The 57,671-nt window shown below is 47.3% G+C and carries 54 protein-coding genes, 6 pseudogenes and 1 riboswitch (1 of these 61 running past the window's edge); of the genes and pseudogenes, 12 read left to right on the forward strand and 48 right to left on the reverse strand.

The genetic code is table 11. The annotated features are described in order from the left end of the window. From BM278_RS02060 to BM278_RS02085, 6 genes and pseudogenes are all read right to left on the reverse strand, one after another. A pseudogene (locus BM278_RS02060) lies at nt 1–360 on the reverse strand (transposase); the annotation flags it as partial. Nucleotides 361–599: 239 nt separating this feature from the next. Further along, nucleotides 600–1,046 carry a hypothetical protein gene (locus tag BM278_RS02065; protein ID WP_090947752.1) on the reverse strand — a complete coding sequence of 149 codons (447 nt, stop codon included), beginning with the start codon at nt 1,044–1,046 and terminating at the stop codon, nt 600–602. Nucleotides 1,047–1,189: 143 nt separating this feature from the next. Beyond that, the gene (locus BM278_RS02070) at nt 1,190–2,614 is read right to left on the reverse strand and encodes a phosphomannomutase/phosphoglucomutase (protein ID WP_090947753.1); all 1,425 of its coding nucleotides are present in this window, start codon (nt 2,612–2,614) and stop codon (nt 1,190–1,192) included. Next, nucleotides 2,565–3,702: pseudogene (locus BM278_RS02075) on the reverse strand (glycoside hydrolase family protein). The gene BM278_RS02070 and the pseudogene BM278_RS02075 overlap by 50 nt, the downstream one beginning before the upstream one ends. Then, nucleotides 3,683–4,900 carry a glycosyltransferase family 4 protein gene (locus tag BM278_RS02080; protein ID WP_090947755.1) on the reverse strand — a complete coding sequence of 406 codons (1,218 nt, stop codon included), beginning with the start codon at nt 4,898–4,900 and terminating at the stop codon, nt 3,683–3,685. The pseudogene BM278_RS02075 and the gene BM278_RS02080 overlap by 20 nt, the downstream one beginning before the upstream one ends. Further along, nucleotides 4,897–5,940, reverse strand: coding sequence for a nucleotidyltransferase family protein (locus tag BM278_RS02085; protein ID WP_090947756.1), 1,044 nt, complete (start codon nt 5,938–5,940; stop codon nt 4,897–4,899). Before BM278_RS02085 ends, BM278_RS02080 begins: the two co-directional genes overlap by 4 nt. 363 nt (nt 5,941–6,303) lie before the next feature. Here BM278_RS02085 and BM278_RS02090 point away from each other — a divergent pair, with 363 nt between their 5' ends. Continuing rightward, nucleotides 6,304–7,554, forward strand: a complete 1,251-nt coding sequence (locus tag BM278_RS02090) for a Gfo/Idh/MocA family protein (RefSeq protein WP_090947757.1) — start codon at nt 6,304–6,306, stop codon at nt 7,552–7,554. Nucleotides 7,555–7,853: 299 nt separating this feature from the next. Here the strand turns inward: BM278_RS02090 and BM278_RS02095 are convergent, their stop codons facing one another. The 3 genes from BM278_RS02095 to BM278_RS02105 all read right to left on the reverse strand — a co-directional run bounded on the left by BM278_RS02095 (nt 7,854) and on the right by BM278_RS02105 (nt 13,259). Next, a complete protein-coding gene (locus BM278_RS02095) occupies nt 7,854–8,810 on the reverse strand; it encodes a carbon-nitrogen hydrolase family protein (protein ID WP_090947758.1) in 957 nt (318 codons plus the stop codon). A gap of 253 nt (nt 8,811–9,063) precedes the next feature. Further along, nucleotides 9,064–11,700, reverse strand: a complete 2,637-nt coding sequence (locus tag BM278_RS02100) for a DUF2309 domain-containing protein (RefSeq protein ID WP_090947759.1) — start codon at nt 11,698–11,700, stop codon at nt 9,064–9,066. Beyond that, on the reverse strand, nt 11,697–13,259 hold the full coding sequence (locus BM278_RS02105; protein WP_425272955.1) for an NADH dehydrogenase subunit 5: 1,563 nt from the start codon (nt 13,257–13,259) through the stop codon (nt 11,697–11,699). The genes BM278_RS02100 and BM278_RS02105 overlap by 4 nt, the downstream gene beginning before the upstream one ends. A 330-nt stretch (nt 13,260–13,589) precedes the next feature. Between BM278_RS02105 and BM278_RS02110 the strand changes: the two are divergent. Then, nucleotides 13,590–13,749 (forward strand): annotated as a pseudogene (locus BM278_RS02110) (MBL fold metallo-hydrolase); the annotation flags it as partial. A 41-nt stretch (nt 13,750–13,790) separates the two neighbouring features. Here BM278_RS02110 and BM278_RS02115 read toward each other — a convergent pair. Continuing rightward, nucleotides 13,791–14,513: a hypothetical protein gene (locus tag BM278_RS02115; protein ID WP_090947760.1), complete on the reverse strand. Its 723-nt coding sequence runs from the start codon at nt 14,511–14,513 to the stop codon at nt 13,791–13,793. Nucleotides 14,514–14,624: 111 nt separating this feature from the next. Here BM278_RS02115 and BM278_RS02120 point away from each other — a divergent pair, with 111 nt between their 5' ends. After that, nucleotides 14,625–15,176, forward strand: a complete 552-nt coding sequence (locus tag BM278_RS02120; protein ID WP_090947761.1) for a glutathione peroxidase — start codon at nt 14,625–14,627, stop codon at nt 15,174–15,176. Between the two features lie 376 nt (nt 15,177–15,552). On the opposite strand, the gene ubiB is transcribed toward BM278_RS02120, so the two are convergent. The 4 genes from ubiB to BM278_RS19550 form a co-directional block, all read right to left on the reverse strand. Next, nucleotides 15,553–17,229 carry a 2-polyprenylphenol 6-hydroxylase gene (gene ubiB / locus BM278_RS02125; protein ID WP_090947762.1) on the reverse strand — a complete coding sequence of 559 codons (1,677 nt, stop codon included), beginning with the start codon at nt 17,227–17,229 and terminating at the stop codon, nt 15,553–15,555. Between the two features lie 47 nt (nt 17,230–17,276). Next, nucleotides 17,277–17,567, reverse strand: a complete 291-nt coding sequence (locus BM278_RS02130; RefSeq protein WP_090947763.1) for a phasin family protein — start codon at nt 17,565–17,567, stop codon at nt 17,277–17,279. Nucleotides 17,568–18,046: 479 nt separating this feature from the next. Continuing rightward, nucleotides 18,047–18,136 (reverse strand): putative holin-like toxin, encoded by a 90-nt coding sequence (locus BM278_RS19085; protein ID WP_244151067.1) that lies wholly within the window; start codon nt 18,134–18,136, stop codon nt 18,047–18,049. A 270-nt stretch (nt 18,137–18,406) separates the two neighbouring features. After that, on the reverse strand, nt 18,407–19,204 hold the full coding sequence (locus BM278_RS19550) for a GNAT family N-acetyltransferase (RefSeq protein ID WP_425272956.1): 798 nt from the start codon (nt 19,202–19,204) through the stop codon (nt 18,407–18,409). A gap of 297 nt (nt 19,205–19,501) precedes the next feature. On the opposite strand from BM278_RS19550, the gene BM278_RS02140 reads away from it, so the two are divergent. Continuing rightward, entirely contained in the window at nt 19,502–20,119 is a 618-nt protein-coding gene (locus BM278_RS02140) for a sulfite oxidase-like oxidoreductase (RefSeq protein ID WP_090947764.1), read from the forward strand. 60 nt (nt 20,120–20,179) lie between these two features. Here BM278_RS02140 and BM278_RS02145 read toward each other — a convergent pair whose 3' ends face one another. Further along, the gene (locus tag BM278_RS02145) at nt 20,180–20,761 is read right to left on the reverse strand and encodes an ECF transporter S component (RefSeq protein ID WP_090947765.1); all 582 of its coding nucleotides are present in this window, start codon (nt 20,759–20,761) and stop codon (nt 20,180–20,182) included. Between the two features lie 152 nt (nt 20,762–20,913). After that, nucleotides 20,914–21,048, reverse strand: a riboswitch (FMN riboswitch). 174 nt (nt 21,049–21,222) lie between these two features. On the opposite strand from BM278_RS02145, the gene pepT reads away from it, so the two are divergent. Next, the gene (pepT, locus tag BM278_RS02150; protein WP_090947766.1) at nt 21,223–22,455 is read left to right on the forward strand and encodes a peptidase T; all 1,233 of its coding nucleotides are present in this window, start codon (nt 21,223–21,225) and stop codon (nt 22,453–22,455) included. Between the two features lie 43 nt (nt 22,456–22,498). Here the strand turns inward: pepT and BM278_RS02155 are convergent, their stop codons facing one another. Further along, nucleotides 22,499–24,121 (reverse strand): bifunctional metallophosphatase/5'-nucleotidase, encoded by a 1,623-nt coding sequence (locus BM278_RS02155; protein ID WP_090947767.1) that lies wholly within the window; start codon nt 24,119–24,121, stop codon nt 22,499–22,501. 334 nt (nt 24,122–24,455) lie between these two features. Here BM278_RS02155 and BM278_RS02160 point away from each other — a divergent pair. Further along, nucleotides 24,456–25,310 (forward strand): annotated as a pseudogene (locus BM278_RS02160) (aldehyde dehydrogenase family protein); the annotation flags it as partial. A 137-nt stretch (nt 25,311–25,447) separates the two neighbouring features. Here BM278_RS02160 and BM278_RS02165 read toward each other — a convergent pair. The 3 genes and pseudogenes from BM278_RS02165 to BM278_RS02175 all read right to left on the reverse strand — a co-directional run bounded on the left by BM278_RS02165 (nt 25,448) and on the right by BM278_RS02175 (nt 27,732). Next, nucleotides 25,448–26,785 (reverse strand): MATE family efflux transporter, encoded by a 1,338-nt coding sequence (locus BM278_RS02165; protein WP_090947916.1) that lies wholly within the window; start codon nt 26,783–26,785, stop codon nt 25,448–25,450. A 61-nt stretch (nt 26,786–26,846) separates the two neighbouring features. Next, nucleotides 26,847–27,287, reverse strand: a pseudogene (locus tag BM278_RS02170) (OsmC family protein). Nucleotides 27,288–27,306: 19 nt separating this feature from the next. Beyond that, nucleotides 27,307–27,732 (reverse strand): OsmC family protein, encoded by a 426-nt coding sequence (locus tag BM278_RS02175; protein ID WP_090947768.1) that lies wholly within the window; start codon nt 27,730–27,732, stop codon nt 27,307–27,309. 200 nt (nt 27,733–27,932) lie between these two features. On the opposite strand from BM278_RS02175, the gene plsY reads away from it, so the two are divergent. Together plsY and BM278_RS02185 are read left to right on the forward strand one after the other, a co-directional pair. Continuing rightward, a complete protein-coding gene (gene plsY, locus BM278_RS02180) occupies nt 27,933–28,547 on the forward strand; it encodes a glycerol-3-phosphate 1-O-acyltransferase PlsY (protein WP_090947769.1) in 615 nt (204 codons plus the stop codon). 42 nt (nt 28,548–28,589) lie between these two features. Beyond that, nucleotides 28,590–29,957: an RsmF rRNA methyltransferase first C-terminal domain-containing protein gene (locus BM278_RS02185; RefSeq protein ID WP_090947770.1), complete on the forward strand. Its 1,368-nt coding sequence runs from the start codon at nt 28,590–28,592 to the stop codon at nt 29,955–29,957. Between the two features lie 96 nt (nt 29,958–30,053). Here BM278_RS02185 and BM278_RS02190 read toward each other — a convergent pair whose 3' ends face one another. The 14 genes and pseudogenes from BM278_RS02190 to BM278_RS02260 all read right to left on the reverse strand — a co-directional run bounded on the left by BM278_RS02190 (nt 30,054) and on the right by BM278_RS02260 (nt 40,108). Further along, nucleotides 30,054–30,626 (reverse strand): YpmS family protein, encoded by a 573-nt coding sequence (locus tag BM278_RS02190; protein WP_090947771.1) that lies wholly within the window; start codon nt 30,624–30,626, stop codon nt 30,054–30,056. Next, nucleotides 30,623–31,417, reverse strand: a complete 795-nt coding sequence (locus BM278_RS02195; protein ID WP_090947772.1) for an SGNH/GDSL hydrolase family protein — start codon at nt 31,415–31,417, stop codon at nt 30,623–30,625. Before BM278_RS02195 ends, BM278_RS02190 begins: the two co-directional genes overlap by 4 nt. 67 nt (nt 31,418–31,484) lie before the next feature. Continuing rightward, the gene (locus BM278_RS02200; protein ID WP_090947917.1) at nt 31,485–32,051 is read right to left on the reverse strand and encodes an SCO family protein; all 567 of its coding nucleotides are present in this window, start codon (nt 32,049–32,051) and stop codon (nt 31,485–31,487) included. 553 nt (nt 32,052–32,604) lie between these two features. After that, a complete protein-coding gene (locus tag BM278_RS02210) occupies nt 32,605–32,856 on the reverse strand; it encodes a YpmP family protein (RefSeq protein WP_090947774.1) in 252 nt (83 codons plus the stop codon). A 104-nt stretch (nt 32,857–32,960) separates the two neighbouring features. Further along, a complete protein-coding gene (gene ilvA, locus BM278_RS02215) occupies nt 32,961–34,232 on the reverse strand; it encodes a threonine ammonia-lyase IlvA (RefSeq protein WP_090947918.1) in 1,272 nt (423 codons plus the stop codon). A 167-nt stretch (nt 34,233–34,399) separates the two neighbouring features. Then, a complete protein-coding gene (locus tag BM278_RS02220) occupies nt 34,400–34,846 on the reverse strand; it encodes a YndM family protein (protein WP_090947775.1) in 447 nt (148 codons plus the stop codon). A gap of 104 nt (nt 34,847–34,950) precedes the next feature. After that, nucleotides 34,951–35,439, reverse strand: coding sequence for a dihydrofolate reductase (locus BM278_RS02225; RefSeq protein WP_090947776.1), 489 nt, complete (start codon nt 35,437–35,439; stop codon nt 34,951–34,953). Nucleotides 35,440–35,451: 12 nt separating this feature from the next. After that, nucleotides 35,452–36,246, reverse strand: a complete 795-nt coding sequence (thyA, locus tag BM278_RS02230; protein ID WP_090947919.1) for a thymidylate synthase — start codon at nt 36,244–36,246, stop codon at nt 35,452–35,454. Between the two features lie 62 nt (nt 36,247–36,308). Next, on the reverse strand, nt 36,309–37,013 hold the full coding sequence (locus tag BM278_RS02235) for an anthrax toxin lethal factor-related metalloendopeptidase (RefSeq protein WP_090947777.1): 705 nt from the start codon (nt 37,011–37,013) through the stop codon (nt 36,309–36,311). Nucleotides 37,014–37,164: 151 nt separating this feature from the next. Next, nucleotides 37,165–37,776, reverse strand: coding sequence for a YpjP family protein (locus BM278_RS02240; RefSeq protein ID WP_090947778.1), 612 nt, complete (start codon nt 37,774–37,776; stop codon nt 37,165–37,167). Nucleotides 37,777–38,237: 461 nt separating this feature from the next. Further along, nucleotides 38,238–38,756 (reverse strand): annotated as a pseudogene (locus tag BM278_RS02245) (transposase); the annotation flags it as partial. 133 nt (nt 38,757–38,889) lie between these two features. Next, the gene (locus tag BM278_RS02250) at nt 38,890–39,021 is read right to left on the reverse strand and encodes a YuzL family protein (RefSeq protein WP_090947779.1); all 132 of its coding nucleotides are present in this window, start codon (nt 39,019–39,021) and stop codon (nt 38,890–38,892) included. Nucleotides 39,022–39,147: 126 nt separating this feature from the next. Further along, a complete protein-coding gene (locus BM278_RS02255; RefSeq protein WP_090947780.1) occupies nt 39,148–39,585 on the reverse strand; it encodes a BrxA/BrxB family bacilliredoxin in 438 nt (145 codons plus the stop codon). Between the two features lie 145 nt (nt 39,586–39,730). Beyond that, complete coding sequence (locus BM278_RS02260; RefSeq protein WP_090947781.1) at nt 39,731–40,108, reverse strand: DUF4183 domain-containing protein; 378 nt, start codon at nt 40,106–40,108, stop codon at nt 39,731–39,733. A gap of 357 nt (nt 40,109–40,465) precedes the next feature. Here BM278_RS02260 and BM278_RS02270 point away from each other — a divergent pair, with 357 nt between their 5' ends. Next, the gene (locus BM278_RS02270) at nt 40,466–40,849 is read left to right on the forward strand and encodes a DUF4183 domain-containing protein (RefSeq protein WP_090947783.1); all 384 of its coding nucleotides are present in this window, start codon (nt 40,466–40,468) and stop codon (nt 40,847–40,849) included. Nucleotides 40,850–41,060: 211 nt separating this feature from the next. Here BM278_RS02270 and BM278_RS02275 read toward each other — a convergent pair whose 3' ends face one another. The 4 genes from BM278_RS02275 to BM278_RS02290 all read right to left on the reverse strand — a co-directional run bounded on the left by BM278_RS02275 (nt 41,061) and on the right by BM278_RS02290 (nt 45,278). Next, nucleotides 41,061–42,194: a conserved virulence factor C family protein gene (locus BM278_RS02275; RefSeq protein ID WP_090947920.1), complete on the reverse strand. Its 1,134-nt coding sequence runs from the start codon at nt 42,192–42,194 to the stop codon at nt 41,061–41,063. Between the two features lie 320 nt (nt 42,195–42,514). Beyond that, nucleotides 42,515–42,991: a glutathione peroxidase gene (locus tag BM278_RS02280; RefSeq protein ID WP_090947784.1), complete on the reverse strand. Its 477-nt coding sequence runs from the start codon at nt 42,989–42,991 to the stop codon at nt 42,515–42,517. Between the two features lie 60 nt (nt 42,992–43,051). After that, nucleotides 43,052–43,576 carry a hypothetical protein gene (locus tag BM278_RS02285; RefSeq protein WP_090947785.1) on the reverse strand — a complete coding sequence of 175 codons (525 nt, stop codon included), beginning with the start codon at nt 43,574–43,576 and terminating at the stop codon, nt 43,052–43,054. Between the two features lie 13 nt (nt 43,577–43,589). Then, a complete protein-coding gene (locus tag BM278_RS02290; RefSeq protein ID WP_090947786.1) occupies nt 43,590–45,278 on the reverse strand; it encodes a formate--tetrahydrofolate ligase in 1,689 nt (562 codons plus the stop codon). Nucleotides 45,279–45,429: 151 nt separating this feature from the next. On the opposite strand from BM278_RS02290, the gene metA reads away from it, so the two are divergent. The 3 genes from metA (at nt 45,430) to BM278_RS18605 (ending at nt 47,017) form a co-directional block, all read left to right on the forward strand. Beyond that, nucleotides 45,430–46,338 carry a homoserine O-acetyltransferase MetA gene (gene metA, locus BM278_RS02295; protein ID WP_090947787.1) on the forward strand — a complete coding sequence of 303 codons (909 nt, stop codon included), beginning with the start codon at nt 45,430–45,432 and terminating at the stop codon, nt 46,336–46,338. 295 nt (nt 46,339–46,633) lie between these two features. After that, a complete protein-coding gene (locus BM278_RS19420) occupies nt 46,634–46,762 on the forward strand; it encodes a hypothetical protein (RefSeq protein WP_279625732.1) in 129 nt (42 codons plus the stop codon). A gap of 105 nt (nt 46,763–46,867) precedes the next feature. Then, on the forward strand, nt 46,868–47,017 hold the full coding sequence (locus BM278_RS18605) for a hypothetical protein (protein ID WP_167359565.1): 150 nt from the start codon (nt 46,868–46,870) through the stop codon (nt 47,015–47,017). An 11-nt stretch (nt 47,018–47,028) separates the two neighbouring features. Here BM278_RS18605 and cobO read toward each other — a convergent pair whose 3' ends face one another. The 11 genes in view from cobO to BM278_RS02350 are tightly spaced (at most 13 nt apart) and all read right to left on the reverse strand, a layout consistent with a single transcriptional unit that may run on beyond the window. Then, nucleotides 47,029–47,580: a cob(I)yrinic acid a,c-diamide adenosyltransferase gene (gene cobO / locus BM278_RS02300; RefSeq protein WP_090947788.1), complete on the reverse strand. Its 552-nt coding sequence runs from the start codon at nt 47,578–47,580 to the stop codon at nt 47,029–47,031. After that, nucleotides 47,561–48,340, reverse strand: a complete 780-nt coding sequence (cobA, locus tag BM278_RS02305) for a uroporphyrinogen-III C-methyltransferase (RefSeq protein WP_090947789.1) — start codon at nt 48,338–48,340, stop codon at nt 47,561–47,563. The genes cobO and cobA overlap by 20 nt, the downstream gene beginning before the upstream one ends. Further along, a complete protein-coding gene (gene cobT, locus BM278_RS02310; RefSeq protein WP_090947790.1) occupies nt 48,337–49,389 on the reverse strand; it encodes a nicotinate-nucleotide--dimethylbenzimidazole phosphoribosyltransferase in 1,053 nt (350 codons plus the stop codon). The genes cobA and cobT overlap by 4 nt, the downstream gene beginning before the upstream one ends. Further along, the gene (locus BM278_RS02315) at nt 49,389–50,903 is read right to left on the reverse strand and encodes a cobyric acid synthase (protein WP_090947791.1); all 1,515 of its coding nucleotides are present in this window, start codon (nt 50,901–50,903) and stop codon (nt 49,389–49,391) included. The genes cobT and BM278_RS02315 overlap by 1 nt, the downstream gene beginning before the upstream one ends. Beyond that, nucleotides 50,896–52,260 (reverse strand): cobyrinic acid a,c-diamide synthase CobB, encoded by a 1,365-nt coding sequence (locus BM278_RS02320; protein ID WP_090947792.1) that lies wholly within the window; start codon nt 52,258–52,260, stop codon nt 50,896–50,898. The genes BM278_RS02315 and BM278_RS02320 overlap by 8 nt, the downstream gene beginning before the upstream one ends. A gap of 13 nt (nt 52,261–52,273) precedes the next feature. Next, a complete protein-coding gene (locus BM278_RS02325; RefSeq protein WP_090947793.1) occupies nt 52,274–53,347 on the reverse strand; it encodes a cobalt-precorrin 5A hydrolase in 1,074 nt (357 codons plus the stop codon). A 4-nt stretch (nt 53,348–53,351) separates the two neighbouring features. Then, the gene (gene cobM / locus BM278_RS02330; protein ID WP_090947794.1) at nt 53,352–54,122 is read right to left on the reverse strand and encodes a precorrin-4 C(11)-methyltransferase; all 771 of its coding nucleotides are present in this window, start codon (nt 54,120–54,122) and stop codon (nt 53,352–53,354) included. Next, nucleotides 54,119–54,820, reverse strand: a complete 702-nt coding sequence (gene cobI / locus BM278_RS02335; protein WP_090947795.1) for a precorrin-2 C(20)-methyltransferase — start codon at nt 54,818–54,820, stop codon at nt 54,119–54,121. The genes cobM and cobI overlap by 4 nt, the downstream gene beginning before the upstream one ends. Continuing rightward, nucleotides 54,817–56,022, reverse strand: coding sequence for a precorrin-6y C5,15-methyltransferase (decarboxylating) subunit CbiE (gene cbiE / locus BM278_RS02340; protein WP_090947796.1), 1,206 nt, complete (start codon nt 56,020–56,022; stop codon nt 54,817–54,819). Before cbiE ends, cobI begins: the two co-directional genes overlap by 4 nt. After that, entirely contained in the window at nt 56,009–57,106 is a 1,098-nt protein-coding gene (locus tag BM278_RS02345) for a cobalt-precorrin-5B (C(1))-methyltransferase (RefSeq protein WP_090947797.1), read from the reverse strand. The genes cbiE and BM278_RS02345 overlap by 14 nt, the downstream gene beginning before the upstream one ends. Before the next feature lie 4 nt (nt 57,107–57,110). Then, nucleotides 57,111–57,671, reverse strand: partial view of a precorrin-8X methylmutase gene (locus BM278_RS02350; RefSeq protein ID WP_090947798.1) — the 3' portion only. 87 nt of this gene lie beyond the right edge of the window; the window shows 561 of its 648 coding nt (coding positions 88–648); the start codon falls outside the window, past its right edge; its stop codon occupies nt 57,111–57,113.

A 57,671-nucleotide genomic window follows, 5' to 3' on the forward strand; every position in this document is an offset into this window, starting at 1 on the left:
GTACCCATCGAGCTTCAGCTGGTCTTTCGCTTGTCGAAAAAAGCATTCGATCGACCAACGCTGGGCATAGTAGCGCAAGATCTCTTCATCGCTTAGCTCCCGGTCGGTGCTCAAGACGCAGTGAAGATGTTCGGGTGTCATCGGCTGATCGGCTTTCCAAGCGAGCAGCACTACGGCATCATCGAGACCTTTCAGCGCTCCCTCGTAGCGATACACGCGATAACGCTCTTCTCCCACCGTGACGAGATGGGTGTCGTTCGGTTCGATATAGCGGGCAAACTGTTTGGCTTGGATGGCGATGCCTTTCGGATAGAGAATCCGGTTCGTTTTGAGCATCGCGATGACGTGAAATCCTTTTTTTGTTTCGATGTAAATTTATGTTAGTGATTTTGCTCATCTACAGTTTTTATTGATTTTAACCATCTCCAAAAATTAGAAACTCCACCGTGAGATAGAACAGGTATTTCAAGTGGGTGAAAGAGTGACGGAGTGGAAACGATTACTGTATGTGTTATGTTGCAACCTTATTCATAACCTCCATCTTTAGTTTTGCAACGCCTTCATTAACATTAGAAAAAGTATTCTCGAACGATAAAAACTTAACTCACATCTCTTCCCCATAAACTATTTAACAGCAACATATAACACGTGAATATTACAGAAACGATTATAAAAACCATCGGTATCCATTTGAATGTTTCCGCTTTTCTAAAAGATATAATAAAAATAATAGTCGCAAAAAATGTAACAATATAAAATACAGAGAATAAAGCATATCGAGTAAAAGGGCCTAAGAACAAACTAAGTACTGAAAATTGAACAAGAAAGGCTAAAATGGAGATAGAAACCCACTTGAGATTCCCCTTTATTTTCCCAATGCTTATGATGGATAAAATGGTTGAACATAAAATCAGTAACGTAAGAAGCCATTCATACAGGAAAAACAAAGATTCGTTATAGACCGCAAATAAATGATCAACAACAGAAAGAGGTATGATCGCAAGTAGCAAAAGGATGTTTATTTTTATATATTTCACTTCTCCCATCTTCTCTCCCCCCTTATAACATAAGGTACCGTCAAAAATCGGTTGATCCAATATCTATAAGAAAAGAAAAAACGGCGCTGACCCGATAGCATAGGCCATTCGAGTCAGCGCCGATATCAATCGTGGTCCGATCGCGTACCGCTTCACCACGTGATGTTCAAGTTAAGCGGCGGCTTGGAAAGCACATCGGCCAGCTGTTGTTTAATATCGGCCAATGCTTCCGGTGACGCGGCTTCAGCACGCAGCACAAGGATCGGCTGCGTATTCGACGGACGCACCAATCCCCATCCGTCTTTGAACTGGATGCGGGCGCCATCCACATCGACAACTTCATGGCTGTTCGCAAACCGCCGTTTTACCGCAGCGATAGCTTCCGCCTTTTTCTCCTCCGGACAAGGCACGCGCGTCTCCGGAGTAGCATGATAGCTTGGGACGTCGGCAAACAGCTGCGACAGCTTGCGGTCATCGTTGGATAGTATGCGCAACAGCCGTCCCGCCGCGTACAAAGCATCATCATAACCGTAGAACTCGTCATTGAAGAACAGATGTCCGGACATCTCGCCGGCAAACGGAATTTCTGGACGGCTACGCAGCGTCGCTTTGATATGCGAATGACCTGTGCGATGGAAGAACGGTTTGCCACCAAGCCGTTCAATTTCCTCAACGAGCGCCTGCGAGCATTTAACCTCAACCGGCGCTTCGGCTCCCGGATAGCGGCGGAGAATCTCGCGCCAGAATAAAATCATCAATTGGTCGCCCCAGCGGATGTTTCCTGCTTCATCGACAACTCCCAGCCGGTCGCCATCTCCATCGAACGCCAAACCAATGTCTGCTTTTTCCCGTCGCACCGTATCAATCAAATCTTTCAAATTCTCCGGCACGACCGGATCTGGATGGTGATTAGGGAACGTCGGGTCAGATTCGCAATACAAAGGCACGACCTCGCATCCCCACGCCTCCAATGCTTTCGGAGCAATGATCGAAGCGGTTCCGTTACCGCAGTCAACCACTACTTTAAGCTTGCGCGCCCCTAGCTTGATTTTGCTTTCTAGCATCTTTAAGTAGGCTGGCTTGATGTCGAGCGCCTCCACGTATTCTTCTTTCCACGAATCGCTGCGGTTCACTCCTTGTGTTTGGCGAATCCGCTCCATTGTCCGCCGCAGTTCTTGGATGCGCTCACCGTAAATGGTCGTCTTATTCATCGCAATCTTAAATCCGTTTTCATCGCCAGGATTGTGGCTAGCGGTGACGACAATACCGCACGGCACGTTAGTGTGCTCGAGGCTGTAATAAAACATCGGGGTCGTCACTTGACCGATATCGATCACTCGGCACGATGCCTGGCTAAGCCCTGCAATCAGCGCACGATGCAATGTTGGGGAAGAGATGCGGTTGTCATGGCCGACCACTACCTTCTGCTCACCGGCTTGTTGGACCATCTCCGCAAACGCCAATCCTAACAAGTAGGCAAAATTCTCATCGAGATCCTCCCCAGCACGTCCACGAATGTCGTACTCCTTAAACACGTGTGTTGGTAGAACAGATTGTTGCTCCATCGAAAAATTCATCGTGAAACCACCTCCAATTGCAAGGATTGTGCCATGGCTTCCGTCAATAAATAGGAAAGTGTCGACTCAGCACCCCTGTTCGGATTCGGGCCATCCGGGTTAAGACCGTCACAGCAACTCCCGTCGCTCGGATCGGCAAGAGGAGTTCCAAGATCGTTATCGCCGTAAAACCAATTGCGACAGCGACGAACGACTTCACGGTACGTTTCGTCGCCCAACACCCGATAAGCCTCGCGGGCAGCCAAAGCCAGCTTCATCACGTCGACAGGCTGCTGATCCCAATCAGCACGCCGGTCGCTGCTACACCAACCGCGATTGCCGACAGGACGGATGACACCGTTGCTCCCACTCATCTTTGCCGTCAGAAAGTCGAGGCTCTCTTTCGCTACTTTTAACGTTTCATCACGTCCATGATACCGGTACGCCACAAAGAGAGCCCACGGCAGAAGTCCATTGGCGTAGGTGATTTGCGGCTCAAACCACCGCCAATGATCCGTCCGATGCGCGCGGTAAGCGGCGAGCAAACGCTGCTCAAAGACGTCCGCCAAATTGGTGAGGTCAGCCTCGGTGACACCAAAAGGCAAAGCCAAACCGTTATTTCGCTTGGACAACATCAAGCAGCAAGCCGCAAGTCCCCAAGCTTGGCCGCGCAAAAACTGCATCTCGCCGCTCACTGGAAGCGCTCGGCGAAAAATCTCGGCAACGACGCGGCGCCGTGCATCATCATCAAGGCTCACATACGCCGCTGCCGCCGCCCAAATGGATCGGCCCAAGCAGTCATCCGAGTGCGCTTCTGCTTCCGGCGTCCGGTCAAAATGAAAGTTGTTTTGAAACGTGCCGTCCTCTCTCTGTGCCCAGAGCAGAAAGGCTAAATACCGATCGAGCAGCCGGTATAGCCTCCGGCGTTCCCCAGATTCATCGTCTTCAAGCAAATCAAGCCACTCCACGCACGCCCAAATGGCGCGCGCATTATCATCGGTCGAGTATCCTTCACGACGGCGCGGAATGCGCCCAAGGCAATGTTCAATTAATCCCGTATCGTCGGTCAACCGTTCCAAGTGGTCAAACTTAACGGCTGCCGGAGACAACGGACTTCACCTCTCCTTCCAATCGTACTGCCGCTGTTTCCTCACCGCCCTTTTCTCCACAGATTTGTGCAAATAGTTGCACATATTGTTCACCAACGCGCGGCCAATGCGTCGCCTCACCAATCTTCCAAATCCGTTCCTCCCACTGCCGCAAAGCAGCTTCATCAGCCAACAACCGCCGCAGTTGTCGTTCCCATGCTTTTGTGTCGCCGTACGGCAATAATAGGTCTTCGCAACCGCGCAACAAATCGCGGGCATGTTCATATGGCGTTGTGAGGACTGGACGGCCCACGCCGACCGCATAAGCCAAAGTGCCGCTTGTAATTTGTTGCATTCCCGGATATGGGGTGACGTAAAGGTCGCATGCTGTCAAGTAGTCGACTAGTTCCTCTTCGCTGAAATAACGATTAATCATTTGCACATTATTTTCCAACCCAAGGCGGCGAACCATCTCCAGCAGCTCTTCACGATATGCTTCCCCTTCGCGTTTTTTCACTTCAGGGTGCGTCTGTCCGGCGATGACATACAGCGTCTCCGGTACTTCACGAACAACGCCTGGCAAAGCGGCAAGCACCGACTCGATGCCTTTTCCGCGATTAAGCAATCCAAACGTAAACATGACTTTGCGTCCTGCAAAGCCAAGGCGGCGGCGGAGGCGATCCCGTTCCTCGCGGCGCGGCACCGGCGCACCGTGCGGAATGTAGAAGATTTTGCTTTCCGACAAGTTAAACGCTCGAGTTAAATATGGAATCGCCTGACGGTTCATAACTACGATCGCATCGCTCGCAGCGGCGATTTGTTGCTGAATGTGGCGATAAGGCGGTTGAGGATCGGCAAAGATCGTGTGAAACGTTGTAACGAGCGGTTTTTTCAGCGCATGGATAAAATCGAGTATATATTCTCCCGCTTCGCCGCCAAAGATGCCAAACTCGTGCTGCAAAACGACTACCGAAACATCACTGTGATTGACTCTTTCCGCCATCCGAGCGTAAGCGGCGCGATCCTCTGCTGCTAGCGGCCAAAATTTCGGATCGTTCCGGTAAACCGAGTCGTCATCGTTCTCGTTATAAACTACAATCACTGGATCTACATCGCGCCGTTTGCCAGCGATACGCACGCTCTGAAGAAGATGTTCAGTAAACGTAGCAATGCCGCAACGGCGCGGCGGATATGTGCTGACGTAGGCAATCCGCTTCATGCCTGCATCACCTCTCCTGGTTGGTTAATAATTGAATTGTTGAACACTTCGCCGGCCGGCGCCACAGTTCGGTAGCCGAAAATGCTGTTGCTGAGACGGCTGTTGTCGCGCACAACCGAGTAGTCCCAAAGAATAGAGTTCGAACAATGCACGTGAGCGCCAATACGACAATGATCACCAATGACGGCGTATGGACCGATCACTGTTTGGTCACCTATTTTCACGTTATTTCCAATCAAAACCGGCGGTACTAAGAGGACACCAGCACCGAATTCGACGTCTTCCTCCGCCCAAACATCCGGCTGAATTTGACGTCCATGCATGGGCAGAGGAAACCGTCGGTTAAGCACATCCCAATGGACTTGGCGATAACGAGCTGGCGTCCCCATATCGCGCCAATAGCCGCTGCTGACCATGCCGTATACACCGGCACCTTCCTCAATCAAGCGCGGGAACGTTTCACGCTCAATAGAAACTTCACGCTGCGCCGGAATATAACGCATCACTTCCGGTTCAAAGATATACAATCCGGCATTGATTCGGTTGGACGGCGCTTCTTCCGGGCGCGGCTTCTCCACAAACCGCAAAATCCGTCCGCTATTGTCTTGTTCCACTACTCCGTATGATGAAGGATCTTCTACTTTCGTTAGTGCGATGGTGGCGATTCCGCCGTGCTGTCGATGAAAATCTAGGAGAGGAATCAACTGTGGCAAGTGAACGATGTCGGCGTTGACGACCAAAAACCGCTCATCAAGCAATTGCTCCGCATTCTTGATGGCTCCGGCCGTACCCATCGGGAACGGTTCAAGAGCGTACTCAATCTTCACTCCCCAACGTCGACCGTCTTCGAAATGCCGACGAATCACATCAGGGTAATGGTGTGCGGCTACGATAAACTGATCAACGCCTTGTTCACGCAGGTGAATGATGAGGTGTTCCAACCATGGACGATTTGCAATGGGTGCCATCGGTTTTGGCAAGTTTTCTGTTAATGGGCGTAGCCGTGTACCTAAACCTCCAGCTAGCAGCAATGCTTTCATTTTGCCATCCCTCCATGGTTTCCAATTTCGTAAAATTTGCTGATTATATTAACAGCCGAAACAACAGATGGAAGAATGAAAAATGAAAGATGAGAACTTTGGTTGTTAGCACTCAATATATCTGGTTGCTAATAATAAGTATACATAATGTTACCCGAAAATGGCAAGTAAAACGCTCTTACTATTGTGCGATATGCTCTCCTCCTCCCTACAAAATGATCGTACCTGCGCCGACATGCATCACCCATTGCTAGTCGAACGCAAAACGAGGGTGGCTAAAAGATGTCTCGCGGTATAATTTATAGATATAATATAATTGCTAACAATACGATTTACGCAAGATGGAGGAAGGTGAAGGACGCCATGTCTTATCCGCTCCCACCATACCGTGTAGGCATCGCCGGTGCAGGCGCTTTTGCTGCGTTCTTGGCCGGCGCGCTCGCGACATTGCCTGAATTTCAATTGACGGCTGTTGCCGGCCGTACTGACGAAAAACGCCAGCGCGTGCTGGCCGCCTATCGCCAACGTCAAGGGGATGTCGCTAGCCCGCGCGAGTACCGGGAAGCAGTCGAGCTTATTCGCGATCCGGATATCGACGTGGTGATTTTGTCGACGCCGCCCCATCTTCACGCTTCGCTCAGCAAACTTGCATTGATGCAAGGCAAACACGTGCTTTTGGAAAAACCAGGGGCGCTGACTGCAGCGGCGCTAAAAGACAATGCCGATCTCGCCACAAAGCAACGGCGTGCGTTCGCCGTCAACCTCGTCTTGCGCTACAACCCGCTGGTGGAAGCAGTCGAATGGATGATCCGCCACCGTCTATTGGGGCGTGTGTATCATGCCAGCCTCCACAACGCTGCACATCGCGTCACACCGGGACATTGGTTCTGGAACCGAAACCAAAGCGGCGGCATCTTTATCGAACATGGAGTTCATTTCTTTGAAGTCGGCAGACACTGGTTTGGCGAGCCTAAAGATGCGCACGGTTTTGCCATCACCGAGGCAAGCGGCGAACAATCGCGCGTGTGGGCGAGCGTGATTCACCTCGGCTGCATGCGTCGTGGCCATGCACGGGAAACGCAATTGCCTACAAAAGAATCAGGCTCCAAATCTTTGAACGAGTACGTACCAGTTCAGTATTACCATGGATTCACAATGGAGAAGGACGCTCCTGAGTCGACGCAGTGGGAAGTCCACTGCGCTCAAGGGCGGATTGTGCTCGAAGGCTGGATCCCTCAACGTCTGTACGTCGAGGGCATGCTCACAGAAGAACAGGCGAAGCAGATCGACGCCCTGCTTGACACCGTGCCGATGCAGCCAAGAGCGGACGCTTACGAACAAGTGCGAGCATGGGCCGCATCGCGATTGTCTTCCGATGCGCCTACGTCTGATCATCGATCCTCTTCTTTCATTTCCCGCCTGCCATATCGGCGGACGTTATCATTGTCTGATCGACAAGGATGGTACGAAGCGATGGCCCAAGCCCGCTTCTTGGACTTATGTCGGATGATCCAAGATCCGAACTGGAGCGGGTTAGTGACGCTTGATGACGCCATTGCTGACTTAGCTTTGGCTGAATCTTGCACTGCTTCAGAATCATGGCAGGAGGGCTAATCGCAGTACTCTTCGCCGAACAATCTATGATTCTCTCTACCATTCTTCATTGGGCATCATCCGAAAAAATTTGCTTGTCTGTCGCGCAAAAAAAGCCGCCAACCATCAGAAAACGATTGGTTGGCGGTTTCTAATTTTTATCATTCTGGCGCTAGAAATCGAAACATCGCTGCCTTCCTAAAAAACCGCTTTCTTTTTTTCATGGCAGCGAATAAGCACAAAGCTTTTTCCTCTTTCATTCTATCAGAAATCGGCATTGTTTTTCTTTTCAGAAAAGCAAAACAGCATCATTCATATCGTTATTTTATCCATTTCACACTATCTTTTTTCTCTTCATTGACTAACAGTTGAAATACATCCGGCCTTGAGTAGTGGCCGACCACATCAAAATCAAATTGACTATAGGCGATGTCACGCAAATCCAAATCAGCGATAAGAATGTCTTCCTTGCCATAGACAGGTTCCTGAACATAATTTCCCAATGGGCCGACGATCGCGCTTCCTCCAACGCACATCTCATGAGGGACTGACGCCAGTTCTTCATAGCAGGCTAAATCCGTAGGATACATATCCTTCGTGACATACTGATTGCAGGATAGCACGAAACATCTTCCTTCCGCGGCAATATGGCGAATCGTAGACTGCCAGAGTTCTCTAGCATCTGCCGTCGGCGCGATATAAATTTGGACTCCTTTGGCGTACATCGCAACTCTCGCCAACGGCATATAGTTTTCCCAACAAACGAGCGCCCCTATTCTTCCGTACGGCGTATCAAAAACAGGCAAAGTGCTTCCGTCCCCCTCCCCCCAAATGATTCGTTCAGAAGCTGTAGGTTTTAGCTTTCGGTGTTTTCCAAGCAAAGTGCCGTCTGGTCCAAAAAATAAAACACTGCAATAAAGAGTGCCTCTACTAAACTCGTTATCTCTCTCAACAACACCAATAACGAGATAGACTCCTGCCTTACGGGCTGCTTCTCCTAACATTTCGGTCGTTTCACTTGGCACAGTTACGGAATTTTCCCAGTAACGGAGCCAGTCTTTTCGCCCTTCTGGCGAACGGCTTCCAACCCTCGTTCCAAAAGTAAGCCCTCTTGGATACGCAGGAATAAAAGCTTCTGGAAATACGATGATATTCGCGCCTTTTTCAGCAGCTTGTTTCGTTAATGAAATCGCCTTTTCCGTACTTGCTGTTCGATCCATAATCACGGAAGCCGCTTGCACGACAGCTACGCGCACATGAGATTGTTTGTTCGCCATTTTAAACTCTCCTCTTTTTTATTGTTCTTTTTGTTAATTATTCTTCATTTCGAAAAATAATCCTTTATCGTTTTGAAAACATTATTTTTACTTTTCTGTAAATTTAACGGTAATATAACCATCTTTTTTTTCATTCAAAACAAGAAAAAAGAGGCACTAACTTTTGTCATGAAACAGTTAGTGCCTTCTATGGCCGATGGCGGCAAAGCGATATTCTCCATGCATGGATCAACGATGACGCGCATGCGATTAATTATGACCATTTTTCCCATTGCCCGTTGTCCGGGTCAATGGAAACTAAACGGAGCCATCCGTTTTGCACTTTTTGTCGGAAATGAGGATCGTCTTCGAGCAAGCGCTCGATATATTGCCGCGGCGCTTCGATGATGACGAGCAAGCGAAGCGGCGAATGGAACATTTCATGGTCGGACGCCATTACCGACTGCCACGGAAGCCCAGCAAGCAGGTCGCTCGCGTTTCCTTGCATGACTCCGATTCCCGCGGTGATCGTTTGCGTTGTTTTGCTGCCGCTTCCGTAGTAATGCGGAGCGACGGTCGATGCGTAATATTGCAAGTTGATCCATTGCGCAACAGTCACCGGACCGGCGATAATGTTTGCCAGCGACTCTTCAGACGGATCCTCGCGCCAGTCATAGCTATGCAAAAATACTTTTCCTTCTAAATCGCAATGCTTCGTTAGCTGACGGCGCCCAATAATAAACGCGGCATTCCCCGCGAGCCCCCATTCCGGACGGATTTCGCTCCAGTCTTCCGCGCGGCGGCGCGCCTCGGCAAGCGGATCTTTCGTTTTGCGGCCCAATCCCGGCAATTTCGCCAACCGCTCATTATTTGCGTTGCGGCTTACTTCTTCTAACTTTCCTTGCAACATCTCAAACGCGTTTTGCGCCGCTTCCGAAAGCGCCGGCACATACAGCCAGCGAAGCTCATCGACCGTTGTCAGATGCTCGGCTGCAACAAAAACGGTGTCTTCGGGAATAACGATGCCTTTCTTTGCAAGACCTTCGCGAACTTCTTTTCGGTTGCAAAGCGCGGCGAACACCCGTGCATTGAATCCTCCCGCTGCTCCGCCGCATGCGCCGCAATCAAGCGAAGAGGCGTAAGGATTGTTCGTCGTTTCGCTTTCATGACCGCAGACAACGACAAGCGGCGCAAAGCGGCTTGTAAGCCCCATTCCTTTTAGCAGGCGATAAACGTACCGCACTTTTTCTTCAGCGGAAAAACCTACAGGAAGATCCGCTGCTTCCAATGAAGATTCCCGATCAAGCGAAAGTTCTGTTTTCGGCTTTTGCGACCAATTGTCTAAAAACTGACGAAAGGCACGGCCCGCTCCGCTCGGTGCTACACTTCGGGCAAGGGTGTGCAAACCGAGCCACGGCCCGCTCATTTCTGGAAGCAACAAACTTGCCATCAAATGCTGTTTCATTTTTTTAAACGTATGGCTAAGCGAAAGCGGAACGCTACGCCGGCTGCGGTATTCTTTGATAGTTGCTGCTGATGCATATTCGCGAACTTCGTGCAACGGTTCTACGATCGCTGGACAAGAAGCGTGCGCATAGCCGCTGTCCAGCTCGCGCGTCTTGATAGGAAGGCCGAAAAAACCGGCGCACCCGTATGTTTCGAACGACCCTGCCTGCTCTAAATGGCGCCGGAAAGGCTCGGAACGAACATCGATACAAAAAATAAGCTGGGCGATCGCTTGTTTTTGCTCGTTGTTTGGAGAATCAAACGCAATCTTCTCCTTTAGCTGCGCCTCTTGCGTATCTTCCCACGCTTCTAGCCAAAGTTTGCCGCGAACAATCTTATCAAAGCGATCAGCCAAAGATAACCGCGCTTGCTGTTCCGCTTGTGGCAAGCGCATCCATTCTTCCGGCGTCAATCCTCCCCAATGCATCCAAGCCGCAAGAAGCGGAAGAAGAAGCGTTTCATCGTCCTCTTTGTATTGCGCAATTGGCAAATAAGGCGCAATCAACGCCCATTCGAGCGAAAGGCGAATGGCTAAATAATCCACAAGCAGCAAATGCGCTTGGCCGGACTGCTGCGAACGCCATTGTAGCATTCCTGCCCATCCCGGCAAGGAAAGAAGATGCGCTTCCAAATAGTCTTTCATCGCTTCATGCGGTATACCAAGCATCATTAACGCCTGACGCAATGCGTCTTCGGCATTTGCCGGCAAATCTTTCAAGCGTTTGCGCTGCTGTTTATTTAATGATGGGTCGTCGATCACCAGTTTCCGCCATGCGTAGTAAAACCCTTTTTCCCGATATGGAAGCGGCCATGAAGCTTGCGATTCATCTAAAAATAATTTGCACCATTTAATCATATGGTGGTCAAGCATACGCGCCCATTCCCCTTCTCCCTGTTGTTCAAGAAGAAGGCTTAGCGGTCGGATTGGTAAACGTGTTGCATCTTCGGGCAATCGCATGCCTTTTGCTTTCGCTGCCAAGCTTTTTAACTGCGGAGATGTTAACACTTGATTTGGAATTTCTTCATGCCAAAGCGCGGCGCGGCAAAAACGTTCCGCTTCCTCGCGCGGCAACGCCAGCGATTGCTCATCCAGCCAGCGCTGCAGCCGTATTTCCAAAAACTTTAGATTCAATTCCCCTTTCCGCTGAGCCGCTCGCAACATGGACATGCTTGGATAAATATCAATATTTTGCATTGCTTTTAAACGGCGCGCCACTTGCTCAAACGGAAGATTTTCTAGCCCCAGCCACGGATGGCGAGCGATAAACGTGGCAATCGGCCAAAGCGGGGCGATTGCTTTGCTGGCATTTTGAACAAGTTCGTCCACATCGATGACCGCCGCAGCATCTTCTGCCCGTTGCTTGCGTACGTTCGGACGTTCGAGCGATGCGATTGTCGTGTTCATCCATTAACGACCTCCTTCTGCAAATAATCGGCAAGATAACGCGGATGGCTTTCCATCGACTTTAAGCGCGGTTCGCCCATATGGACGAGCCACATATACAATCGCGCAAACACGTGAGATGAACGATGGGTGGAAAGCCATATGCTCGCCAATCCGCCGGCTGCTAGCATCAAGACAGCTGTCGCCTCCGTAGCAACGGAGATACTCGAATTAGGTGGCACCGTTTTATGCAAAAGCATCATCAGACCCCCATGCACCGCTCCAGAAGCGAAAGCCGCCCCTGCCAATACAAGCAGGCTAGTCATCCGTCCATTCTCAAAAGCAGCGAGCCGCTCCCACGCAAACGCCAGCGACCAGCCGAGAATAAGAGCGCTCAGCCATTTTGCGTTTTCTTCCGGCGACATAAGCAAAAACGTTACCCCTACGATAAGGCCGCCCACCGCTCCGGCAAACCGCCATGTTTTGGACAATCTTTGCGATAGACGGATCGTTTGATTCGGATGCGGCACGACTGAACCGGATTGCAAAAATAACGTTGCTTTAAACAAACCGTGCAACACTAAATGAATTACCGCCGCCACATAAGCGCCTAACGCACATTGAATGAGCATCAATCCCATTTGCGCCATCGTGGAGGCAACTAATTGCCGTTTGTAATCAACTTGCACGAAACTAATCCCAGTACCGATCAGCACCGAAATGGAAGCGAGAACAATCAGCAACATTTGTGATACATCGCCGTTGAATAGCGGAGAAAATCTTGTCAGCAAAAGACCGCCTGCATTGACCAATCCAGCGTGCATAACCGCGGAAATCGGCGTTGGCGTCACCGCGGATTCCAACAGCCAGCGCTGAAACGGCCATTGCCCCGCCGGGATGATCGCCGCCAAAACAAGCAGCACATTCAGCCCTGTTTTTTCCCACCATTCGAGATGGCGGATGCTTTCTGACGATAAAGCAAGCGACAGCCGCCAATGTCCCGTTGCGCTCCATAACCATAAACCAGCGACAAACAAGGCAAGCCAGCTTAATGAAAATACGGCGGCCATGCGCGCCGCTGTCATTCGCGCCGGACGCCATTCTTTTTTTAACCGTGTTAGTTGTGTCAGCCCCAATAACGGCAAGCCCCAAAAGAGAATAAGCAAACGAATATCGTTGCCTAGCCATGTCAGCGCCGCGGCGCTAACGGTAAACGTAAGCAGTGTAAAATACTTTCGATACGCGCGGTCGCCATGCAAATAATGAAGGCAAAAGCGCTCGATGATCCAGCCGAGCGTCAAAATAAACAGCGCCATAAACCAGCCGAGCATATCGGAACGCCATAATCCAACTACAGCGTGATGATTAGCAAAAATCAGCCCTGCTAACGCCACGGCGATCGGCAACAGCATCATTCCTACGTGCACCCGCACATAGCTTAGCGGCACACGCCGATCCAACAGCAATAAAGAACTGATAAGAACCATTCCTACCGCTGCGAATAACAAGATGAACCAAACCAACCCAAATCCCCCTCTCTTTTCCGCAACAAAAAAACCGGCTATGTCACCTTCATCCATCGTGCTTCCTTTTTAAAAGGACACACGAATGGCATCGAGTGTACATAGCCGGTTTATCTTCAACGAGCCTATAAGGCCTTTTGAAGATCTACCAAATTGTACATATTCCACTATTCGGTTTACTTTCAACCACTCCGCCACAAACGGACTGTTTGAAAGTCTACCGAACTGCAGAAAATTCAAATTTTATTTGTATGTTATTTAATCTAATATGGAAACATATTGTTTGTCAATACTTTTCCGCTCTTGTTCTAAGTTTTTCACTTTTGCCACAGAAACAAACGATGACCGCCACACGCTAATGCATGCAATCTGCCGCATAGCGGATGAAAAAAATCGGTAAAAAAGCTGGCGGCATTGCAACCAGAAGCGGCTGTTACAGGACATGGAGCGCCAGTATCAGGGAAAAAGCTTCGAAAAGGGGTTGGCAAAGCTAGCGCGCGATTTTGACCGCATCGCCGTGCCGGATTACGGAAAATACGTTCATTAACGGATCCGCCTCCTGCAAACAGACAGGAGGCGCTACTTTTATTAGTGATATGCGTAATTAAATAACACATACGCTGCAACGAGCACTCGTTCCCATTCTTCGTATCCTTCGTTTACGCGAAACGTATAGCGCCAGCGCAGCTGCCGCGGACGTTTCCCTTCCGCAATCAATTTTCCATCTAACCACACTTCTGTGCGAGAAACCAATTCCGGTGACTGAAAAAACAACGTTTTTCCCTGTATCTCCACAATCATCCGCTCGCGCAGTTTCAATTTGTTTCTCCATGAATAATCCGTACGCGCAACTGCGACAACCGCGCCGTTTTGCACAATATGCCATACATCATTCACACGAAACAACTTTTCACGCTGCTCTATGATTTGTATAGACGTTCCGTCGGCAAATGCAAAAGACAAATTTAAATACCACTGATTTTGATCGGACAAAATGCTATTGGCAATACGCTGCCATGGACATGGAAAGAAGCGCCAAAACTCCCCCATCTTTTTGGTTCCCTTAAACAAACGCTTTTTTCCCGTCCAAAATCGTTCCGCTATATGCGTATGCCAAACATCTTCGTCCTCCGCTTCTTCATACCTAGCATCAAGTCGATTAAGCCATCGTTCGATTCCCCAAATCAACAGGGCGCCGCCTAAAAAACAAGAAGCAATAAGCAACTGCTTCCACTCCCATTCTCCTAAAACGAAAAAACGCAAAGCGATTCCAATCGATGCAGCGGCGAAAAACAACAGCAGCTTTTCCAAAATGTTCCTCCCCCCTCGAAATGGTGGCAGACGAAAGGCAAATGATTTTACAATTTATTTATTTTATTATTTAATAATTAATATAAAAAATGTCGTTAAAGGAGTGAGTTTATGTCCATTTACAATTATGAAGTGAAAAAACCGAACGGAGAAACGGTTTCTTTATCTGATTACAAAGGGAAAGTGTTGCTCATTGTGAATACAGCGAGCCGCTGCGGATTTACACCACAATTCCAAGATTTGCAAAAATTATATGAAAAATATCATGAACATGGCTTTGAAATTCTCGGTTTTCCGTGCAATCAGTTTGGCGGGCAAGAGCCGGGAAGCAGCCAAGATGCCGTTGCTTTCTGCCAACGAAATTACGGAGTGACTTTTCCTATTTTTGCTAAAATTGAAGTAAACGGCGATAACGCCCACCCATTATTTCAATATTTGAAAAAAGAAGCCCCATTCAAAGGGTTTGATGAAACAAGCGCGAACGGAAAAATTCTAAAACTGATGATTATGGAAAAAAACCCGGAATGGTTGGTTGGGGATGAAATCAAATGGAACTTCACCAAATTTCTCATTGATCGTAACGGTAAAGTAGTTCGCCGATACGAACCAATTGAAGAGCCGATCGACTTTGAACAAGACGTCGCAGCGCTTGTCAACGCATAAAAAAGCACAGGTGTTTCCATTATTCGCCGAAAAAAACAGCCCACTTTTGTGGGCGCAAACGGCGAATATCGCCGCCTCATTAACTGTCGGCGTGTTAGGTTAGCACACGACCCTCTCACAGTAAACAGAAATATCTCCATCTCGATTCCCGATCGATTACTAAGTAATTTTCGATCCCGTCCAGTAAACTAGATTGTGGAAAATAAAATCGCGTGTTGTTTTTGCTACCATTCCGGGACTTCATTTTCCCGACCAACGAAGCAAGGCTTTTTATCCGCAAGAGATTCCTAGGTGTGTTTCAACAAAAAAAGTCCGGATTCCTTTTCAATCACATTTGTAGCGGCTGCTTGATAACTTGCTGCCAAAGGTTTAACGGCTAAAATCTCCCCGACTTGAAAATCGAATATAACAGCCATACAAACATCAGTGTCGCTACGCCAAAACCAATCTCGATCGCCGGGATTTTCCACAACAATGTAGATTGCCTTCCCATCGAAGAACCGATAATAATCCCCACCATAATAATGCTGAAAGACAATAAAACAATGCTAAACGATAAGCGATTGCTGATTTGATCTAATTTTTTCAAAAAATGGTCCAGCTCAGGGACGTCGATCTCAAGATGAAGTTTTCCTTGTTTGATTAAAGAAGTTAATTCTTTCATGTTCTTTGGAAAGCCAATCAGCATTTCTCCATAATCGGAAACGCGTTTCCATACGACTTCCGCTACGTTTTTCGGGCGCAATCGCTCTTTTAACAGCTGACGCCCGAACGGTTCGGCAATATCGAGGATGCTGAAATCAGGATCAAGTTTTTCCACCATTCCTTCCACCGTCAGCAACGTTTTTCCTAATAACGTTAAATCTCTAGGAATGCGGATGGAGTGGCGAAACGCTACGCGGAACAGGTCGTTGACAGCTTCGCCAAGACTGATTTTGCTTAACGGAACATGGTAATATTTTTCTCTTAACTGTTCTACATCATCGCGCAGCTGCATCAAATTCACATCATCCGGCACCAATCCCATTTGGCAAATCGATTTAATGACCCCATCTGTACTTTGCTGCATTAGAGCAATAACCAATGAAGAAAAATGATATTTCATCTCAGGATTCAGCCGCCCTACCATTCCGAAATCGATAAACGCGATCACTTCTCTAGGCAGCACCAACACATTTCCGGGGTGGGGATCCCCATGGAAAAAGCCTTCGATAAAAATTTGCTGAAAGATCGCCTTCGCTAGACGCTCCGCCAGCTTTTTCAGATTATAGCCATTTTGCTTCAGTCGCTCTAGTTCATTGAATTTGACGCCTTCCACATATTCCATCGTTAATACCTTTTTGGTGGAATACTCCCAAAACACTTTCGGAATATAGATGTTCGGGTCATTTTTGAACTGATTCGAGATTTTCTCGGCGTTGCGCGCTTCGATCGTATAATCAAGTTCTGCTCGCAGAGAACGCGAAAATTCATCGACCATATCGCGAATTTGATACCGTGCGGCCCATTCAAGCCGACGTTCAGCAAGAATAGCTAAATCTTGAAGAATTTCCAAGTCTGTCTCAATCATGTTGGCGATGTTCGGACGTTGAATTTTGACAGCCACTCTTTCACCTGAATGCAAGATCGCCTGATGAACTTGCCCGATCGAAGCGGCGGCGAGTGGAACATCCGCAAACTGGCGAAAAATTTTATTTAAGTCATCCCCTAATTCTTGCTGAACGATGTTGCGCACTTCTTCAAAAGAAAAAGGTGGAACTTGATCTTGTAATTTTTCCAATTCACGGATAATCTCTTCCGGAAGCAAATCGGGGCGCGTACTTGCGATTTGCCCCAATTTCACGAAGGTCGGACCTAATTCTTGCAGAACAAGCCTAATTCGTTCGCCAGTGGTTTTTGCCTCTTTTTCTTTCGCATCAAAAAACATCTTTTGCGGGAGGGAGAGGAACGGAGCGAATCCTATTTCTTCGACTACGATTCCAAATCCATGACGAATCAACGCAATGGCAATGTCACGGTAACGGCTCATATGGCGCATCCTTTTCCCAACCATCCATCCGCCCTCCTTTAATGGCAAGAACCTTTTTAAACTTCCTTCGTCTATTCGTCACTTTTTTCTAAATTCTCAATTCGCTGTTCCAATTTTCGAATATCCTCTTTTGTCGCCAAATCCAGTTTGTCCACCATTTGTTTGAGCTGTTCGTGCACAATACGCTGCAATTCCGCTTTTCTTTCTTCCTTTTGCCGAATCCACTGATCCATAATATCCTTCGCCTCTTCCAAAGATAATTCCCCTTTTTTCACCAACTCATCGACAAACTTTTCTACTTGTTCCTTACCTATCACAGCCAAACCGAGACCAAATGCCAACCATTTTTTCATAAAAGCCATTTTTCCATATCCTCCTCATATTTGTTTTTATTTAGTTAATTTTATCATCTCATAAAATCGGCACCACTTGCAACAAACTGAATGTCATTACTTTCGCACCAACATAAAACATTTCTGGAAATTTACTATTACTCAATGCTCGATATAGTGAAATGGTGCCAACAAACACGATCTAGCTTGGGAGTTTGGAATATTTTTATCAGCATCTCCATTCTCCCGCCATTTGCAAAAATAAACAATATGTACGCACCAAAAGCACCCGAACCTATCTTTCGCTTCTTTTCTTCTCTCTCACAGAAAAACGGATAATTTTCTTGTCATGACAAACGAAGTATGAGTATAATAAAATTGATGGCATAAAATAAAACGGACATTGGCGGCAACCAATGTCCCATCGATACACAGCTTACTGCAAGAAGTGCAGTGGCCCGAAAATTTTGGGAGAGTAACCTACCCTAACTTGGGCCTAGCAGGGTGGGTTACTTTTTATCTTTAGAAACAGCGATTACTGCTACAATCAAAGATGCAAAAGAAATCATTAATGTCAATGCATCTGTAACAGTAATCATCAGCAGCACCCCCTCTCTTCAAGGGAGTAGCCACTGCCCACCCTGCATGCAGCTGTGCATGTTTATTATATCATAAATTCCAGAAAACACGAATATATATTCGTATTTTTAATATAAGGCAGGCACTGCTTTCAATTGCAAAATTATTGTACCGTAGACCCCGACCAACATGAAAAAATTTGCGAACTGGCCATATACTTATCTGCATCATTCAACGATTTGCCATAACTGCCTCAAAATGATAAGCAACAAGAAACTTTTCCTCTCCTCTTACAGCCGTTGAAACTCCGGCGTTTCCATCAGGCGCGCGAAAAATCGCTGTTTTGCTTCCCGATACGCTTCCATGCTTTTGCCTTCATATGCCTTTTTCAATTCGTCGTATTCCGCTCTGTACGTGTCATTTGCAAGCAGCACCTCGCGAAATTTCCAAAAAACGTCGAGCTCGGAACCAATGACGGTTAGTTGGACACCTAATGGCGGGTCGAGCGTATCATCTTGAAAAGCGCGGAAATAATCCGTCTGCACGCTTCCTTCGTTGATCTCATATAAAGTGGATAGCTTCTCAACAGCCGTGGTAAACAATTCTGCAGGAACCCGAACTTGAATGTCAAGGTCTCCTTTGGTAAGGCTGTTGGGAATCGTCGTGCTTCCGACATGCTGCACGTCCGCTTCCGGCAGCAAACGCAAAATTTTTTTCTTCTGTTTCAAAAATGTCTTTTCTGCTTGTTGGTAAAACGGCTCGTTTCCCGTCGTCGCAATCAAATGAACGCAGGAAATATGCTGCAGCTGATCAAGCAAATCTTCCACAATTGCTTTTCCGATGCCGCATCCTTGAAAATCGCGGTGAACGACGACATCGTAAATCGCCGCATTAAACACGCCATCGGAAAGCGCGCGGCCGAATCCGACGATGCGGCCGTCACAAAAGGCAAGTGTAATGATATTGCTTGCTTGAAATACCTGCTGGATGACTTCTTCCGTATGTTTTGTCCAGCCGATGGATTCGTACACATCTTTCATCTCCTGCCAATTTGCTCTGGATAAATCTCTATAGATGCGAAAGTTCACCGTGATCCCCCTCCATTTTTGAAATCATTTCTTTTTCAAGCACATTTGCAGCCGTCATTGCTTTTGTGCGGTACGTTTGTAATATCCGTTGCCAAACAATAGATATTATTGAAAAAAATGGTTCCGTCATGAACAATGATAAAACTTCAAAATGCAGCGAACGATATTTTCTGCGCCATTTGCACCTATTCGTTTATTCGATACGTATCCGGTTGTTTCCTGCCAAATAGTTGCATACACTACTTTCTCGCCGTATTATTTTATACAAACAAATACATAAAGAAAGGGTGCACACGGATGGCAAAACAACTGCCGCCAGGCCAGTTTGAAACGGAAAAATGGCCGATTCTCCATGAGGGGGATGTCTATCAATTTGATGAATCAACATGGGAATTCCGCTTATTTGGGGATGTGAAAGAAGAAGTCTCTCTTTCCTATCAGCAAGTGATGGAGCTGCCAAAAACGATAGCGACGATCGATATGCATTGTGTGACGACATGGTCGAAGTTTGATACAACGTTTGAAGGGATCGCTTTTCGCGAATTTTTGCGCTTTGTCGAACTGGAGCCGGATGTGAAGTACGTGAAAATTCACGGCTATTTAAACGGAGACCGCTTCGGCTATTCGGCGAACCTGCCGCTTGAAGCGCTCATGGGCGATGACGCGTTGTTTGTGTACCGCTGGAAAGATAAACATCATGACTGGCAGGATATTTCCCCAAAACATGGCTACCCGCTCCGCTTTATTCCGCCTGCATCTTTTTATTTATGGAAAGGAGCAAAATGGGCGTCGGGCATCCAGTTTATGAAAAAAGACGAGCCGGGATATTGGGAACAACGGGGCTATTCGATGACCGCCAATCCATTTAAAGAAGAACGGTTTGCCGATCAAGCCGGCACGTTGAAGTGGTGGTGACAGAACTTTCCGAACGAAAAACGAGGACCACTTCACTCAGGAAGGGTCCTCTTATTATGACTAAACATGATGGACTGCTGTTTGTTTTTGCAGCCACTGACTGAGCCGTACAAACAAAAGCATAAAGACAATGGCAATCATGGAGCCTTTTACCGCATTAAACGGCAAGATGGCAGAAATGATGAGCGCTTTTGTTTCCGGAGCGCTCATTGCCGGAGCGCCTAAAAAAATCGTATATGCCGGCAGAAACACGTAGTAGTTCAATACGCTCATCACCAGCGCCATTACGGCAGTGCCAGCGGCCAATCCAAGCAGCATGCCTTTTTTCGATTTTGTTTTGTGGTACACATAATACGTCGGCAAAATAAACGTAATCCCGGCCATGAAGTTAGCGATATGCCCGATTGGAACGCCGGTAGGGCTGCCGACTATGAAATAATTTAGCACGTTTTTTAGCAATTCCACGAACACTCCCGCCAGCGGTCCGTACAGAAGCGCGGCGATCAATGCTGGAACGTCGCTGAAATCGACCAATAAAAAGTTTGGAAATGGCGGAAGCGGAAAGTTTAACAGCATCAGCAAATATGAGACGGAGCTATATACTCCAATCAAGACAAACGCGCGAACATTCAGCTTTTTCATGTCTATTCTCCTCCCCTTCTCGTGATTCATCCTCACAAGAAGAAGGTTGCCGCTTGAGCATCAAATAAAAAACCCTTAAGTTTCACACTTAAGGGAGAAAAAGGCAAACTCAAACAGACGTTCGAACGCGCACCATTCGAACGCCGGCAAACCTTCATCTTCTCCCATCCAGACTATACTGTCGGCTCCGGATTTGCACCGGATCGTGCCTATACGGCTCGCGGGCTGAGAAGCACATTCGCTTCATCACCGCCGGTCGGGAATTTCACCCTGCCCCGAAGATGAATCCACATTATTTTTTTAACATTGTACCATTTTCATGGACATTGCGTCTACCATCTAGCTTACACAAACAGGAAACTCATCTTTGTCATACTGTATTTCCTATCGCCAACATCGCTTTTCATTTTTATGATAAAATAAAAGAGGAAAAAGATAGCAAATGTAAGGAGATGACGATCATGAAGGAAGAAATTATTGAACGTTTCACAAAGTATGTTCAAGTCAATACCCAGTCTGATCCGAACAGCGATACTTGCCCTTCCACTCCCGGACAGCTCGATCTTGGCAAGATGTTGGTGGAAGAATTAAAAGCAATCGGCATGGAAGAAGTGACGATGGACGAAAACGGATATGTGATGGCAACATTGCCGGCAAATACCGAGAAAGAGGTGCCGACGATCGGCTTTTTAGCACATATGGACACGGCGACCGAATTTACTGGCGCCAACGTAAAGCCGCAAATCGTCGAAAATTATGACGGCGGCGATATCATTTTAAACAAAGCGTTACATATTGTCCTTTCTCCAAAAGATTTCCCTGAACTTTCCAACTACAAAGGCCATACACTTATCACTACCGACGGCACGACATTGCTTGGCGCGGATAATAAAGCGGGAATCTCGGAAATTATGACGGCGATGTCCTACTTAATCCAGCACCCGGAAATTAAACACGGCAAAGTGCGCGTCGCGTTTACGCCAGATGAAGAAATCGGCAGAGGCCCGCATAAGTTTGATGTCGCTAAATTTGGCGCTAAATTTGCCTACACGGTCGACGGCGGCCCGCTCGGCGAATTGGAATACGAAAGCTTTAACGCCGCAGAAGCGAAAATCACGATCAAAGGGAAAAACGTCCATCCGGGGACGGCCAAAGGCAAAATGATCAACTCGATGAAAATCGCAATGGAATTTCATCGCCAGCTTCCTGCCAACGAAGCTCCTGAGCATACGGAAGGATACGAAGGATTTTACCATTTGCTTTCCTTCCAAGGAAACGTCGAAGAAACAACGCTTTATTACATTATCCGCGACTTTGACCGCCAGCAATTCGAAGCGCGCAAAGCGAAAATGCAGGAAATCGCGGCAAACTTGCAAAAAACGTACGGAAAAGAGCGGATTGTGATCGAGATCAAAGACCAATATTATAACATGCGCGAAAAAATCGAGCCGGTCCGCGAAATCGTCGATATCGCCTATGAGGCGATGAAAAACTTAAATATTGAACCGAAAATTACGCCGATCCGCGGCGGCACCGACGGTTCGCAGCTATCTTACATGGGGCTGCCGACGCCAAACATTTTCACCGGCGGCGAAAATTTCCATGGCCGCTATGAATATATTTCCGTCGATAACATGATCAAAGCGACGAACGTGATTATTGAAATTATCAAGCTGTTCGAGCAAAAAGCGTAACAGAAAAGCTGGTTCCAACTTCGTTTTGGAACCAGCTTCGTCTTTACCGCAACTTTTGTATGCGCCCTTCGATGCGAGCGGCAAACGGCTGCGGAAGCTGTTGAATATAAGCAGCGATGAGCGCATCCAAATCGACCGGTCCTGCCTCGCGGTTTTTTCCTTCTGTCAATACCGTAAAGTGATCCCCTCCATCAGCGAGAAAGCTGTTTACCGCAACGGTATATTCCGCATTTGGATCGAGTTTCGCACCATTTGGCAAATAAATATCAACAACTTTGTCCCCTATCGGTTTGCTTGCGTCCCAAGTATACGTGAGGCCGGAAATTTGCAGCATGCGCGTTTGATTCGGCTGCCATTGTTGGTTCAACAGTTTGCGGATTTGTCCTCCCGTAAGCGTCATTTTTACTAATTGATTGCCAAATGGCTGCACGTTATACAGCTCTCCCCATGTCACTTCCCCTTGCTCAATATCAGCACGAATGCCGCCAGGATTCATAAAGGCGAAGTCGGTTTTCAGCGCCGACCGCTGCGCGTCCGCAATCAAATTTCCTAATGCCGACTCACCGCTTGCATTTTGTTTGCTGGTAATCGTCGTTTGCGCTGTGCCGACGACTTGGTTAACAATCGGCGCGACCTTTTCTTCATACTTGCCGATTAGCTTCGCAATCTCCGCATCCGGCTTGATGCCGTCTTGATAAGTAGTCACGATTTCCGCTTTTTTCGCAACAATGTCTTTTGTTCGCGGGTCAATTTTTACATCCACATCGGAAAAAGCGGTCCCGTAAGAATATGATTGCACAAGCAACTTGCCGTCCACTTCCGCATTTAAATACGCATGATTATGGCCGGCAAAAATAACGTCTACTTCATCATCGACTTTTTTCGCAATGTCTACCACTTCTCCATTCGCATTGGAACCATCTTTATTGGAAACCCCCGGATTATGGGCGAGGACGACGATCGCACGCACCCCGCGCCGTTTTAGCTGTTTTGCCGCTTCGTTAATCGCTTTCGCTTCATCTGTAAACGAAACCCCCGCCACACCGCTTGCATCTACAATGCTTGGCGTATCGGACAAGACGACTCCGATAAAGCCAATCGGCATCCCGTTTACTCTTTTGATGACATAAGGCGGAAGAAGCGGTTTGCCTGTCTTTTTGTCGACCACGTTCGCGCTCACATATGGAAAATCCGCGCCACGAAAATATCCGGTTGTTAGATGTATCCCGCCGTAAATGAGGCGAAGCATTTCGTCGACCCCTTCATCAAATTCATGGTTCCCGAGCGTTCCGACATCAAAGCCTAGTTTATTTAAAAATTCGATCGTTGGCTCATCTTGCAGCAGCGCCGATACGGGCGAGCTAGCCCCAACCGCATCCCCCGCGTGCACAAGAAGCGTATTTTTGTTTTCCGCTTCCCGCTGCTTCAAATAAGCGGCTAAATAATCCGCGCGCCCGACCGCTTTTCCCCCGACGTTTCTTGTGACATCAAGCTGTCCGTGAAAATCGTTAATGCCTAGCAATTGCACATCAATATAGCGATGTGGATGCGCATCCGTTTTTACGCCGCCAGCTTTTCCATCCGCAAAAACGGTTCCGGAAGCGAGCGTAGCCGATAACATTAATGCAGGGAAACCCACTTTTAGCCATTTAGAGGAAAATCTCATTTCATTATTGCCCCTTTCCTTGTTTTTCTACCTATCATGAAAAATAATAGCGACAAACTGCTTATTTTCTGCGAAAATATTGTAAATTTTTTATAAATTTGTATAGCTTTTTTTCTAGTTTATACAACATTCATTCGTCCAAATCCTAACGTTGTATCAAATCCGGCTCCTAAGTCCAGTGGGGAAAAAAGCTTCGTGCGTTTACTTGTTACATAAATTCCCGCACTTCATCCATTCATTCAATGATAAGCGGTTGTAGCTTCCAATCATCGCTTGTTTTATCCTAACCATGCATAACAAAAAATCATGAATGCAAAAATACATTATATAAAAAGGAGTGTTAAACGTCATTCTCACCGATGTCGATGAAATCGGCGACGATATGCTAACAAATCCGCATTCACAGCTTATTAGTTTTACTGGTTCGACCGCCGTCGGCAAACATATCGGCGCGATTGCGGGCGGAATGTTAAAACGCGTCGCACTCGAACTTGGCGGCAACAACCCGTTTATCGTTCTCGCTGATGCCAACGTCGACCGCGCTGTTGATGCGGCGATATTCGGCAAGTTTATCCACCAAGGGCAAATTTGTATGATTATTAACCGCATCATCGTCCATCAAAACCATTATGACGAGTTTGTCGAAAAATTCGTCGAACGGGCGAAAGCGCTTCCCTATGGCGACCCGCGCGATCCAAAAACAGTCATCGGCCCATTGATTAACGAAAAACAAATCGAAAAAGCATTGGCGATCATGGAAGAAGCGAAAAAAGAAGGAGCGAAAATGGCGCTTGAAGGAAAGCGGATCGGCAACATTTTAACACCGACGGTATTCATCGATGTCGATAATCACAGCAAACTCGCGCAAACCGAATTGTTCTCTCCGATCGCGACCATCATTAAAGCCGCATCTGACGACGAGGCGATCGCGATGGCGAACGACACCGAATACGGTTTAAGTTCAGCGATTTTCACCGAAGATGTAAGCGAAGGCGAACAACTCGCCTTGCAAGTGGAAAGCGGCATGACACATATTAACGACCAGACGGTGAATGACAGCCCAACCGTTCCGTTTGGCGGCACGAAAGCGAGCGGAATCGGACGTTTTGGAAACCCGTGGGTTGTCGAAGAATTTACGATGACAAAATGGGTGTCGATTCAAAAAGAGTACCGCCGCTATCCGTTTTAGCAAAAAAAGAAAAAGGCTGGCCGCAAAGCAGCAACGCTTTCCGATCAGCCCTTTTTGCATTTTGTTTGCACGCCCGGCCGTTTTACAATGCGCAAGCAAAAAGGGGGCCATATCCGTTTCTCTCCAAGCAATCGTGTTCAATGCCCAAACAGCCTCTTATTTCTCCAATTGCCAAAACGATAGTACGAAAACGCGATCGCGCTGCTGATGAGAAAGCTAATCCCCATTCCAAGCGCAATGCCGTTTTCTCCGGCAAACTTAGAGCAAAGAAACGTAAGCGGATAACGCAGCACCCAAAACGAAATAATGTTCAACACAAGCACTTGGTACATCGCTCCGGATGCCCGCACAATGCCGTTTAACACAAAATTAATGCCTAAAAACGGATAAAACCAGCCGATCAGCCGCAAATATTCCGTGCCGAAACGGACCGCATCCGACTCTTCAATGAAAAGGCGAACAGCAGGCGCGGCAAACGCGTAAATCAAAATAATAATGAAACCCGTGACTGCCATATTATACAATACTCCGTACGCCGCAATGGAAGAAACCCGCTTCCAATTTCCTTTGCCAATGTTTTGTCCGGCCATGCTGTTGACAGCCGTTCCAAGCGCATGCGCCGGCAGCATAATTATGCTGTCAAGGCGCTGAGCCGCGCTGAACCCGGCAACGACGCTTTCGCCAAAAGAATTGACAACGCTCATAATCGCAGCGATTCCCGCCGAAATGACAGACATTTGCAATCCTGACGGAATGCCTAGCTTCAAAATCAGGCCTGTTTCTTTTTTTGTCGGCAGCTTTGGCAGCGAAAACGGTACGAGGCCGCGGCGCAAAATGGCATACATCCCGCATACAAATGACAATCCTTGCGACAAAATCGTCGCATACGCGGCCCCGCTTACCCCTAAATCCAGCCATGAAATAAAGAGCGGATCTAGCACCGCGTTTAACAAAACCGCCATGACGACAAATGCCAGCGGCGTTTTACTGTCACCAAGCGCCCGCAATATCGTTCCGATAAAGTTATAGCCAAACAAAAATATGATGCCGAGACAATTGATTCGCAAATATTCGCTTGCCTCGTCGATAATTTCTTTTGGCGTCCCGATCCAGCGCAAAATCGGCGTAGAGGCAAAAAATCCGAAAATCCCCATGATAAGCGACAACCCCGTCAACAACACAATAAACGCATTGACATACCTCTTTAATCCTTCATCGTCATTTCTTCCTTTTTGTTGCGACAAAATGGTTAAGGCGGCGTTATTCATGCCGATAATAAACGATAAAATCGTATAAATGACCGTGCTCGCCACCGCGACCGCCGCAAGGGAATCCGCTCCAAGCAAATTGCCGACCCAAAAGCTGTCGATAAATTGGTAAGAAACTTGCAATAAATTCGTAAACATAATTGGCAACGAAAAAACGATCATCTGTTTGGCAATGTTGCCTTCGGTAAAATCATATTGTCGAGCCATCGTCATCACCTAAAGACCTTTGTTAAAATGGGAATACCCCCTTGAAGCAAGGGGGTATTCATTATGCTTTCGTCCACTTGGATTGCAGCGGAATGCCGGCGGCTTTCAATGTCGTATACACCGGGCAGCGCGAATCGGTGATGCGCTATAATTCTTCGATCCGCTCTTGCGGCTCGTTCGTTTTTACTTTGGCGTGAATCGTGACTTGCTGGAAATACGGCTTCACGTTCGGATCGCCCATCAACCCCCGCGTGTCTATCGTCCCTTGAATGTCAAATTCGATTCCCTGCAAGTCGAAATTTAATTCTTTCGCCACCAAGTTAGCCACGACATTTTCGCAACCGGCAAGCGCGCTTAGCAACGTTGTCAACGGATCAGGTCCTGTATCTTGGCCGCCTATTGACGGCGGTTCGTCGATCGTGATCGTATGTTGTCTAGAGTGGACTACTGTTTGCATTCCTTTTGCGCTTCCTGTTACATGAAATGTCATTTCTTTTTTCATCGAAATACCTCCTCGCATTTTATAAATTTTCTTTTCCTTTCACACCGTTAATCGAGTAGCTTGCCGTAATGTTGGCATTTAACGAATGAGCTACAGAGCAGTACTTCTCTTTAGACAATTGAATAGCGCGAATCACTTTATCTTCCGGCAAATCCCCTTCCAACGCGTAATGAATATGGATATCGGTAAACCGTTTCGGATGATCGCTAGCGCGCGTCCCCTCCACTTCCATATAAAACGAACGAACTTCAAGCCGCATTTTTTTCAAAATCGATATGATGTCAATTCCCGTACATCCGGCAAGCCCGTGCAAAAGCAATTCCATCGGCCTCGCTCCGGAATCTTGCCCCCCTGCTTCTTTGGAGGCGTCAATTGGAATTTGCACGCCTGATGCGCTCATCCCTGTAAACGACATTTGCCCGTTCCATGTTACTTTCGCTTTCATTTTCTTTTCTTCCTCCTCTTTCTGCTCAGGCGATAAAAAATAACATAAGATATTATCAAGTTTACTTTGTCAAAACAATAAATGCAAAAAAATACTTTGCCGCCGCTATGTTTTATTTTCCTATCTACCGTTTTTTTTGATGCATGATAAAATAAAAACATGCATGAATTTAATAAAAAGTAAAGGGTGTCGGGATATTGATGGAAAAAGCGCTTATTTTAATCGCAGCTTACCTTCTTGGCTCGATTCCGTTCGCGCTCCTTGTCGGAAAAATCGGATACGGAATCGATATTCGCGAGCATGGAAGCGGCAATTTAGGTGGGACAAACACGTTTCGTGTGCTCGGAGTAAAAGCGGGGCTTATCGTCACATGCGGGGATATGTTGAAAGGAACATTGGCGGCAAGCCTGCCCATGTTGTTCTCTGTTCACGTCCACCCGCTGTTGGCAGGAGTGTGCGCGGTTCTTGGGCATATTTACCCGGTCTTTGCGAAATTTCGCGGCGGAAAAGCAGTCGCAACATCGGCCGGGGTAATGCTGTTTTATTCGCCGTTTTTATTCGTTTCCCTTCTCGTTGTTTTTTTCATCGTTTTATATATTTCCAAATATGTCTCACTATCTTCGATGTCAGCTGGAGCGTATGCGGTCGTTTACACGGTTTTCTTCACTGATGACATTCCGCTAATGATTGCGGTATTATTATTAGCGGCGTTTATTTTTTACCGCCACCGCGCGAACATCAAACGCATCATCAACAAAACGGAGCCAAAAGTCAAATGGTTAGGTGGGAAATCGAACAAGCGATCAAGTGCATAATAAAAATAATCCATTTGATCAGACAGGAAAGGAGTTGGATCATTGAAACTACCAAGCGAATTCGTCGCAAAAATGGAGAAGCTTTTGCAAGACGAAGCTTCTCGTTTTTTTTCGACATATGATGAAGAAAAAGCGAACGGATTGCGGTTCAATCCGTTGAAAATCGACCGGGAAACGTTTTTAGCACTCATCCCGTTTGCGCTTTCCCCCGTGCCGTTTTGCCCGACTGGCTTTTATTATGATGCAGACGAACAGCCCGGAAAACATCCGTATCATGCGGCAGGGCTCTATTACATCCAAGAACCGAGCGCGATGTTTGTGGCGGAGGTGTTAAAACCGAATCCGGGAGAAACGGTGCTCGACCTTTGTGCCGCACCCGGCGGAAAAACGACGCAGCTTGCAGCAATGATGAAAAACCAAGGGCTGATTGTAGCGAATGAAATTCATCCGAAACGTGCCAGAGCGCTCTCGGAAAACATTGAGCGGTTTGGCATCACCAACGCGCTTGTTACGAATGAAACGCCAGAAAAACTTGTTAAACATTTCCAAGGATTTTTTGATAAAATTTTAGTCGACGCTCCATGTTCGGGGGAAGGCATGTTTCGCAAGGATAAAAAAGCCGTTCGATTTTGGAGCCAAGCGGACGTCGAACAATACGCCGACAAACAACGGTATATTTTAGACTACGCTTACGACATGTTAAAAGAAGGCGGCGTTCTCGTTTATTCGACCTGCACGTTTTCACCCGAAGAAAACGAACAAACCATCGAAGCTTTTTTGCAAACACATGATGATTTGGAATTGCTATCGATTGAAAAAATTCATGGCATCCAGCCGGGAAGGCGGGAATGGACAAACACCGGCTTGGCGGAAATCGAACGAACAGCCCGGCTATGGCCGCATTGCTTGAAAGGGGAAGGACACTTTGTCGCAAAAATAAAAAAAACGGGTCCTGCCCCTTCTTGGAAAGGCAGCTATGCCAAACCAAATGTTCCTAAACAAATACTTCGCGAATATTTGCAATTTGAACAAGATGTATTGCAAATAGCGCTCGAAAAAACGATGTATGCTTTTCAACACCATCTCTTTGCTTTACCGGATCATTGTCCAAGCCTCGATGGCCTAAAAATAGTACGGGCGGGACTGCACGTCGGAGAAGCGAAAAAGCAGCGGTTTGTGCCGAACCACGCGCTCGCTTTATCGCTAAAGCCGCAAGACGTCCGTTACTCCCTTGATTTGTCCAGCGACAGCGGCGAATGTTTCAAATATTTGCGCGGGGAAACGCTTTTGACGGGAGAAGACCGCGGCTGGCTGCTTGTGACCGTTGACGGATACCCGCTCGGCTGGGGGAAAGAAGTGAAAGGAATTTTAAAAAATTTTTACCCAAAAGGATTGCGAATGTATGCATAGAAAGGGTGTCCCGTCGCTTTCGGGACACCCTTATTTACTGCCGTTATACGTATCAAACGATGAAAAACACTATACACGTTTGAGTCAGCCGCAGTTTTACGGATGCTGAACGGGTATCGTCAGCGTAAATACGATTTCATCGCGTTTTAAGTCAATTTTTTTAGCGGCAATTTGATAGCCGTTTCGAAAGCGGATGTCGGTGAGCGCTATATAAACACGGTTCACGCTTGGATCGATGATAACTTCATCCGGAAGCGGCGCATGTTTGCTTAAATATTTTAATACATAAGTGACGGGCAGCTTCCAATCGCCCAATAATATTTCCGGATGTTGGAGTTCGACGTCTCCCCCTTTGACGACTTTCGGAACAAAAGAAACCGTTAACGCAACATCGCGGCCAAATACCGGAAGCTTGCTCGCTACATACACACGGTCGTCAAGCCAAACGCGGTATTGCGCCGGATGGCCGTCCGTTTTCTTGCGTATATAGTCATTGATCACCATATTCAGATGTTCCTTATTGGAATATACCGTAAAAGAAGCTCCGTTTATTTTTTTTGGAGACGGTATCGATATCGGCTTCGAAGGCTGAAACAGCCAAGCACAAATCAGCGCAACTACGGCAATGTCGAAGATGACTAACGTCCAAAACAACTTTTTCCAATTCATTCTTCCAATCTCCCTAACCACATTTGTTCGTGTTGTTCCAATTGTTCATACACACGTCTTGCGATTAATTCATAACCGACTTCATTCGGATGAAATTGGTCGCTATATAACACATCATCGCGGCCATCAAATAAATCTTTCACATTGACAAAAATCGTCCGGTCATAGCGCGCCAAAACCGCTTTGCTCCCATTATTCCACAATTCAATCACATCGTCGATTTCCGGAATGTTCGGAAGCGAGCTAGAAAATGGGTTGTATAAACCAACAAGGACGATCGTAGCGTCGCGATTCGTCGCGCGGATCGTTGCCAAAAGGTGATCTAGCCGCTTGGCAAACCGTTTTTGCTCCTTCGCAAATAAAGTGTACGATAAATCAAAAAAATGGGAGCGAACAATTTTCATGATATCATTTCCGCCGATGGTAATAAAAATAAGATCCGCCTTCCGGACTTCGTCTAGATTTTTCGCTACGATAGGATCGAGCTGGGAAAGCCGTAATCCCCGCTTTCCTAAATTGATGACCGAAAGCGTCCGCACCCCTTTATGCTGTAAAAATCGTTGGCGCAACCGTGAAACATATCCGCCTTTTTGTTCGTGATCCCCTACTCCTTCCGTTAGTGAATCGCCAAGAGCAAGCAGACGAATATCTTTTGGAAAAAAATCATCGGCAACCGTCCGCGGCGCTAGCTTCACTTCCCGTTCAGGCAAGCTTTCAATGTTAATGGTCTGCCTAGAAGAACATCCAGCGCAATAAAGCAATAATAAAAAAAGCAATCCCCATTTTTTCATTTTCTTCTACACCTGTCCTCTCGAAAAAAACGCGAAAAGGCAAAAATGCGCCTACATTTTTGCCTCCCTATGACGACTGCAAAATTTCGATATGTTCTAAAATTCGTTCGTACGGAACGTCTTGTGCCCCGCTATACGTTTGCACGATCGTGCCATTTTGGTCAACGAGATAAAAATTCGTTCCGTGGATCACTTGATCCTGATTTTTCGGTTTTTGCACAATCGTTTTAAAGTTTTTCTCGGCGAATTGTCCAATTTCTTGCTGGCTGTACCCTGTAAGCAAATGCCAATTAGCTAAATCTCCGTCAAATTTTTTCACATACTCTTTCAGCTTCTCCGGCGTATCTACTTCTGGATCAACACTAAAGGATACAAATTCGACATCAAGTCCTTCCTCTTTCACCATATCCTGCAACTTGGCCATATTCGCTGTCATTGGCGGACAGACGGTTTCACAGTTGGTAAAAATAAAATCAGCGACCCATACTTTTCCTTTTAAATCGTTTAAACCAAACGGTTTTCCGTTTTGATCCGTAAATGTAAAATCGCTAATTGGCCAATTTTTTGCATCAGGAATCGTTTTTCCGCACGCAGCAAGAAGAACAACTGCGAGAAGAATGATCATTCGCTTCATCTTTTTCTTCACCCGTTTTTTCCATTCTTGCGGTTTCCAGTTCAACGACGTTGTTTCAACAATGCAAATTGGTGAACCGTTCATAACTACCATACCATTATACAACGAAACGAGGAAAATTCCTATAAAAATCTAGAGAATCAGCCATTTTTATTGGTCAAGCACTTAATATTGCGTAATTCTGCAAATGTAAAATACCGCGTTTTCCACGTTTCTTTTGATGCAAATTTCCACGATTGGCAGCTGCAACGAATTTGCGCAACACAGGCGCTTGAATCAAGTGATTGTATAAAATTCCGCACTCCGTCCAGTGAACTTGGAAATCGCTTTTTGCGCCTTCTTTTTCCACAATTTCTAGGACATCATCTCTTTCGCCGCTATCATCTAATTAATTATCATACCAATCATTTGTGTGGAATGTTTGAAAAAATATTGAAAGACAAATGAACTCATTAAACAACGTTTTGGAAAACGGATAACATCTATCCTCATTACTGACAAAAATGGAAAAATAAAAAGTTGTTTTGCCGAAGCAAAACAACTTTTCCCGATTTTAGGCATTATGTTTTAAAACATCGGTCTTAAAAATTTGCTCATACAGAGACCATTTTAACACTTTTTTTAAATATTCACGAAACGAGTAAACGGTACGAACGTCGCGGGATCGATATACTTTGGCAATAAACGTTTCTAAACGCAACTGAATCATAAACCGATATGTGTTATCTTCCTCCAATACAGGAATTTCAATAATCTTCACTTTCTGCCCATAAGCATTTTTAAACTCTAGGCTTTTGAATAGCAAAATATCAATCCTCTTTTTTCACCGATTTACTTTTATTATACACGAAATCGGCGAAAAAGCATGTCGGAAATGCACAAAATATTTGCGACTTTTTTCGCGCTTTGCTAAATGAGCAAATGGAATAAATTTGGGTCTTTATTGACTTCTTGGAACGGAAATCCTTTTTTCTTCATGCGCTCGATGAGCGGAGCGTAATCTTCACGGCGTTTTAATTCGATGCCGACCAACGCCGGGCCGTTTTCTTTGTTATTTTTCTTCGTGTATTCAAATCGGGTAATATCATCGGTAGGCCCTAATACTTCATCTAAAAATTCGCGGAGCGCACCGGCACGCTGCGGAAAATTGACGATAAAATAATGCTGCAGCCCTTCGTAAATCATCGAACGCTCTTTAATTTCCTGCATTCGGTCAATGTCGTTGTTTCCTCCGCTGACGACACAGACAACCGTTTTTCCGCGGATTTTGTCTTTGTAAAAATCAAGTGCCGCAATCGGAAGCGCCCCCGCCGGTTCAGCGACGATCGCGTTTTCGTTATATAGTTCTAAAATCGTTGTGCATACTTTTCCTTCCGGCACGACAACAATATCGTCAATGATTTCTTTACAAAGCGCGTACGTTTTTTCGCCAACCGTTTTGACCGCCGCCCCGTCCACAAATTTATCAATCTCTTCCAATGTCACAACATGCCCTTGTTCGAGGGCGGCTTTCATCGATGGCGCTCCTTCTGGTTCGACACCGATGATTTTTGTCGCTGGAGAAATGCTTTTCACATATGTACCAAGTCCAGCAATCAATCCGCCGCCACCGATGCTCGCAAACACAAAATCGATCGGCTCTTCGCAATCGTTCAACATTTCCACACCGATCGTTCCTTGCCCGGCGATGACATATTCATCGTCAAACGGATGGATAAACGTACGCCCTTCTTTTTTGGCGCATTCCATTGCTTCGTTAAACGAATCGTCAAACGTATCGCCTACTAAAACGATATCGACCATCTCTTTTCCGAACAGTTCTACTTGTGACACTTTTTGTCTCGGCGTTGTCGCCGGCATGTACACCTTTCCGTGCACGCCTAACGCGCGACACGAATATGCCACCCCCTGCGCATGATTTCCTGCGCTGGCACAGACGATGCCGTTTTTCCGTTCTTCTTCGCTTAAATGTTTCATCCGGTTGTACGCGCCGCGAATTTTAAAAGAGCGAACCACTTGCAAATCTTCCCGCTTCAAATATACGTTACATTCGTAACGTTCCGACAATAATGGGTTTTTTTGTAGCGGAGTATGGTGTACAACATCTTTTAACGTATGATGAGCGATTAAAATATCTTCAACATAAACGGTTCCTTGTTTTCGTTTCAGTTGTTGTTCCATGCTTTCTTTCCCTTTCTTTCTAAGTTGTCTTTTTAATTTGTAAATTATAGCACAAATTTTAAAAAAAGAAAGGGAATTTTCGAAAAGTTTGTGAAAACATTTATGTTTCACGGCAATATGGCGATACATGCCCCGCGTTTTTGCGCATCACATGAAAAGACGACCTCTTATGTGCGGTCGTCTTTGTCTTGATCGTTTTCATATTCCTCGGCAAACTCCGTTGCCCAGCTTCCTTCGCCATGCCACTGATATGCTTGTGCTTCTCTTGCCTTATCAAGCACACGGTCTTCCATCAACAGGTGAAAAAACGCTTCGATCGCGCCAATCGCCAGCGCGCAAAAGAACGAAGCGTACGCCATATACACCGTCGGCTCGAACAACATGGAACTGGCAAGCCAAATCAACAAAAATGCAAGCGGCATATCGGCGACCGCTGCTGCTAAATTGCCAAAGCGCGGCAAAATCAATAAATCGCCGATAATATAAGCAACAGCAGCGGTTCCTGCCGTCATAATGAATATCGGAAGCAGTGGAGCATCAAAAATGGTGAAAATTGAAAGTAGAACTACACTCCATGCGACAAATTTAAGCGCCAATGAAACGACGTGTTTCATCATATTCCTCCATTTCCATTCACCGTTTACGGTTATCGTTCCATTTTGGCGCCGTTTCTATTCGATTAGAAACGAAAAACGTGCTCCGCCAATAGCGAAACACGTTAATGTTTGCGTTCATAAACGGTAAACGCGTAATCATATCGATTTTTTTCATCTTTGATTCCTTTCGTATAGGAAACGAGCTGCCACTTTGACTCATCGAAAGCCGGATAAAACGTATCGCCAGGGAAACTCGCCTCAATTTTTGTAATATAAAGACGTTCGGCAAACGGCAATGTCGCTTGAAACAATTCCGCACCGCCAATGACAAACACTTCATCGTTGCGCTTGGCGACAAACTGATGAACCTCTTCGAGCGAATGGAGCACCGTGCATCCTTCCGCTTGAAACGACCGATTCCGCGTGACAACCACATTTTCTCTTCCCGGAAGCGGCCGCCCGATCGATTCGAATGTTTTGCGTCCCATAATAATAGCGTGTCCCATCGTTACTTTTTTAAAATGCGCCAAATCGGCGGGCAAATGCCATGGCAGGCGATTGTCTTTGCCGATGACGCGGTTTTGATCCATGGCGACAATATGTGAAATCATCGTATCTCCCCTTTATACGGCGACCGGTGCTTTAATATGCGGATGCGGGTCATAGCCGACAATTTCAAAATCCTCAAACTTGTATTCAAAAATCGAAGCGGGCTTCCGTTTGATCACCAGCTTTGGAAGCGGCCGCGGCTCTCTCGTCAGCTGCAATTTCGCTTGTTCAATATGATTTTTATACAGATGGACATCACCGCCATTGAAAATCAATTCACCGACGTCTAAATCGCACTGTTGGGCGATCATATGCGTCAACAGCGCGTAGCTGGCAATATTAAACGGCAATCCTAAAAACGTATCGACGGAGCGTTGCTGCCACATGCAAGAGAGCTTTCCGTCAGCGACATAAAATTGAAACGCGTAATGGCAAGGCGGCAATTTCATGTTATCTAATTCTGCCACGTTCCATGCGCTTACTAATAAGCGGCGGGAATTCGGATTTCGTTTAATTTCTTCAATCACCCAGCTGATTTGATCCACCGTTTTCCCGTCCGCCCCTTTCCAAGAACGCCATTGCGCGCCGTATATCGGGCCTAAATCGCCGTTTTCATCGGCCCATTCGTCCCAAATCGTAACCCCGTTTTCCTGCAAATAACGGACGTTCGTATCTCCCTTTAGAAACCATAATAATTCGTAAATGATCGAGCGAATATGTAATTTTTTCGTTGTTAAAAGCGGGAAGCCTTCTTGCAAATCAAAGCGAAGTTGACGGCCAAAAACGGATAATGTCCCGACTCCGGTGCGGTCGTCTTTTTCTATTCCATTTTCTAAAATATCTTCCAATAGTTGTAAATATTGACGCAATGTTCTCACCTCATTTTCTATCATAAGGGACATCGCAGCGGAACACAATAAAAAAGAGCTCATTAGCGAGCTCTTTGTTTTAGATCGCGGATAAATTGATACGTTTTTGGAGCGGCAGACTGCAAATGTTTGCGCGTATTCTCATTGTAGTAATAATAAGCAAATGCCTCCGCAAAATATTCTTCCGGATACGTAAGAAAATAGTAATGATACGGAAATAGGTCCGCTGCCTCGTCTTGCCAAATCGCTCGAAAAGCAGGCATTTCATGTATATGGTGAAACACAATATAATCAAGCGAATGGGCGAATTCATGCAATTCCAAATTCACCGAACCGTGTCCTTGTCCTTTCTTGCTATGGCCAATTTGGACAAGCACTAAATGCGATCCGCCAAGCCCTGGAACATCATCCCACGTGGTCGATGACGACAAATATCCGCGCGGTATTTTTCCGCGCAAATGCCTTGCAGACGGTTCGTCGGTAAGCTTTCCATTCAACAATTGAACGTAAATATGATGATCCGCCGCTTTTTGTAGCAGCGGTAAATCGACATGGGCGAGCGTATCTATCATTTTTTTCGCCTCTTCGCGCGAATAATCCGTTTCCGGAACAATCACCATCGTTTTTAATATACGGTACGGCGCGGTGTTCTTTACGGTTATATCGCTGTCATCAAGCAAAACGCCGTGCGCCGCCGGATACGGTGAAAGCGAAAGAAGTGGAACGATCGCGATCACCATCGCGATCAAAAAAAGAAACCGTTTCATGAAGCCTTCCCCCGCTTCTTTACTGCAAATCTAATCATCTCTTTTTCTACTAACGAAAATTATAGCACACACCAAAACAGGGGGAAAATTCATAAAATAAGGAAAAAATCTTTATGAAACGGTGCAAATGGAAAAAATTCTTAAAAGCCGTTTACGTCCGCCATTGCGGAGGCGTGTTTCTATCCCAATAAATTTTCCCAAGTTCATAATGGGTTTGAAAATGGTCATGGTACGTATGGTAATGAAACTGAAACCAATAGCCATCTTGCGGCGGATGTTCGCGTCTGACATGGAAGCGGATGATATCTTCCCCCGTGTCAATGCGATAAATATGGAAAATTCGCTCTCCCATCCCGCCCGATGGTTTTTCCGTGACCGCTAAATATTGCAGTTGTTCCTCTGGATATTGTTCGGCAATCGACGCGATAACTTCTTCGATGCGCGGCAAAATCACATCGCGAAACTCCTCTTCAATCACCGGGGCGATTTTGCGGCCAAACTTTTCATACGATTGCGCTACCGCCTTTTCCATCGTTCGCTCAATAAATTGCCGCCGCGTTAAAATCGGTGCTTGCGTTTCCAGCTCGTTCGCAACAGACGTCGTTTGCGATCCGCCATGATTGTTTTGCCAATCGGAAGATGGTGAATCATCCGTCGCTGGTTCGTCAGCTGCCATTAATGAAGCGGGCGGAGTAACTAGGCCAAACGTACATACCGTGATCGCAACAACGAGCGCTTTTCTCAACCATTTGGGAAGTTTCATACCATTTCACCTCACTTGCCCGATTGTATTTTTCCGCTGTCTGCTTTCGCTGCGTTTTTTTATTTACTAAACTCGGTATGAAAAAAAGCTTTTGATGAAGTGAAGGGCGGCAAAAAACGACTGCGTTTTCTTAGCGCTTCTAGTTGATCGAAATAAAAATATCATCGGGCTTGGCCACATTTTCATACATACGCTCACCCCATTGGCTTATACATGGAAAAACGCTTTCTTTTTCCGCTTTAAATGATATATACTATGAATATATAAATAGTGTATCATACTTTTTGAAACAAAACATACGAAAGAAAGGCGGGAAACAACATGAGTGCGATCTTTTTTGCGGCAAGCATCATTACGATTCTTTATTTCATTTATAGCTGTATTGCGAATGCATAAGAGGCTGTCCCAAAAGGTCGGTAAAACGACCTTTTGAGGACAGCCTCTGTTTCTTTTTCTTACCATGAGGCAACGATTTGCCGGAATTTCTCCTCCAACTTCTGATCGTACTTTTCCGTTGATTTGCGCCAAACGAACGTGTACTTGTTGGCGTTGGCCTCGATTTTCGTTCCATCCAGAAAGTAATCCTCTAGTTTGACCAACCCTTCTTGACGCAGAAGATCGACAATGGAGAAAAACGTTTCGTAAATGATGTCCTTCATCCGTTCCGACCGAAATCGGTTGATGGTGCGGAAATCCGGTGTTTGATGGCCGGATAGCCACATAAAATAAATGTTTTCTTTCAATTGCTTGGCGATTTGGCGAGAGGAATAGATCCGATTGACGTAGGCATACAGGATGACTTTCAACATCATTTTCGGATGATAGGCTGGGCGGCCTCCGCCAGGATAGAGGGAAGCGAACAGAGCCGGATCCATTTTTTCCACGGCTAGATCCACGATCCGGCAAAGATGATGTTTGGGAATGAGAATTTCAAGATCCATTGGCAAAATGAGTTGATCTCGGTTATAATAAATGTACATAAGAAAACCGTCCTTTCTTGGTAGGGTTGTGGTGACTCTATTATACCAAAGAAGGAACGGTTTTCTTCTTTTTTTGCCCAAAAAAATTGTCCCAAAAGCGAACGCTATGCGAACACTTTTGGGACATCCTCCGTTAATCGACTTTTGTTTTCTTGCGGGCGGAGTCAAGTTCGTACGCTCCCGTTTCCGTTTGCGTTGTTCCTTGTCCTTTCACGTTTGGCGCACTTATCCCGGTTTTCGACGGATCTTTCTTCCGTTTCGTCATCGCATGTCACCTCCGCCTTTAACGTCCCCTTGTGATTTTCCTTTTATTCCTTTTCGTTCACCAAAGTTAAGTTCTTTTAAGCAAGCGGTCCTAACGACATAAAAAAAAGGATGCCTAATAAGCATCCTATTCACAATATTTTGCAAATGCATTCATAATGTTTTCCATTACCGTTTCCATCGATTGAAATTCAATTTCCTCGCGCGGAATAAAATGAACGACTTCTTTTCCTTTTAACAGCGCCATGGATGGCGACGAAGGGGCATAGCCAACAAAATATTCGCGCATTTTCGCGGTCGCTTCTCGATCTTGGCCGGCAAACACCGTCACTAAATGATCCGGCTTTTTCTCGCTGCGCAGTACAGCCTGCGTTGCCGCTGGTCGCGCCAATCCTGCCGCGCATCCGCAAACAGAGTTCACCACTACAAATGTCGTTCCTTCGGCGTTTTCCATAAACTGTTCGACTTCCTCGCTTGTGCGAAGCTCGCGGAATCCAGCGCGCACAAGTTCGTCGCGCATCGGCTGCACAAGCTGGCGCATATACTCCTCATAAGCCATGGACATAACAGCAATCCCTCCCAACGATATTCAATGCCATCAGCATACTATTTTATTTTTGAAAAATCAATCAAAATGATCATACTTACGTTGCAAACCGGTAAAACTGTCGCAACCACTGAACCTCAAAAGCGCTTCGTTCATTTAAAAGTTACACCTTGATTGTAATAAACTGAAGAACGATGGGAGCCCCTTTAGTTGGAGCGTCAGCAGTTTTTAAAATCAGCTTTCCTTCTTGAACCTCATATAACGTTTCAGGCTGCAAAACCCCATTGATAAACAAGTTAATAAACGACACTTGTTTTGGGTCCAAAATCCCCCGATTTCCGTATTCTTTTAATTCATCTTCATTAGTATAAACGGTTTTAACGCCATCGGATATGGCGTTATATTGATAAGTATCCACTTGTAAAATCCGGGATGGAATATTCAAAGTCACGCGAAGCTGAATGGTTGATACGTTGTTGATCCAATCATAAACTTTTGGAACGGCAATAACATGTTTTTCGTATTTGGAAATTCTCTTCATTGCTGATACCACCCAAATAAAAAATTCGGCAAACCATGCGTTAATTCAATGAAATGGTTCAGCATTATCATATTCAAAATCCGTCAATAAAGTGAGTTTAAGAATGTTGGTTAGCACTCGCCTCATTTTATAGGGCAGATTCCTTATTTCATCGTTGTTGTGACAACTGCCAAGTCCATTGATGCAAATAAGACATATAATGAATTGCAAATATTGCTGGTGATCAATAAAACGAACTACATCAGCGTATACGTCGAAGAACCACGCTTTTGCTTCCATAAGAGCAACCATTAACGCTTTCTGGTGTGGTTCTCCATTGATCACCTTACCATCATGTAAAGTGAGGGGGATCTATGTATGGCTCTTCAATTAATCAAACTGTTTGTTTCCGCTACCACTACAACAGATGCGGTGCCAACCGATACAAGATTTTTCTATATTACAACAACAGAAACAGCCGCAGGCGCGACGTTGACCATTGATGCGGCAAGCTTTTTGCAAGACGACGGAAACCCGGCTACAGAGCTGCCAGCATTAGCGACAAACAACAGTTACTATAATGTTTATATTAACGGCGTTTTGCAAATGGAAGGCATCACCACATATACACCGGGTGCCACAGGCGTCGGGTCACTTGCCATTAACGTGCCTGCCGGCGGAGATCCAATCCCGGCAAATACCCCAATTGTGCTAGAAATTGTGCAATTTGCCCCGTCATCTACAACGACTGTTACAACATAATATAAAAAGGACTTTACATTAACAGAAAAGGCGCGACGAAATCCGTCGTGCCTTTTCTATTAGCATGCAAGTGTATCGATTACAGTTTTCTAGAAATAAAACATAAACATCCACTTCTTTTCCTTTCCCGGTTGGATGGTCCAATTTGTTTTTGAAAAATAAAACTTCCCGTTTCGCCCACATTTTCGAAGGCGAAGCAGGAAGCACGTCGTTATTTTTCTTTTTTCCGACTCTCCGTCATCTGTTTCCATACCGACCCTTTCGCTTCTTCGCCGCCTTCAATGCGCTCAATCGCCATTTTGACTTGCATACTTACTTCAAATTCCGGATCGTTTTCCGCCGCTTTTAACGCCGGAAGCGCCGATGCGTCGCCGACTTCGTATAAAAACATGGCAGCGCGCCAACGGACAAGCTTGCTTGGGTCTTTCAACGCCTCGATCATCACCGGAATCGCTTCCGGATCGCCAATGTCCGACAAGCAGTCACCGGCGGTACGGCGGACGGACACCGACTTATCTTTTAGTGCTTCATACAAATACGGCAACACCTTTTTGCCGCCGACCATCCCTAAATACGCGGTCGCCAAACGGCGAATCGCTACTTTTTCATCTTTCAGCGCTTTTGCAAGCACCGGTATATCGTCTTCACTTGGATCCGCCATTTGCTCTAGCGCCGCATACCGTTTTTGCCAATCCGGATCATCGAGCATTTCTTCCGTTACTTTGACGCTCGGACGTTTTTGCGCCGTTTTTGCCTGTTCGCCGCGGCGGAACATTTGCACGATTCGCTCTAATCGTTCCGGCGGGTATGCTGCAGAAAGCTCTTCGACTACTTCATTGCCGATTTCTTCAAACGTGCCGTAGCGCACGCCTTTTTCGACCCATTTCCGCTCTAGCACGACATTGTCCGCATATTTTTGCGCTTCAATGACCGCATCGATAAATGGTTGCGGAAGTCCGACGCGGTGCTCCCGTTCCCCATCCGTTAATTTCACTTGCATCGGCAGCCCATACAGCATTTGTACATATACTTTTACTTCCCCAAAGTGTTCGTTCGGCTTTTCCGTTTTTTCTTGCTCTTCTTCGACTTCTTCGCCAAACACTTCGCGCACTTTCGTTAAAATCTCTTTCCAGTCGTATTTCGGATTGCGCTCAATCGCCAAAAAGTCGGCGACATGGTAAATTCCTTTTACCCCTTCGATTTTCATCAGCTGCTGAATGAGAGGCGGCGCCGCATCGACATTATCCGGCTTATAGTTATGGCTCGTGCCAAACGGCAATTCTTCATCTAGCAATACTTTCATCGTGTTCGGGCTTGGGGTTGGCTCAATCGATTTAATTTTCAACACGTTTCCCTCCTCGTTTAATTTTGTACAGCACAGCAGGATAACGCGCAAAACCGCTTTTCCTACACGTGCACGCTCGCCGTTCCATGTATCCAGCAAACGCCTTCCTAATGGCCTATCTTCAGTTTCCGATGATGAAACCTCAGAATTTGTGCATGATTGGGCGGAATGCATATAATCATTTAGGCGTTGATCGGTGAAGCCAGCACTAGCCATCATAAAATTTAGCCCGCATTGTCATCATTGTTACACTGCAAAACGGATGATCCATTGACAAAAAACCGCCCTTCCTTCGTTTCGGAAAGACAGTTTTTCGTTCGCTACAACAATTTTTCAATTTCGCTTTTTAGCTCGCTCGGCTTCGTCTGTGGAGCAAAACGGGCAACGACATTTCCGTTGCGATCAATTAAAAACTTCGTGAAATTCCACTTAATCGCTTTCGTCCCGAACACTCCCGGCGCTTTTTCCGTTAAATAGCGGAAAAGAGGATGGGCTTGTTCACCGTTGACGTCAACTTTTGCAAACATTGGGAAAGTCACGCCGTAATTGACTTGGCAAAACTGTTCGATCTCTTCTTCCGTTCCCGGCTCTTGATTTCCAAATTGATTGCACGGGAAACCAAGGACAACAAATCCACGGTTGCGATACTGTTCATACAGTTCCTGCAATTCTTTATATTGAGGGGTAAAGCCGCATTTGCTTGCCGTATTTACGATAAGAAGCACTTTTCCTTTGTAATCCGCTAACGACTGTTCTTCGCCGCGAATCGTTTTCGCTGTAAAATCATAAATGCTCATCGCTTTTCACCTCTCTTTTCATCATATTGGATTTTCCGGCGTTTTTCCACTTCCGTGCCTTCACATTTGGTAAAACCGCTGCAACTGCTCAAGCGAATCGAGCATATACGGGACCATCGCCTGCAAATCATCGATGTTGTCTTCATAAATAGGGCGTCCAAATTCGATCGTAATTTCGTTCGTGTAGTATGCAGGTTGTTCATGATGAAAGTCGTGTCGCAACGTTTGGCGAATGATGCGCTTTTCGCCCCAAATGCGATGCAACTCACTCTCAATGAGAGAGCACGTTGCGTACCGCCGGATCGGCAAGGAAAACATAACAGCAAGCTCACAGCCGGGGCGTGCGGCGCGCTGAAGCAGTTCTTGCGCGATTTGTTCCAAGTCCATCGCCAGCTGAACGGAGCAAGATATCGTTCGTTCTTTGTCAGACGACAGACAAAACGTAATTGTATACGTCCGCGAAAATCTCGCCAAATCGACCATATCGCGTCGGTCTGTTACAACGATCTCCCCTGCTAAATCAAGGTCATATACCGCACCTTCGAGCACCGTTTTCAAATTATCGAACACAGTTGGATCAAACATTCAATCTCCCCTTTTAAAATAAACCGACAGCATTTCCGTTTTCATCAACGTCCATGCGCAGCGCTGCCGGCTGTTTCGGCAAGCCTGGCATCGTCATCACATCGCCCGTCAACGCCACAAGAAAACCTGCTCCAATCGCCGGTTTCCATTCGCGTACCGTAATCGTGAAGTCTTTCGGTCTTCCAAGTTTTGCCGGATCGTCCGAAAGCGAATATTGCGTTTTCGCCACGCAAATCGGCAGCTTGTCCCAGCCAAACTCGGCAAACTGTTTTATTTGTTGTTGGGCTTTTGCAGAAAACTCGACATCTTTCGCACCATAAACAATTCGGGCAATTTTACGAATTTTCTCTGGAATTGGTTCGTTCACGTCATACAAAGGCGCGAAATGATTCGTTTCGTTTTCGATCACATGAAGCACTTTTTCCGCTAAATCGATGCCTCCTTCGCCGCCTTTTTCCCACACTTCCGTTAATGATACGGGATATCCTTGCATATCGCAAAAATCAATAAGCGTTTTTATTTCACGGTCGGTATCGGTCACAAAGCGGTTAATGGCAATGACAAACGGTAAGCCAAACGCCTGTATCGTTTCGACATGCTTTTGCAAATTCGCTAAACCGGCTTGCAATGCCGCGATATTTTCCGTATGCAACTCGTCTTTCGCCATTCCGCCATGCATTTTTAACGCGCGAATCGTCGCAACAATCACGACCGCTTCCGGCCGAATATGAGCAAGGCGCGATTTAATATGCAAAAATTTCTCCGCCCCTAAATCCGCGCCAAATCCAGCTTCCGTTACGACATAATCGGCGAGCTTTTGCGCCATCTTCGTCGCAATGACGCTGTTGCATCCGTGCGCTATATTTGCAAATGGTCCGCCATGCACCAGCGCCGGAGTGTGTTCCACCGTTTGCACTAAATTTGGCTTAAACGCGTCCTTTAACAAAAGCGTCAGCGCCCCTTCCACTCCTAAATCGCCGACCGTCACCGGCTGTTTGTCCATATTGTACGCGACGACGATACGAGCAAGACGCTGCTTTAAATCATGCAAGTCCGTCGCTAAACAAAACACCGCCATCATTTCCGAGGCAACGGTAATATCAAATCCATCTTCCCGCGGCACTCCTTGCGCCGGTCCTCCTAAGCCGACAACGACGTGGCGAAGCGCCCTGTCGTTTAAATCAACGGCCCGTTTCCAGACGATGCGGCGCGGATCGATGCGCAGCCCATTTCCATGGTGAAGATGGTTATCGATGAAAGCGGCCAACGCGTTATTCGCCGTTGTAATTGCATGAAAATCCCCGGTAAAATGAAGATTAATCTCATCCATCGGCAGCACTTGCGAGTAACCGCCGCCCGTCGCCCCGCCTTTGATTCCCATCGTCGGTCCAAGCGAAGGTTCGCGCATCGCAACAATCGCTTTTTTGCCAAGCCGTTGCAGCGCTTGCCCCAACCCGACGGTTACAGTTGATTTTCCTTCCCCGGCCGGCGTTGGGTTAATCGATGTAACTAAAATCACTTTTCCATCCGGTTTCGTCGAGAGCCGATTCATAATATTTAAAGAAAGTTTTGCTTTATAGTGACCATACGGTTCCCATTCGTCTTCTTGAAGGCCTAAGCTTTCAGCAATATCGCGAATGCGCTTTAGCTTCGTCTGTTGCGCGATCTCCAAGTCGGTCATCTGATTTGCCATTACTGCCATAATCCGTTCCCCCATCGTTCAAATTGGAAATAAACATATATATTTTATCATTTGCGCAATTCGAAAAAAATTCATTGAATAAAATTTATAATGTTTTTATAATTAAGTTATTTGAAACATGAAACAGCAAAAAGAATGGAGGGTGAGACTGTTGCCAATTAACATTCCAAAAGATTTGCCAGCAAAAGAAATATTGGAACAAGAAAATATTTTCGTAATGGATGAGGAGCGGGCGTATTCTCAAGACATTCGTCCGTTAAATATAGTCATTTTAAATTTGATGCCGCAAAAAGAAAAAGCGGAAACACAGCTATTGCGCCTTCTCGGCAATTCGCCGCTTCAAGTCAATGTGACGTTTTTGCGCCCGGCGACACACGAGCCGAAAACGACAAGCAAACACCATCTTGAGCAGTTTTATACCGTCTTTTCGCAAATCCGCCATCGAAAATTCGACGGAATGATTATCACCGGCGCCCCTGTCGAACAACTACCGTTTGAAGAAGTAACGTATTGGGACGAACTTACCGAAATCATGGAATGGACAAAAACGCATGTTACGTCCACTTTACATATTTGCTGGGGGGCGCAAGCGGGCCTTTATTATCATTACGGCATTCCAAAATACCTGCTTCCGCAAAAATGTTTCGGCATTTTTGAACATACGCTCGAAGTGAAAAACGTCAAACTATTGCGCGGATTTGACGACGTATTTCGTGTACCGCACTCGCGCCATACCGACGTAAAGCGCGAGGATATCGAGAAAGTCCCGGAATTGACGATTTTATCTGTCTCCGAAAAGGCGGGGGTATGTTTAGTCGCGTCGAACGATGGAAAGCAAATTTTTTTAACCGGCCATCCGGAATATGATGCGACGACATTAAAGGAAGAATATGAGCGCGACTTAGCGAAAGGGCTCCCGATTCAAATGCCGGAATCGTATTTTCCAAATGACGATCCGACGAAACAGCCGCTCAATACTTGGCGCTCTCATGCAAATTTATTGTTTGTCAACTGGCTGAACTATTACGTGTACCAAGAAACGCCGTATGAATGGGAATAAGCATATTGCATGTGACTGTTTCCGCATAGCCGCATACAGTTCGTCTGATTTATGCAACCAAAACAAAAAACGCATGGACGCATCTTTGCCACGTCCCATATCCAAAAAGAGCGCACCACATCGTTTCGCGGTGTGCTCTTTTTTTCCTATTGACAAATATCCAAAAAAGAACTATCCTAATTCGCGATTGTTCGCAGAAACTTCCTACCCCTCGACAAAACTTGGCAAAGGATTCGGCCGCTTTCTCAGCGAATACACATCATAAAGAAACAACGAGAGAAAGGGATGAGCATGCGTGAGAGCGGAACGACGAAAGCAATGGAAAATGCACTGGCGCAAATACAAACATTTATATAAAGGAGCGCGCAAAGAACGGCGCAATAAATGGCGGCAAAAATGGGAAGAAAAATATACAGCGAGCTAAAAAAACTTGGTGCAGCACCAAGGTTTTTTCATTGTTCGTTATAAAAATTGCCTTTTTGCCAAAAATAATTGTGCTAAACTTCTGAGTTAGAAAGGATGTAAGTGTATGGCAAAAAAAACTAATAAAGGCAGCAAAAATCAGAATGCACCGATACAAGATGCCATGTCGCTCTTAAACGGGACCATCGCGGGCGACAACAGCAAAGGCAATAAACGAAACAAAGCGCAAAACGACAAAACAGATCTTGATGAATAGAAAGGGATGAGCTAAAACTCAATCCCTTTCATCGCCGTAATGCCTTGCTCATAATCGTGTTTGACCAGCTTCATCTCTGTAACAATGTCGGCTGCCTCCATTAATTCCCGCTTCGCCGAACGGCCGGTAATGACTAAATGAAGTGCGGGAGGACGTGTTCGAATGAGTTGCAGCACATCTTGAACAGAAACGATATCATCGACCGGAAACCGGTCAATCGCAAGCGCGTTGTTCAATTCATCTAAAACAATCAAGTCATACATGCCTGACATCACTTTTTCTTTCGCAAACTCCCATGCCCGCTTCAACGCTTCCCGGTGCACTTCCGGCGTTTTCGTCCATGTAAATCCAGCGCCCATTTGATGCATTTCGATGCCGAGTTTTTGAAAAATAAGCTGTTCGCCATACGTTCGTTCGGGCGACTTGATAAACTGAATGACGGCGGCTTTCTTGCCTCTTCCCGCCGCCCGTATCGCCAATCCGAGAGCAGCGGTCGTTTTCCCTTTTCCGTCCCCCGTATAAACGATGACGCGCCCTTTCGTTTTATGTGTTGGCAATCGCATCACCATCCATCTCGGCAAACCATTGAATCGTCTCCCGAAGGCGCACGACCTCCCCGACAACGATCATCGCCGGGTGAGAAAGGCCGGCTTTTTTGACGATATCGGCAATCGTCTGCAGCGTGCCGACAGCCGTCCGCTGCCGCTGTGTCGTCCCCCATTCGATCACCGCCACAGGGGTATGCGCCGGCTTTCCATGTTCGATCAATTTTCGGCAAATATACGGCAAGTTGCCAACGCCCATATAAAACGCTATCGTATCGCTTCCTTTCGCCAATCCTTCCCAATGAAGGCGGTCTTCGCCTTTTTCCGGACGGCCGTGGCCAGTGACAATGGTAAATGAAGCGGCATATTTCCGATGCGTGACCGGAATGCCGGCATACGCCGGCGCGGCAATTCCCGCCGTCACGCCAGGAACGATTTCAAACGGAATGCCGTTTCGTGCGAGCACTTCCGCTTCTTCACCGGCACGCCCGAAAACGCAAGGATCTCCTCCTTTTAGCCGAGTGACGATTTTTCCTTGTCTCGCTTTTTCGACTAACCATTCATGAATTTGTTCTTGAATGCGCGCGTGCTTTCCTGGTTCTTTTCCGCAGTAAATGAGCTCGGCGCCATCTTTGGCATATTTCAATAAATTATGGTTAATCAGCCGGTCGTAAATAATGACGTCGGCTTTTTGAATGCACTCCAACCCATAGACGGTAATCAGCTTTTCATCACCGGGGCCGGCTCCGACGATATATACTTTTCCACATGCCGTCATTGTTTTTCTTCTCCTTCTACCGAATTGGAAATACGGGCGGAAGCAAATGTCGCCATTTCTTTGACCATCGCCGTCGCAAATATTAGCAGCGGAAACGCAACCGCCGCGCCGCTGCCTTCGCCAAGGCGCATGTTTAAATCGATGAGCGGCTCTTTTCCCAATAATTCGAGCGCCACTTGATGCCCCATTTCCGAAGAACGATGGCCGGCAATCATATAATCGGCAACAGCGGGAGCAAAAAGCTTAGCGACAAGCGCGGCGACCGTACAGATGAACCCGTCCAATAAAATCGGAACGCGCCGCTCCGCCGCCGCCAACATCGCCCCTGCCATCGCAGCGATTTCCAATCCGCCGATTTTCGATAATAACTCCATCGGTTTGGACGGATCAGGTTGATGAAGGGACAGAGCGCGGCGAATGACGCTAGCTTTATGGGCAAGCTTCTCTTCGGAAATGCCCGTCCCCCTCCCAACGAGTTGTTCGATCGGCTTGCCGCTCACCGCCGTTAAAATCGCGCTTGCGGTAGTCGTGTTGCCGATGCCCATTTCGCCGACAATAAGCGTACGCGCACCCTTATCGATGATTTCCTTCGCTTGTTCGTAACCAACGATTAGCGCTTGTTCCGCTTCCGCGCTGCTCATCGCTTCCGTTTCGCAAAAATTGTTGGTGCCATACCGCACTTTTTTTGCGATTACATCTTTATGTTCGATTGGCGCAGCGACCCCAACGTCAACAACGGCAAATAAAGCGCCGATTTGCCGGCTGAATGCATTAATCGCCGCGCCGCCTTGCACAAAATTCCACACCATTTGTGCCGTCACTTCCGGCGGAAACGCCGACACCCCTTCTTTCGCCACACCATGGTCCGCGGCAAACACAAGCACGCCAGGCGGGGAAACATCAGGAAATTTGTTCCCTGTCATTTCCGCCAGTTCGATCGCCAATTTCTCTAAACGGCCGAGGCTGCCAACCGGTTTTGTCAATTGGTCGACGTATGCGCTCACTTCTTTTCCTATTTCTTTATCAAGCTTTGGAATCGAAAACAACATTACACATCCCCCTTTTGAAACGCATGCATTTTTTCTTCGATTTCGTCAATGCGGACGTGCCGCTTCACATGGTCGGCGAGGCGGTCAAAAGCCCTCTCTCTGATGGTGCGGAACGACTGGCGTCCATAAATGGGCGCTAATCCTTTCCGGCGGCGAATGTTGTTCAATAGCGCCTCGCGAAACGCATCATTATGAAAAAGATCGTGAAAATACGTGCCCAACACCCGTTCATCGTTGCTTTTCGCACCCTCCGCACGCCCTTCGACATCGATAAGAGGGATATGGTCTCCGCCAAGCGGCTGTGAACGCCCCATATGAATCTCGTATCCTTTTACGAAAAAGCGCTCACCGGCAAATGTCAATATTCCTTCCGAAAGAACCGTTGTTTTTTCACGCTCCAGCGTCGTTTCCATTGAAAGAAGATTCAATCCGGAAATTTCCTCTAGCGGCGTTTCCACACCGAATGGATCGCGAATGCGAGCGCCTAACATTTGATAGCCGCCGCATATGCCGACAATCGTCGTAGAATGATGTTTATAAAGTTTTACCATTTGCTCGGCGATGCCTTGTTTCTTCATATATAGCAAGTCTTCTATCGTATTTTTGCTTCCCGGCAAAATAAGCAGATCAGGTTTTCCAAGCTGCGCGGCGGTTGTCACAAACCGGACGTGGCAGTCCGGTTCCGCCAAAAACGGATCGACATCCGTGAAGTTAGATATTTTCGGGTAGCGAATCACCGCGATATCGATATCTTTGTCCGAATTGACGGTCGTCGGCATTTGTTCTAAACGGACGGAATCTTCCGCGTCAATATGCAAATTTTCCAAATATGGGACGACGCCTAACACAGGAACGCCCGTATATTGCTCAAACCAGTCGAGCCCCGGCTTCAACAGCGCCACATCGCCGCGAAACTTATTAATAATCACGCCAATGATCCGCTTGCGATCTTCTTTTTCAAGCAATTGCAACGTCCCTACTAAACTGGCAAACACGCCGCCGCGTTCAATATCGCCGATCAATACTACCGGCGCGTTCGCCATGCGGGCGACGCGCATGTTGACAAGTTCACGGTCGTTTAAATTAATTTCCGCCGGGCTTCCCGCCCCTTCGATCACAAGCCGGTCATATTGATTCATCAATACATCCAGCGACTGGCGGATAATGCTTAATCCTTGTTCGAAAAATTCGCTGCGGTACGCGAACGCCTGCATATTCTTATACGGTTTTCCGTGCACGACGATTTGCGATTCATGTTCGCGGCTCGGCTTAATTAAAATCGGGTTCATATCCGTCGTCGCGACAACGCCGGCCGCCTCCGCCTGAATTCCTTGCGCCCGCCCGATTTCTTTTCCATCGACTGTCACATATGAATTCAAAGACATGTTTTGCGATTTAAACGGCGCCGTTTTCCAGCCGTTTTGCGCGAAAATGCGGCAAAACGCCGTGGCGATAATGCTTTTTCCTGCATCGGAATGCGTCCCTTGAAACATAATCGGCAACGCTTTAGCCACGTTCTTTCACCTTCTTGCATTGCTTCAGCCAATTTTCGACCATTTGCGGGCAAGAAGCAAAATGAAAATGGACATAGCCTGCGACTAAATTTTTCCGCTGGTAGCCGTCTTTTTTCACGCCGCGCAATCCCGTTGTTTCATACGCAAACGGAATTTCGCCGCGCGCTTCGTACGTAGAATAATGAAACTCATGCCCCCGCGCCTGCAATCCTTCCGGAAGCAAGAAATTCCCTGGCTCTCCCTTGACTTCGCGGTAGCCGAGCGCAACGAGCTTCGGATGCATGACGACGCGCCCTGGAATGACGCCGACCATGCCATACCGCGAACCATCCGTCGTTTCAATCGCTTCGGTTAAAAACATAAATCCCCCGCATTCCGCCAATGTCGGAAGCCCACTTTCAATCGCGGCTTTGATCGACTGTTTGACGCTTTGCTGTTCGGACAGCTGTTTTGCGAATTCTTCGGGAAATCCGCCGCCAATATACAATCCGTCGACATCGTCCGGCAGCGGCTCGCCGGCAAGCGGGGAGAAAAAGACCAACTCGGCTCCATACGCTTGTAACAGCTCTAAATTTTCCGGATAGTAAAAATGAAACGCCGCGTCTTTGGCGACCGCGATCTTCACATGATACGATTGGCTCACATGGAAATACGGCCACGGGACATCTAATGCCGGCGCTTCCGCCAGCTTAAGCAACGCATCAAGGTCTACCGTCTCGGCGACGCGCTTGCCTAATTCCGCAAAAAAGCCATCTAACTCTCCGCGCTCAATCGATGGAATGAGGCCTAAATGCCGTTCCGGAATGTGAAGTACATCATCTTTTTGTAAATAACCGATCACCGGGATGCCGCATTCTTGTTCAATCGCTGTTTTCACAAGGCGAAAGTGGCCCTCGCTGCCAACGCGGTTGGCAATCACTCCCGAGATGCGCACGCGTTTATCAAACGTTTGGAAGCCGCGGACAACCGCCGCCGCGCTCCGTGCCATGCCGGAACAGTCGATGACGAGCAGCACCGGGCTTTTCGTCAAAATGCTAATTTCCGCCGTCGTTCCTTCGTTTGTCGTCGGCCTTTTCCCGTCAAACAGTCCCATGACCCCTTCGATAATCGCGATGTCCGCTCCTTCGCAGCCTTTCGCGCATATCGCTTGCACGGCTTCATGGCCGACCATCCAGCTGTCCAAATTGCGCGATCTTCTTCCCGTAACGGCAGCATGATAAGTCGGGTCAATATAATCCGGGCCGCATTTAAACCCTTGCACGATATAGCCTTTTTGCTTTAGCGCCGCCATCAGCCCAATGGTTACAGTCGTTTTGCCGACGCCGCTTCCCGTCCCGGCGACCACGATTCTTCGCATGTTGTGTTCCTCCTTAATGTTTCAAAAGTGCCACCGAAATCGTGACATTGCCTGACTTTTTCTTCACTATTTCCAATTTCTCTGCGCCGCTGTACAGCTTCGCCGCCGGCTCGCTCACACCGTAGGCGCCCGTGTAGCGGTACACCGTTTCCGAAGGTTGTTCGATTTTTACCTTATTTAATTCTTCCGGAGTATAGTAAACAAATTCCCATCCGTATTTCCGGACAACTTCAAGCAGCCCCCGCTCGTCTTTTTTTAATGCAATCGTACATACCGCCTTCACGCTTTTCAGCGAAAAACGAAGTTCGTCCAACGTTTCGCGAATGACCGTTTCAATTTCTTCTGCTGTTGTGCCGCGGTTGCAGCCGATGCCAAGCACGATCACTTTTGGACGGTACAAAACGCCGTTTTGCAATATCGCTTCTTCCTCTTTCGTCAACAGGCGATGGGTCACGACAAGGGCGGCGTCCGGTTTTGCCGCTAGCGCCTCCGCAATCGAATCATAAACGCGGATATTGTTCGGCAGCGGCGTATCGTAGTTCCACCAATTTCGCTCTCCTGATTCCTGCACCACGGCAACGCGCTGTTCATTCACGACAGCGGCGCTAACAGGCGTCAGCTTTTCGTCGGATTCCCACTCCCAGCCAAAAGAACGGCCAAACAAATCCACGGCAATCGTTTTTTGTACGTCAGAGGCAGTCGTAATGACCGGTTGGGCGTGTAAAATTTCCGCAACTTGCCGCGTCAGTTCGTTCGCTCCGCCAAGATGCCCGGAAAGCACGCTAATGACGTACTGCCCTTTATCGTCGATAACGACGACCGCCGGATCAGTTTTTTTATCCTTTAATAGCGGCGCAATCATCCGCACGACCGCGCCGAGCGAAATAATGAGAATGAGCCCGCGGTACGTTTGAAAGAGCGACGGCAACAACAACCGCACGCTCCCTTCAAACAACCGAATATTTTTTTCCGTTTCGTCTCCCATCGCGAACTTATTCGTATAATACACATCGGCATTCGGGAGCTTTTCGCCGACGCGGCGGGCAATGTCCACGCCGTGCTTCGTAATCGCAACGATCGCATACATCTTCTCACACCCCCCGCCGATATCCGTGCGTAAACGTTTTATCATACAATTTCGAGCGATACTCGCGCTCGATGACCGCTGGATCTAACGCCCATCCCGCCAAAATGAGCGCATGTTTGCGGATGCCATTCTCCCGCATATCCTCATCGAGCGTGCCGACGGTAGAATAAACGATTTTTTCGTCCGGCCATGTCGCTTTATACACGACGACAACGGGGGTATCGTCGCTCCAGCCGGCCTCCTTCAGCGCCTTTGTCACTTTTTTCGTTAATGTTGCGCTTAAAAACAGCGCCAAAGTGCAATGATGTTTCGCCAGTTCTTCCAGCTTTTCCTTTTCCGGAACCGGCGTCCGCCCTTCCGCTCGCGTTAAAATGACCGTCTGTGTCAAATCCGGAACGGTCAGTTCCGCTTGGACAGCGGCAGCTGCCGCAAATACCGAACTGACGCCAGGGACCATTTCGATTTCGACTCCCTGTTTTTTTAAGAGCGCTATTTGTTCGAGTGTCGCTCCGTAAATCGACGGATCCCCCGTATGGATGCGCACGACTTTTTTGCCTTGCTTCAGTTTTTCCAACATTGCCTCGACCATTTCTTCTAAATGCATGCCCGCCGTATGAAACACTTCGGCTTCCGGCTTTCGATAGCGCTCGATCAGTTCGTCGTTGACGAGCGAATCAGTGTAAAAAATCGCATCCGCTTCTTTGAGCAGCTGCGCGCCTTTCACTGTAATCAAGTCCGGATCCCCGGGTCCCGCGCCAATTATATACAGCTTCACTTTCTCACCACCAATAATGTCAAATATTCAAGCTCCGCGCCTTCGAGCTGTTCAATATTCCAAATCACTTCTTCTTTCGATGTCACTTTTGTCACCACGGCGGCGTTTTGCAGCAAGTTTTGTTCGCGAAGGAGGCGGATCATCATATCCATCACTTTCGCCACTTTCAAAAACACGACGCAATCATGGTCTTCAAGCGCCTTTTTCATCGCTTCGTAGTCGTCGCGCGCCGGAATAATCGCCACATGCTCATCTCCGTCGGCAAGCGGCATTTGCAGTCTCGCCGCCGCCGCGTTGACGGAGGAAACTCCCGGAACAATTTCAATCGCGACATTTGGATAACGCTCTTTCATGACGTTCATCAGATGGATAAACGTGCTATATAAAAGCGGATCTCCTTCCGTCACAAACGCGACATCTTTTCCCGCACTGAGCTGTTCCCATATCGCTTCCGCCGTTTCGTTCCATTTTTCTGTCAACACATCTATATTTTTCGTCATTGGAAAGACGAGCCCAAGCATTTCTTTTTCTCCCGCAGAAAAATATGCTTCAACAATTTGCTGGGCGTAGCTTTTGCTGCCGCGCTGTTTTTTCGGATAAGCAATGACATGCGCTTCTTTCAGGCGGCGAAACGCCTTCACCGTCAACAGTTCAGGGTCGCCCGGACCGACGCCGATGCCATACAACGTTCCGCTCATTCGTCTCCCTCCCTCTTTGCCGTAATGATATAAATCGGATTCAGCGCGTCAAACCGCGTCAAATCCAAAATCGGCTTGCTTCTCGAGATTTGCGCGAGCGTAATATCTGCTTGAAAGCCGCGCTGTTTTAATCCTTCCACCGCCTGCGCCAGCGTTTCGATCGTAACCGCATTAATAACGATGCGTCCGTTCCGTTTCAAGCGCCGGCAGCACACGTCAAGCAGCGGCCCCATTTCTCCTGACGTTCCCCCGATAAACACCGCATCCGGGTCGGCAAATTCGTCTAAATGCTCAGGCGCTTTGCCGTGCACAAGCGTCAGGTCGACGCGGAATTTTTTTAAGTTTTCCTTGCAAATCTCGATATCATGGGCGTTTTTTTCAATCGCAAACACCGCGCCTTCGCGGGCGATTTTCGCCGCTTCAATCGCCACCGAGCCGGTGCATGTGCCGATGTCCCAAACGACGCTTTTTTCATGAAGGCGAAGCGCGCTAATGCTTAGCACGCGAATTTCTTTTTTCGTAATAAGCCCTTTTTCCGGCTTGCGCTGCAAAAATTCATCATCATCAATCCCGAATGACCATGTCGGTCCCGCTTTTGTTTTTTGCAAAATAACGACATTTAATGGAGAAAACTCCGCATCCGCCATCTCTTCCAATTCAAAAAAGCGGCACCGTTCATCCCGTCCGCCAAGATTTTCCCCGACAAACGCGCGGTATTCGGTCATTCCGTACGAAAGCAAATATTTCGCAATGGCATTAGGAGAATTCATTTCATCCGTTAATATCGCCACTTTTTCGCATCCGTCGATTCGCTGCGCGAGCCCTTTCATGCCGCGGCCGTGGACGCTGATAAACTCGGCGTCCTGCCACTTTTCCCCCATTTTCGCAAACGCCCATTGAATCGAGCTGACCGTCGGATACACCTCGATCGGCAGCTTGTTCGATAAATAGCTGCCGATTCCGTAAAACATCGGGTCGCCAGAAGAAATAATGACGGTTCGCTTCGTTTCGCGCTTCAATCTTTCGACAAGCTCGGACAGACCGCCTTGAATCACGAGCTTTTCCCCTTGAAAATCCGGGAAAAAGGCTAAGTGGCGCTCGCCGCCTACCAATAATTCACTTTCATAAATCCAACGTTCATAAAGGCGCGGAAGGCTTGCTTTCCCATCTGCGCCAATGCCAATCAGTTTAATCGCCTGCATCGTTTCGCACCGCCTTTCCTAATAATTGACCGCTCATCGTGTACAGCGACGTTTCGACCGTAATGCCTCCTCCGACTTCCCGCAATGCCGACAAACAACAACAATCGCATAATATTTCAAAAAAACGCCTATTTTCTGCTTTCAGCATCATCTCGCCGACTTGCGACGCCGTATTGGCATCGCGCACTGCCGCGACAAGTTCCGGCGAAGCACCTGCTTGCTCGGCAATCGCCGCTAAAAATGAGAAATCGACAGGCGCCCCTTTCGAATGGACCATCATGACGCCTTGCGCCACTTTCGAAAATTTTCCCATCATCCCGACCATCGAAACGGTTTTGATTCCTAATCTTTTGCACTGTTTCAGCGTAAAGCCGACAAAATCGCCCATTTCAATAAACGCTTCCTCGGGAAGATGAGAATATTGCTGCATCGCAAATTTTTCGCTTCGCCCCCCCGTCGTGACCACGACATGGTCGCATCCGTTTGCTTTCGCCACTTGAATCGCCTGAACGATGCTTGCCCGATACGCGGACGTCGAAAAAGGAACGACAATGCCGCGCGTCCCCAAAATCGAAATGCCGCCGATAATGCCTAAGCGCGCGTTTAACGTTTTTTTGGCGATTTCTTCCCCGTCGGGAACGGAAATAATGACGTTCACCCCCCGGGAAACGCCGTATTGTTCCAATACTTCGCTCGCCGTTTCGCGAATCATTTTCCGCGGGACAGGATTAATCGCGGCTTCGCCCACCGGAACCGGCAAACCCGGTTTCGTGACGCGCCCTACCCCTTTTCCGCCATCTAAATGGACGCCGGGCTGCTCCGCCCATGAAACGGTCGATACAATCGCGGCTCCGTGCGTCGCGTCAGGGTCATCTCCCCCGTCTTTGATCACCGTTGCTGACGCTGATTCCTCGCTGATCTCGCACGCTTCAATCGCAAACGTCACCCAGCGTCCAACCGGCAAATAAATGGTTGCTTCCATTTGCCGGATGCCGGTAATAAGCGCCGTTAATGCTGCTTTCGTCGCCGCTGTGGCGCACGCTCCCGTTGTATACCCTTCTCGCAGCGTTTTTTTCGCTTCCATATTATTACCCTCGCTCTGCCAACAATGACAGCGCGTTTAGCGCCGCCACTGTAACGGTGCTTCCTCCTTTTCGGCCGACATTCGTAATAAACGGAATATCTAATTTCGCCAATTCCTCCTTCGCTTCCGCCGCCGATACAAACCCGACCGGCAAGCCGATCACTAATCCCGGGCGCGCTTCTCCTTCTTTAATTAAACGAATCAACTCAAGCAGTGCCGTTGGTGCGTTTCCGATCGCAAAAATCCCGCCTTCCGCTTCTTTCGCCGCTTTTCGCATCGCGACGATCGCTCTTGTCGTATTGAGCCGTTTCGCCTCGGCAATGACATCCTCATCGGAAATATATACCTTCACGGTTCCGCCGAATTTTTCAATGCGTGTTTTGTTCACTCCAACTTGAACCATTTGCACATCGGCGACGACCGTCTTGCCGCTGCGTATTGCTTTTATTCCCGCGCGAACGGCCTCAGGATGAAATAGCAAACTTTTTCCAAGTTCAAAATCGGCAGAAGCATGAATGACGCGCTGTACAATCGGATATTGTTCTTCTGTAAAATGGTGTTCGCC

The organism is Parageobacillus thermantarcticus (genome assembly GCF_900111865.1).
GTDB lineage: Bacteria > Bacillota > Bacilli > Bacillales > Anoxybacillaceae > Parageobacillus > Parageobacillus thermantarcticus.

Excerpts from the sequence above, each read along its gene's own strand:
- BM278_RS02195 (WP_090947772.1), bottom strand. The coding sequence starts at position 31,417 with ATGAAAAAATGGGGATTGCTTTTTTTATTATTGCTTTATTGCGCTGGA.
- BM278_RS02235 (WP_090947777.1), bottom strand. The coding sequence starts at position 37,013 with ATGAAACGGTTTCTTTTTTTGATCGCGATGGTGATCGCGATCGTTCCA.
- BM278_RS02120 (WP_090947761.1), top strand. The coding sequence starts at position 14,625 with ATGTCCATTTACAATTATGAAGTGAAAAAACCGAACGGAGAAACGGTT.
- BM278_RS02165 (WP_090947916.1), bottom strand. The coding sequence starts at position 26,785 with ATGGCTCGACAATATGATTTTACCGAAGGCAACATTGCCAAACAGATG.
- cbiE (WP_090947796.1), bottom strand. The coding sequence starts at position 56,022 with ATGCAGGCGATTAAACTGATTGGCATTGGCGCAGATGGGAAAGCAAGC.
- BM278_RS02285 (WP_090947785.1), bottom strand. The coding sequence starts at position 43,576 with ATGTTTGATCCAACTGTGTTCGATAATTTGAAAACGGTGCTCGAAGGT.
- cobI (WP_090947795.1), bottom strand. The coding sequence starts at position 54,820 with ATGAGCGGAACGTTGTATGGCATCGGCGTCGGTCCGGGCGACCCTGAA.
- BM278_RS02345 (WP_090947797.1), bottom strand. The coding sequence starts at position 57,106 with ATGGAAGCGAAAAAAACGCTGCGAGAAGGGTATACAACGGGAGCGTGC.
- cobA (WP_090947789.1), bottom strand. The coding sequence starts at position 48,340 with ATGACGGCATGTGGAAAAGTATATATCGTCGGAGCCGGCCCCGGTGAT.
- BM278_RS02260 (WP_090947781.1), bottom strand. The coding sequence starts at position 40,108 with ATGAAGAGAATTTCCAAATACGAAAAACATGTTATTGCCGTTCCAAAA.
- BM278_RS02250 (WP_090947779.1), bottom strand. The coding sequence starts at position 39,021 with ATGACGAAACGGAAGAAAGATCCGTCGAAAACCGGGATAAGTGCGCCA.
- BM278_RS02105 (WP_425272955.1), bottom strand. The coding sequence starts at position 13,259 with ATGGATGAAGGTGACATAGCCGGTTTTTTTGTTGCGGAAAAGAGAGGG.
- BM278_RS02175 (WP_090947768.1), bottom strand. The coding sequence starts at position 27,732 with ATGAAAGCGAAAGTAACATGGAACGGGCAAATGTCGTTTACAGGGATG.
- BM278_RS02255 (WP_090947780.1), bottom strand. The coding sequence starts at position 39,585 with ATGTCCATGGCTTATGAGGAGTATATGCGCCAGCTTGTGCAGCCGATG.
- ubiB (WP_090947762.1), bottom strand. The coding sequence starts at position 17,229 with ATGGTTGGGAAAAGGATGCGCCATATGAGCCGTTACCGTGACATTGCC.
- pepT (WP_090947766.1), top strand. The coding sequence starts at position 21,223 with ATGAAGGAAGAAATTATTGAACGTTTCACAAAGTATGTTCAAGTCAAT.
- BM278_RS02095 (WP_090947758.1), bottom strand. The coding sequence starts at position 8,810 with ATGGCGAACAAACAATCTCATGTGCGCGTAGCTGTCGTGCAAGCGGCT.
- cobO (WP_090947788.1), bottom strand. The coding sequence starts at position 47,580 with ATGCGATTGCCAACACATAAAACGAAAGGGCGCGTCATCGTTTATACG.
- BM278_RS02140 (WP_090947764.1), top strand. The coding sequence starts at position 19,502 with ATGGCAAAACAACTGCCGCCAGGCCAGTTTGAAACGGAAAAATGGCCG.
- BM278_RS02100 (WP_090947759.1), bottom strand. The coding sequence starts at position 11,700 with ATGAACACGACAATCGCATCGCTCGAACGTCCGAACGTACGCAAGCAA.
- cobT (WP_090947790.1), bottom strand. The coding sequence starts at position 49,389 with ATGTTGTTTTCGATTCCAAAGCTTGATAAAGAAATAGGAAAAGAAGTG.
- BM278_RS02280 (WP_090947784.1), bottom strand. The coding sequence starts at position 42,991 with ATGAGCATTTATGATTTTACAGCGAAAACGATTCGCGGCGAAGAACAG.
- BM278_RS02240 (WP_090947778.1), bottom strand. The coding sequence starts at position 37,776 with ATGAAACTTCCCAAATGGTTGAGAAAAGCGCTCGTTGTTGCGATCACG.
- BM278_RS02155 (WP_090947767.1), bottom strand. The coding sequence starts at position 24,121 with ATGAGATTTTCCTCTAAATGGCTAAAAGTGGGTTTCCCTGCATTAATG.
- BM278_RS18605 (WP_167359565.1), top strand. The coding sequence starts at position 46,868 with ATGGCAAAAAAAACTAATAAAGGCAGCAAAAATCAGAATGCACCGATA.
- BM278_RS02270 (WP_090947783.1), top strand. The coding sequence starts at position 40,466 with ATGGCTCTTCAATTAATCAAACTGTTTGTTTCCGCTACCACTACAACA.
- BM278_RS02065 (WP_090947752.1), bottom strand. The coding sequence starts at position 1,046 with ATGGGAGAAGTGAAATATATAAAAATAAACATCCTTTTGCTACTTGCG.
- BM278_RS02325 (WP_090947793.1), bottom strand. The coding sequence starts at position 53,347 with ATGTATGCGATCGTTGCGATTACGAAGCACGGCGTGGACATTGCCCGC.
- plsY (WP_090947769.1), top strand. The coding sequence starts at position 27,933 with ATGGAAAAAGCGCTTATTTTAATCGCAGCTTACCTTCTTGGCTCGATT.
- BM278_RS02090 (WP_090947757.1), top strand. The coding sequence starts at position 6,304 with ATGTCTTATCCGCTCCCACCATACCGTGTAGGCATCGCCGGTGCAGGC.
- BM278_RS19085 (WP_244151067.1), bottom strand. The coding sequence starts at position 18,136 with ATGATTACTGTTACAGATGCATTGACATTAATGATTTCTTTTGCATCT.
- BM278_RS02130 (WP_090947763.1), bottom strand. The coding sequence starts at position 17,567 with ATGGCTTTTATGAAAAAATGGTTGGCATTTGGTCTCGGTTTGGCTGTG.
- ilvA (WP_090947918.1), bottom strand. The coding sequence starts at position 34,232 with ATGGAACAACAACTGAAACGAAAACAAGGAACCGTTTATGTTGAAGAT.
- BM278_RS02225 (WP_090947776.1), bottom strand. The coding sequence starts at position 35,439 with ATGATTTCACATATTGTCGCCATGGATCAAAACCGCGTCATCGGCAAA.
- BM278_RS02080 (WP_090947755.1), bottom strand. The coding sequence starts at position 4,900 with ATGAAGCGGATTGCCTACGTCAGCACATATCCGCCGCGCCGTTGCGGC.
- BM278_RS02200 (WP_090947917.1), bottom strand. The coding sequence starts at position 32,051 with ATGAAGCGAATGATCATTCTTCTCGCAGTTGTTCTTCTTGCTGCGTGC.
- BM278_RS02070 (WP_090947753.1), bottom strand. The coding sequence starts at position 2,614 with ATGAATTTTTCGATGGAGCAACAATCTGTTCTACCAACACACGTGTTT.
- BM278_RS02320 (WP_090947792.1), bottom strand. The coding sequence starts at position 52,260 with ATGCGAAGAATCGTGGTCGCCGGGACGGGAAGCGGCGTCGGCAAAACG.
- BM278_RS02085 (WP_090947756.1), bottom strand. The coding sequence starts at position 5,940 with ATGAAAGCATTGCTGCTAGCTGGAGGTTTAGGTACACGGCTACGCCCA.
- BM278_RS02290 (WP_090947786.1), bottom strand. The coding sequence starts at position 45,278 with ATGGCAGTAATGGCAAATCAGATGACCGACTTGGAGATCGCGCAACAG.
- BM278_RS02220 (WP_090947775.1), bottom strand. The coding sequence starts at position 34,846 with ATGAAACACGTCGTTTCATTGGCGCTTAAATTTGTCGCATGGAGTGTA.
- BM278_RS02145 (WP_090947765.1), bottom strand. The coding sequence starts at position 20,761 with ATGAAAAAGCTGAATGTTCGCGCGTTTGTCTTGATTGGAGTATATAGC.
- BM278_RS02190 (WP_090947771.1), bottom strand. The coding sequence starts at position 30,626 with ATGAATTGGAAAAAGTTGTTTTGGACGTTAGTCATCTTCGACATTGCC.